This is a genomic window from Acidovorax sp. GBBC 1281 (assembly GCF_028473645.1).
Lineage (GTDB): Bacteria > Pseudomonadota > Gammaproteobacteria > Burkholderiales > Burkholderiaceae_C > Paracidovorax.
Genome location: NZ_CP097269.1, coordinates 4,726,553 through 4,784,223, shown reverse-complemented (window position 1 = coordinate 4,784,223; position 57,671 = coordinate 4,726,553). Strand labels below are relative to the sequence as shown.

48 protein-coding genes (1 of these 48 cut by a window edge) are annotated in these 57,671 nt (G+C 67.9%); 40 read left to right on the top strand and 8 right to left on the bottom strand.

What is annotated here, in order from left to right:
* The 11 genes from can to M5C96_RS22300 all read left to right on the top strand — a co-directional run.
* A protein-coding gene (gene can / locus M5C96_RS22350; protein WP_272565356.1) for a carbonate dehydratase crosses the window boundary here: on the top strand, positions 1–546 show its 3' portion. 117 nt of this gene lie to the left of the window's left edge; 546 of the gene's 663 nt are visible here — the last part of the coding sequence; its start codon lies off the left edge, out of view; it ends in the stop codon at positions 544–546.
* Between the two features lie 28 nt (positions 547–574).
* Positions 575–2,386 (top strand): bifunctional isocitrate dehydrogenase kinase/phosphatase, encoded by a 1,812-nt coding sequence (gene aceK / locus M5C96_RS22345; RefSeq protein ID WP_272565354.1) that lies wholly within the window; start codon positions 575–577, stop codon positions 2,384–2,386.
* An 80-nt stretch (positions 2,387–2,466) separates the two neighbouring features.
* Positions 2,467–3,651 (top strand): acetyl-CoA C-acyltransferase, encoded by a 1,185-nt coding sequence (locus tag M5C96_RS22340; protein ID WP_272565351.1) that lies wholly within the window; start codon positions 2,467–2,469, stop codon positions 3,649–3,651.
* A gap of 92 nt (positions 3,652–3,743) precedes the next feature.
* On the top strand, positions 3,744–4,415 hold the full coding sequence (locus M5C96_RS22335; protein WP_272565349.1) for an SDR family oxidoreductase: 672 nt from the start codon (positions 3,744–3,746) through the stop codon (positions 4,413–4,415).
* Positions 4,412–5,563 carry an acyltransferase family protein gene (locus M5C96_RS22330; protein ID WP_272565348.1) on the top strand — a complete coding sequence of 384 codons (1,152 nt, stop codon included), beginning with the start codon at positions 4,412–4,414 and terminating at the stop codon, positions 5,561–5,563. Before M5C96_RS22335 ends, M5C96_RS22330 begins: the two co-directional genes overlap by 4 nt.
* Positions 5,564–5,663: 100 nt before the next feature.
* Positions 5,664–6,794 carry an acyl-CoA dehydrogenase family protein gene (locus tag M5C96_RS22325; protein WP_272565347.1) on the top strand — a complete coding sequence of 377 codons (1,131 nt, stop codon included), beginning with the start codon at positions 5,664–5,666 and terminating at the stop codon, positions 6,792–6,794.
* Between the two features lie 430 nt (positions 6,795–7,224).
* Positions 7,225–8,700 (top strand): hypothetical protein, encoded by a 1,476-nt coding sequence (locus tag M5C96_RS22320; RefSeq protein ID WP_272565346.1) that lies wholly within the window; start codon positions 7,225–7,227, stop codon positions 8,698–8,700.
* Between the two features lie 488 nt (positions 8,701–9,188).
* The gene (locus tag M5C96_RS22315; protein WP_272565345.1) at positions 9,189–10,505 is read left to right on the top strand and encodes a hypothetical protein; all 1,317 of its coding nucleotides are present in this window, start codon (positions 9,189–9,191) and stop codon (positions 10,503–10,505) included.
* 248 nt (positions 10,506–10,753) lie between these two features.
* Complete coding sequence (locus tag M5C96_RS22310) at positions 10,754–11,995, top strand: hypothetical protein (protein WP_272565343.1); 1,242 nt, start codon at positions 10,754–10,756, stop codon at positions 11,993–11,995.
* Positions 11,996–12,004: 9 nt separating this feature from the next.
* Complete coding sequence (locus M5C96_RS22305) at positions 12,005–12,637, top strand: hypothetical protein (RefSeq protein ID WP_272565342.1); 633 nt, start codon at positions 12,005–12,007, stop codon at positions 12,635–12,637.
* A gap of 123 nt (positions 12,638–12,760) precedes the next feature.
* On the top strand, positions 12,761–14,428 hold the full coding sequence (locus M5C96_RS22300) for a hypothetical protein (RefSeq protein WP_272565340.1): 1,668 nt from the start codon (positions 12,761–12,763) through the stop codon (positions 14,426–14,428).
* 51 nt (positions 14,429–14,479) lie between these two features.
* Here M5C96_RS22300 and pepE read toward each other — a convergent pair whose 3' ends face one another.
* Both pepE and M5C96_RS22290 read right to left on the bottom strand, forming a co-directional pair.
* Positions 14,480–15,202, bottom strand: a complete 723-nt coding sequence (pepE, locus tag M5C96_RS22295) for a dipeptidase PepE (RefSeq protein ID WP_272565339.1) — start codon at positions 15,200–15,202, stop codon at positions 14,480–14,482.
* Between the two features lie 132 nt (positions 15,203–15,334).
* On the bottom strand, positions 15,335–15,814 hold the full coding sequence (locus tag M5C96_RS22290; RefSeq protein WP_272565338.1) for a DUF421 domain-containing protein: 480 nt from the start codon (positions 15,812–15,814) through the stop codon (positions 15,335–15,337).
* A 119-nt stretch (positions 15,815–15,933) separates the two neighbouring features.
* On the opposite strand from M5C96_RS22290, the gene M5C96_RS22285 reads away from it, so the two are divergent.
* From M5C96_RS22285 to M5C96_RS22275, 3 genes are read left to right on the top strand one after another with little or no spacing between them, the layout of a single operon-like run.
* The gene (locus tag M5C96_RS22285; protein WP_272565335.1) at positions 15,934–16,641 is read left to right on the top strand and encodes a DUF4197 domain-containing protein; all 708 of its coding nucleotides are present in this window, start codon (positions 15,934–15,936) and stop codon (positions 16,639–16,641) included.
* Positions 16,642–16,654: 13 nt separating this feature from the next.
* Positions 16,655–17,104, top strand: coding sequence for a YchJ family protein (locus tag M5C96_RS22280; protein ID WP_442867334.1), 450 nt, complete (start codon positions 16,655–16,657; stop codon positions 17,102–17,104).
* 10 nt (positions 17,105–17,114) lie between these two features.
* Complete coding sequence (locus M5C96_RS22275) at positions 17,115–18,989, top strand: ATP-binding response regulator (RefSeq protein ID WP_272565334.1); 1,875 nt, start codon at positions 17,115–17,117, stop codon at positions 18,987–18,989.
* A 25-nt stretch (positions 18,990–19,014) separates the two neighbouring features.
* Here M5C96_RS22275 and M5C96_RS22270 read toward each other — a convergent pair whose 3' ends face one another.
* Positions 19,015–19,635: a response regulator transcription factor gene (locus M5C96_RS22270; protein WP_272569817.1), complete on the bottom strand. Its 621-nt coding sequence runs from the start codon at positions 19,633–19,635 to the stop codon at positions 19,015–19,017.
* 364 nt (positions 19,636–19,999) lie between these two features.
* On the opposite strand from M5C96_RS22270, the gene M5C96_RS22265 reads away from it, so the two are divergent.
* From M5C96_RS22265 to M5C96_RS22255, 3 genes are all read left to right on the top strand, one after another.
* Positions 20,000–21,061, top strand: coding sequence for a hypothetical protein (locus M5C96_RS22265; RefSeq protein WP_272565333.1), 1,062 nt, complete (start codon positions 20,000–20,002; stop codon positions 21,059–21,061).
* Between the two features lie 154 nt (positions 21,062–21,215).
* On the top strand, positions 21,216–21,899 hold the full coding sequence (locus M5C96_RS22260; protein ID WP_272565332.1) for an HAD family hydrolase: 684 nt from the start codon (positions 21,216–21,218) through the stop codon (positions 21,897–21,899).
* A gap of 203 nt (positions 21,900–22,102) precedes the next feature.
* Entirely contained in the window at positions 22,103–23,305 is a 1,203-nt protein-coding gene (locus M5C96_RS22255) for a hypothetical protein (protein ID WP_272565331.1), read from the top strand.
* 19 nt (positions 23,306–23,324) lie between these two features.
* Here the strand turns inward: M5C96_RS22255 and M5C96_RS22250 are convergent, their stop codons facing one another.
* Entirely contained in the window at positions 23,325–24,383 is a 1,059-nt protein-coding gene (locus tag M5C96_RS22250; protein ID WP_272565330.1) for an AraC family transcriptional regulator, read from the bottom strand.
* A gap of 141 nt (positions 24,384–24,524) precedes the next feature.
* On the opposite strand from M5C96_RS22250, the gene M5C96_RS22245 reads away from it, so the two are divergent.
* The 10 genes from M5C96_RS22245 (at position 24,525) to M5C96_RS22200 (ending at position 34,838) form a co-directional block, all read left to right on the top strand.
* Positions 24,525–26,264, top strand: a complete 1,740-nt coding sequence (locus M5C96_RS22245; protein ID WP_272565328.1) for an AMP-binding protein — start codon at positions 24,525–24,527, stop codon at positions 26,262–26,264.
* Positions 26,261–27,865, top strand: a complete 1,605-nt coding sequence (locus M5C96_RS22240; protein WP_272565326.1) for a carboxyl transferase domain-containing protein — start codon at positions 26,261–26,263, stop codon at positions 27,863–27,865. The genes M5C96_RS22245 and M5C96_RS22240 overlap by 4 nt, the downstream gene beginning before the upstream one ends.
* Before the next feature lie 37 nt (positions 27,866–27,902).
* Positions 27,903–29,069: a dienelactone hydrolase family protein gene (locus M5C96_RS22235; protein ID WP_272565324.1), complete on the top strand. Its 1,167-nt coding sequence runs from the start codon at positions 27,903–27,905 to the stop codon at positions 29,067–29,069.
* Positions 29,070–29,147: 78 nt separating this feature from the next.
* A complete protein-coding gene (locus M5C96_RS22230) occupies positions 29,148–29,930 on the top strand; it encodes an enoyl-CoA hydratase/isomerase family protein (RefSeq protein WP_272565323.1) in 783 nt (260 codons plus the stop codon).
* Positions 29,931–29,950: 20 nt separating this feature from the next.
* The gene (locus M5C96_RS22225; protein ID WP_272565322.1) at positions 29,951–30,670 is read left to right on the top strand and encodes a DUF4126 domain-containing protein; all 720 of its coding nucleotides are present in this window, start codon (positions 29,951–29,953) and stop codon (positions 30,668–30,670) included.
* Positions 30,671–30,793 carry a hypothetical protein gene (locus M5C96_RS22220; protein WP_272565321.1) on the top strand — a complete coding sequence of 41 codons (123 nt, stop codon included), beginning with the start codon at positions 30,671–30,673 and terminating at the stop codon, positions 30,791–30,793.
* Entirely contained in the window at positions 30,786–30,908 is a 123-nt protein-coding gene (locus M5C96_RS22215) for a hypothetical protein (RefSeq protein ID WP_272565319.1), read from the top strand. Before M5C96_RS22220 ends, M5C96_RS22215 begins: the two co-directional genes overlap by 8 nt.
* Positions 30,901–32,922: an acetyl-CoA carboxylase biotin carboxylase subunit gene (locus M5C96_RS22210; RefSeq protein WP_272565318.1), complete on the top strand. Its 2,022-nt coding sequence runs from the start codon at positions 30,901–30,903 to the stop codon at positions 32,920–32,922. Before M5C96_RS22215 ends, M5C96_RS22210 begins: the two co-directional genes overlap by 8 nt.
* A gap of 37 nt (positions 32,923–32,959) precedes the next feature.
* Positions 32,960–33,880 carry a 2-hydroxyacid dehydrogenase gene (locus M5C96_RS22205; RefSeq protein ID WP_272565317.1) on the top strand — a complete coding sequence of 307 codons (921 nt, stop codon included), beginning with the start codon at positions 32,960–32,962 and terminating at the stop codon, positions 33,878–33,880.
* A gap of 43 nt (positions 33,881–33,923) precedes the next feature.
* On the top strand, positions 33,924–34,838 hold the full coding sequence (locus tag M5C96_RS22200; protein ID WP_272565316.1) for a hydroxymethylglutaryl-CoA lyase: 915 nt from the start codon (positions 33,924–33,926) through the stop codon (positions 34,836–34,838).
* A 30-nt stretch (positions 34,839–34,868) separates the two neighbouring features.
* Here the strand turns inward: M5C96_RS22200 and M5C96_RS22195 are convergent, their stop codons facing one another.
* Positions 34,869–35,816 carry a LysR family transcriptional regulator gene (locus M5C96_RS22195; RefSeq protein ID WP_336297870.1) on the bottom strand — a complete coding sequence of 316 codons (948 nt, stop codon included), beginning with the start codon at positions 35,814–35,816 and terminating at the stop codon, positions 34,869–34,871.
* Positions 35,817–36,050: 234 nt separating this feature from the next.
* On the opposite strand from M5C96_RS22195, the gene M5C96_RS22190 reads away from it, so the two are divergent.
* The 12 genes from M5C96_RS22190 to M5C96_RS22135 all read left to right on the top strand — a co-directional run bounded on the left by M5C96_RS22190 (position 36,051) and on the right by M5C96_RS22135 (position 47,834).
* Positions 36,051–37,532, top strand: a complete 1,482-nt coding sequence (locus tag M5C96_RS22190) for an ABC transporter substrate-binding protein (RefSeq protein ID WP_272569814.1) — start codon at positions 36,051–36,053, stop codon at positions 37,530–37,532.
* Positions 37,533–37,578: 46 nt separating this feature from the next.
* Positions 37,579–38,496, top strand: coding sequence for an ABC transporter permease (locus tag M5C96_RS22185; RefSeq protein ID WP_272565314.1), 918 nt, complete (start codon positions 37,579–37,581; stop codon positions 38,494–38,496).
* A gap of 22 nt (positions 38,497–38,518) precedes the next feature.
* Positions 38,519–39,436, top strand: a complete 918-nt coding sequence (locus tag M5C96_RS22180) for an ABC transporter permease (protein ID WP_272565313.1) — start codon at positions 38,519–38,521, stop codon at positions 39,434–39,436.
* A gap of 13 nt (positions 39,437–39,449) precedes the next feature.
* Positions 39,450–40,436, top strand: a complete 987-nt coding sequence (locus tag M5C96_RS22175) for an ABC transporter ATP-binding protein (protein ID WP_272565312.1) — start codon at positions 39,450–39,452, stop codon at positions 40,434–40,436.
* A complete protein-coding gene (locus M5C96_RS22170) occupies positions 40,433–41,284 on the top strand; it encodes an ATP-binding cassette domain-containing protein (RefSeq protein WP_272565311.1) in 852 nt (283 codons plus the stop codon). The genes M5C96_RS22175 and M5C96_RS22170 overlap by 4 nt, the downstream gene beginning before the upstream one ends.
* A gap of 55 nt (positions 41,285–41,339) precedes the next feature.
* On the top strand, positions 41,340–42,749 hold the full coding sequence (locus tag M5C96_RS22165; RefSeq protein ID WP_272565310.1) for a M20 family metallopeptidase: 1,410 nt from the start codon (positions 41,340–41,342) through the stop codon (positions 42,747–42,749).
* 85 nt (positions 42,750–42,834) lie between these two features.
* Complete coding sequence (locus M5C96_RS22160) at positions 42,835–43,341, top strand: YbaK/EbsC family protein (RefSeq protein ID WP_272565308.1); 507 nt, start codon at positions 42,835–42,837, stop codon at positions 43,339–43,341.
* Positions 43,338–43,613, top strand: a complete 276-nt coding sequence (locus tag M5C96_RS22155; RefSeq protein ID WP_272565306.1) for a DUF1289 domain-containing protein — start codon at positions 43,338–43,340, stop codon at positions 43,611–43,613. Before M5C96_RS22160 ends, M5C96_RS22155 begins: the two co-directional genes overlap by 4 nt.
* On the top strand, positions 43,610–44,260 hold the full coding sequence (locus M5C96_RS22150) for a 2-hydroxychromene-2-carboxylate isomerase (protein ID WP_272565305.1): 651 nt from the start codon (positions 43,610–43,612) through the stop codon (positions 44,258–44,260). Before M5C96_RS22155 ends, M5C96_RS22150 begins: the two co-directional genes overlap by 4 nt.
* 388 nt (positions 44,261–44,648) lie before the next feature.
* The gene (locus M5C96_RS22145) at positions 44,649–46,307 is read left to right on the top strand and encodes an MFS transporter (protein ID WP_272565304.1); all 1,659 of its coding nucleotides are present in this window, start codon (positions 44,649–44,651) and stop codon (positions 46,305–46,307) included.
* 242 nt (positions 46,308–46,549) lie between these two features.
* Entirely contained in the window at positions 46,550–47,512 is a 963-nt protein-coding gene (locus M5C96_RS22140) for a porin (protein ID WP_272565303.1), read from the top strand.
* 121 nt (positions 47,513–47,633) lie between these two features.
* Entirely contained in the window at positions 47,634–47,834 is a 201-nt protein-coding gene (locus tag M5C96_RS22135; protein WP_272565301.1) for a hypothetical protein, read from the top strand.
* Positions 47,835–47,933: 99 nt separating this feature from the next.
* Here M5C96_RS22135 and M5C96_RS22130 read toward each other — a convergent pair whose 3' ends face one another.
* Positions 47,934–49,043 (bottom strand): ABC transporter substrate-binding protein, encoded by a 1,110-nt coding sequence (locus M5C96_RS22130; RefSeq protein WP_272565300.1) that lies wholly within the window; start codon positions 49,041–49,043, stop codon positions 47,934–47,936.
* A 190-nt stretch (positions 49,044–49,233) separates the two neighbouring features.
* Positions 49,234–50,334 carry an ABC transporter substrate-binding protein gene (locus tag M5C96_RS22125; RefSeq protein ID WP_272569813.1) on the bottom strand — a complete coding sequence of 367 codons (1,101 nt, stop codon included), beginning with the start codon at positions 50,332–50,334 and terminating at the stop codon, positions 49,234–49,236.
* A gap of 237 nt (positions 50,335–50,571) precedes the next feature.
* Here M5C96_RS22125 and uvrA point away from each other — a divergent pair, with 237 nt between their 5' ends.
* The gene (gene uvrA / locus M5C96_RS22120; RefSeq protein ID WP_272565298.1) at positions 50,572–56,421 is read left to right on the top strand and encodes an excinuclease ABC subunit UvrA; all 5,850 of its coding nucleotides are present in this window, start codon (positions 50,572–50,574) and stop codon (positions 56,419–56,421) included.
* A 103-nt stretch (positions 56,422–56,524) separates the two neighbouring features.
* Here the strand turns inward: uvrA and M5C96_RS22115 are convergent, their stop codons facing one another.
* A complete protein-coding gene (locus M5C96_RS22115) occupies positions 56,525–57,574 on the bottom strand; it encodes an LLM class flavin-dependent oxidoreductase (RefSeq protein WP_272565297.1) in 1,050 nt (349 codons plus the stop codon).
* Positions 57,575–57,671: the final 97 nt, after the last annotated feature.

Sequence of the window (57,671 nt, the reverse complement as noted above, 5' to 3'; positions counted from 1 at the left end):
ATGTGGGTCGGCTGTTCCGACAGCCGCGTGCCGGCCAATCAGATCACCGGATTGGAGCCCGGCGAGGTGTTCGTGCACCGCAACGTGGCCAACGTGGTGGTGCCCACCGACCTGAACTGTCTCTCCACCATCCAGTACGCGGTTGATCAATTGCGGGTCGAACACCTGATGGTGGTCGGCCATTACGGATGCGGCGGCGTACTGGCCGCGCTGCAGGATGTGCGTGTGGGCCTGGCGGACAACTGGATTCGCCACGTGAAGGATGTGCGCGACCGCCACCGCGAGCTCATCGCCGCGACGCCGCAGGCTTGGCGCCACGACGTGCTGTGTGAACTCAACGCCATCGAGCAGGTGATGAACGTCGCGCAGACCACCGTGATGCTCGACGCCTGGGCGAGCGGCCAGAACGTCACCCTGCACGCCTGGTGCTACGGCCTCAAGGACGGGTTGATCAAGAACCTGAACCTGGAGGTCTCCGGCACCGAAGGCCTCGACACGCTCTACCAGGCAGCCGTTGCCGGCATTGCAGGCACCCGCCGCGAGTAAGCTCGTTCTCCTTCGCAGGACGCGGCCCATGTTTCCCCAGCGACTGGACTCCCCCCACGCCTACGCGATCGCCAAGGCGATGATGGATGGCTTCAACCGCCACTATCAGCTGTTCCGCACGGAGTCCGCGCGCGCCAAGCACCGTTTCGAGACGGCCGACTGGCATGGGCAGCAGCGGGCCCAGCGCGAGCGGATCGAGTTCTACGATCTGCGCGTGAAGGAATGCGTGCGGCGGCTGGACAAGGAGTTCAACGCGGGCGAGCAGCCCATGGACGTGTGGCACCAGGTCAAGCTGCACTACATCGGCCTGCTCGTGGACCACCACCAGCCTGAGCTGGCCGAGACGTTCTTCAACTCGGTCACGACGAAGATCCTGCACCGCACGCATTTCCACAACGACTTCATCTTCGTGCGGCCGGCCGTAAGCACGGAGTACATCGAAAACGAGGAGCCGGCCGCCCGGTCGACGTACCGCGCCTACTACCCGTCGCCGGACACACTGCACGAGACGTTGGTCCGCATCGTGGACAACTTCCAGCTGCAGCGCGAGTTCGAAGATCTGGACCGCGATACCCGCCATGTGCTGGCCGCCCTCCAGCAGCGCCTGGGGCCACACACCAAGCTGCGCGCCAATTTCCAGGTGCAGGTGCTGTCGGGCCTGTTCTATCGCAACAAGGGTGCCTACCTGGTGGGCAAGGTGATCAACGGCTTCAACGAACTGGCGTTCGCCCTGCCCATCCTGCACGGCAGCGCGGGCCGCCTGGTGATCGATGCAGCCCTGTTCGGCGAGGATGACTTGCAGATGCTGTTCAGCTTCGCGCGGGCGTATTTCATGGTGGACATGGAAATCCCGAGCGCCTACGTGCAGTTCCTGCGCAGCCTGATGCCGCGCAAGCCCCGGGCCGAGCTGTACAACGCGCTGGGATTGGCCAAGCAGGGCAAGACGCTGTTCTACCGCGATTTCCTGCACCACCTGCGCTATTCCAGCGACCGCTTTCGCATCGCGCCGGGTATCAAGGGCATGGTGATGCTGGTGTTCGACCTGCCCAGCTTTCCGTTCGTGTTCAAGCTCATCAAGGACTACTACCCGCCACCGAAGGACACGACTCGCGAGCAGATAAAGTCCAAATACCTGCTGGTCAAGCAGCACGACCGCGTGGGCCGCATGGCCGATACGCTCGAATACAGCGAGGTGGCCTTTCCGCGCGAGCGATTCGAAGACGGGCTGATCGCCGAGATCGAGAAATTCGCCCCGAGCCAGCTGGAGATCAGCGACCGCGACGGCGACGGCCAGATCGAAGTCATCATCAAGCACCTGTACATCGAGCGGCGGATGATTCCGCTCAACATCTACCTGCAGGAGGCCTTCGAGGCCGGCCTGCACGATCCGCGCGCACGCCAGCAGATGGAGCGCAGCGTGGTCGAATACGGCAATGCGATCAAGGATCTGGTGGCCGCCAACATCTTTCCCGGCGACATGCTTTGGAAGAACTTCGGCGTGACGCGCAATGGCAAGGTCGTGTTCTACGATTACGACGAGATCGAATACCTCACCGATTGCCAGTTCCGCCGCGTGCCCGCGGCGCGCAACGAAGAGGACGAGATGAGCGGCGAGGTCTGGTACGCCGTAGGGCCGCGCGACGTGTTCCCGGAAACCTTCGCCCCCTTTCTGCTCGGCAACGACGCGGTGCGCGATGTGTTCATGCGCCACCACGCCGACCTGCTGGATGCGGACTTCTGGCAGTCGCACAAGGAGCGCATCCAGGCGGGCCATGTGTACGACGTCTTTCCCTACGACAACGAACGGCGGTTTTCGCCCAGGACTGCACCGCCTTCCTGAGCGCCGCCTTGGCCACACCCTGGCCGTGTCCCTTCGGCTTTTCCACCCCTTCCCCCTCTTTTTGCAGCAGGAGCAACAGCATGAGCAGTGATTCCATCGTCATCGTCGGTGCCGCACGCACCCCCATGGGCGCCTTCCAGGGCGATTTCTCCAACCTGGCCGCGCACGACCTGGGCGGCGTGGCCATCCGCGCCGCCGTCGAGCGCGCGGGCATCGCGCCGGAGTTGGTCGAAGAGGTGCTGTTCGGCAATTGCCTGATGGCCGGCCAGGGCCAGGCGCCCGCGCGCCAGGCAGGCTTCAAGGGCGGGCTGCCGCAGAGCGCCGGCGCCGTGACGCTGAGCAAGATGTGCGGCTCGGGCATGAAGGCCGCGATGTTCGCGCACGACCTGCTGCTGGCCGGCACGCACGATGTGATCGTCGCCGGCGGCATGGAGAGCATGACCAACGCGCCCTACCTGTTGCAAAAGGGCCGCGGCGGCTACCGCCTGGGCCATGACCGCATCTTCGACCACATGATGCTCGACGGCCTGGAGGACGCCTATGAGCCCAGCCGCTCCATGGGCACCTTCGGCGAGGATTGCGCCGCCAAGTACCAGTTCACGCGCGAGCAGCAGGATGCCTTCGCCGTGGCCAGCGTGCAGCGCGCCAAGGCGGCCAGCGATTCCGGTGCGTTCGCCGACGAGATCGCGCCGGTCACGGTCAAGACCCGCGCGGGCGAGACCGTGGTGTCGGTGGACGAAGGCCCGGGCAAGGTCAAGCTGGACAAGATTCCCCAGCTCAAGCCCGCGTTCAAGAAGGACGGCACCATCACCGCCGCCTCCAGCTCCAGCATCAACGACGGCGCGGCCGCGCTGGTAATGATGCGCGAGTCCACCGCCCTCAAGCTCGGCCGCCAGCCCATCGCCCGCATCGTGGCCCATGCCATGCACGCGCAGGCCCCGGAATGGTTCACCACCGCCCCGGTCGGCGCCACCCAAAAAGCCTTGAACAAGGCCAGCTGGAGCGTGCTGGACGTGGACCTGTGGGAAGTGAACGAGGCCTTTGCAGTCGTGCCCATGGCGCTCATGAAGGAGCTGAACGTGTCGCACGACATCGTCAACGTGAACGGCGGCGCCTGCGCCCTGGGCCACCCCATCGGTGCCAGCGGCGCCCGCATCATGGTCACGCTGATCCACGCGCTGAAGGCGCGCGGCAAGAAGCGCGGTCTGGCCACGCTGTGCATCGGCGGGGGCGAAGGCACGGCCGTCGCGCTGGAGCTGGTCTGATCGAGGTCCGTGGCGCGTTGCTATTAAATGCATAGCAATACGCCCTAGAGTTGATTGCTGTGGAAGCCGATTGGATACAAAGGACTCAGGCAGTGACCCAGACCGTTCTCGTCATCGGTGCATCGCGCGGCATCGGGCTCGAATTCGTGCGGCAGTACCGTGAGGCCGGCTGGCGCGTGATCGCCACCGTGCGCGACGACGCCGGCCGTGAGCGCGTGCAGTCCATGGGGGCCGAGCCGATGCGCGTGGATGTGGCCGACCCGGCCAGCGTCAGCGGCCTGGCCTGGCTTCTGGACGGCGAAAAGCTCGACGTGGCGCTGTACGTGGCGGGCGTGATCCGCCGCCCCTCTGCGCTCACCCCGCCCACGCGCGAGGATTTCGATGCGGTCATGCGCACCAACGTGCTCGGCGCCATGCAGGCGCTGCCGCAGGTTGCGCCCCATGTGGCGATGGCGGGCGGCACCCTGGCGTTCCTGTCTTCCGCCATGTCGCTGATCGGCAGCGTGCCGGGCAGCGATTCGTGGCTGTACCGCACGAGCAAGGCCGCGCTCAACATGGCGGTGGCCGCGGCGCAGCACGACTATCCGGAGGCCACGCTCATCACGCTCGACCCGGGCTGGGTGCAGACCGACATGGGGGGCGAGGGCGCGGCGCTCACGCCCGAGGCGAGCGTGCGCGGCATGCGCGCGGTGCTGGCGGGCGTCACCCCGGCCGACCGGGGCCGGCTGCTGCACCACGACGGCCGCCGGGCCGCGCACTGGTGAGCACCGCAGTGCTGGACGCCCCGCGCGGGGCGGCGGTGATCGCACCGACCGCGCATGGCGCGAACCATTTCAACCTGCTGCGCCTGGCAGCGGCGATCGCCGTGCTGCTGTCGCATGGCGAGTTCCTCTACCGCCTGAGCATGCCCGTGCCCTTCGCCGGACACAGCCTGGGCTCGCTGGCGGTGTACTGCTTTTTCTTCATCAGCGGCTACCTCGTGTGCCAGAGCTGGGAGCGCGAACCGGACATCGGCGTGTTCTGGGCCAAGCGCGTGGCGCGGATCTTTCCCGGGCTGGTGGTGGCGACCGCGTTCGCTGTGTTCGTGCTGGGCTGGGCCATGACGCAGCTGCCCACGGCGCAGTACTGGTCCGATGCCCGCACGTGGGTCCATTTCCTCAACAACGCCGTGGGGCTGGCCGTCATGCAGGTGCTGCCGGGCGTGTTCGAGAACAACCCGTTCGCCCGGTCGGTGAACGGCTCGCTGTGGACGATCCGCTACGAGCTGCTGATGTACCTGCTGCTGTCGATGGCGGGCGTGGCGGGATGGACGCGGCGGCGCTGGGTGTATCCCGTGGCTGCGCTGCTCATGGCGGTGTCCTGGCAGTGGGCGCGGGTGGCCGGCTGGGATGCCTGGGTCGATGCCGGGCCGCGGTGGCTCACGGCGCTCTTCCACCTGTTCCACTGGGCCGAGGTGTCCGGGTTCGGCGTGGCGTTCCTGCTGGGCTGCACCTTCGCGGCCTACCGCGTGTGCAGCGGCCCGTGGCTGCTGGTGGTGGCCGTGCTGGGCGGCGCCCTGGCGTGGTTCACGCCGCAGGCGTGGAGCGTGCAGATCGGCGTGTGGGCCCTGGTGGCGGCCGGCATTTTCTGGGCCGCGCACGTGGGCGGCGGCCGCTCGGGCGGCTGGCTGCGCGAGGACCTGTCCTATGGCGTCTACATCTACGCCTTTCCGATCCAGCAGGCCGTGACGGAAATCAGCCTCAGGCGCGGCTGGAGCCTGGCGGTGTGCATCGCGGTGTCGCTCGCGCTGACGCTGGCCATGGCGGCGTTCTCGTGGTTCTGCATCGAAAAGCCCGGAGTGCGCTATGGGCGGCGCGTGGTGGCGCATTGGTCGCGCCGCCGCGGCCTGCGCATGCACGGCACGCCGGTGTAGCCGGCGCTGGCCGGCACCGCGAGGCGGATGCGCCGGGTGCGGCAAATGAATTTTCAGGCCCTCTTCAGAGCCATTCCTTTCGACGACGGAGACAAAAAGCATGCTGTTGAACCAAGACCAGGAAATGATCCGCGACGCGGTGCGCGACTTCGCCCAGCGCGAGCTGTGGCCGCACGCCGCCCGCTGGGACCGCGAACACCACTTCCCCCGCGAGGCCCACCAGGGCCTGGCCGCGCTGGGCGCCTACGGCATCTGCGTGCCCGAGGAAGACGGCGGCGCGGGGCTTGACTACCTGACGCTCGCGCTGGTGCTGGAGGAGATCGCGGCTGGCGACGGCGGCACCAGCACGGCCATCAGCGTGACCAACTGCCCGGTGAACGCCATCCTCATGCGCTACGGCAACGCCGCGCAGAAGAAGGCCTGGCTCGCGCCGCTGGCGCAGGGCCGGATGCTGGGCGCGTTCTGCCTGACCGAGCCGCACGTGGGCTCGGACGCATCGGCTCTGCGCACGACGGCGGTGAAGGACGGCGACGGCTACGTGATCAACGGCGTCAAGCAGTTCATCACCAGCGGCAAGAACGGCCACGTGGCCATCGTCATCGCGGTCACCGACAAGGGCGCGGGCAAGAAGGGCATGAGCGCCTTCCTGGTGCCCACCGACTCGCCGGGCTACACCGTCGCGCGGCTGGAGGACAAGCTCGGCCAGCACAGCAGCGACACGGCACAGATCCAGTTCGACCAGTGCCGCGTGCCGGCCGAGAACCTGATCGGTGCGGAGGGCGAGGGCTACAAGATCGCGCTCGGCGCGCTGGAGGGCGGGCGCATCGGCATCGCCGCGCAGAGCGTGGGCATGGCACGCAGTGCCTTCGAGGCCGCGCTGGCGTATTCGAAGGAGCGCGAGAGCTTTGGCACACCCATCTTCAACCACCAGGCGGTGGGCTTTCGGCTGGCTGACTGCGCCACGCAGATCGAGGCGGCGCGCCAGCTCATCTGGCACGCGGCGGCGCTGCGCGATGCCGGCCGGCCGTGCTTGAAAGAGGCCGCCATGGCCAAGCTCTTCGCCAGCGAGATGGCCGAGCGCGTGTGCAGCGCGGCAATCCAGACGCTGGGCGGCTACGGCGTGGTGAACGACTTCCCCGTGGAGCGCATCTACCGCGACGTGCGCGTGTGCCAGATCTACGAAGGCACGAGCGACGTGCAGAAGATCATCATCCAGCGCGCGCTGGCCTGAGTTTGATGGCGCGTTGGTGGTGCGTTGGTGCGGCCATCCTCGCATGGGCTGACCGCGCCATCAGGCGCGGCGGTGGATGGATTTCCGGTGCTGTGAGGGGGCGAGTGGTCCGGGCGTGCTATTCCTTCAAAGTCTAGAAAGGCGGCCGGCATTTTTCGCTGGTTTGCCCAGTGCTTCGCCATGATGGGTTGGCGCGCGCGCAGATATCGGATGCTCTGAGAAGCCGGCAGGTCTTGGCGGCAGAAAGAGAGCCATGTTGCCGGAGAACTCATTTCGGATAGATCGAAACCCCGGCCTGGGATCGCAGCGCATTCACACCGACGTGGAGCCATCCCGGTCAGCATCGCCCTCTCCGTCAGTGATTAATGCACCAGCCGGACTGCGCAGCGCTGCCAGGCGCCCACCGGGCACCCAAGAGCATGGCTCTCCCGTGCGCAGCCCGTTGCCACAGTCGCTGTTAGGCAAGGCGCAGGCAAGCACCAAGGCGTCTGTCGCAGCATCGGCGTTGCCTCTGCCTGCGGTGGTACGCCATACGCCCTTCGTCCCGCCACACGCCGGAATTCATGGCGCGTCTGATCCCCTGCAGCGCGCGGCAAGCGCCCAGCGATCCGCGCGTGTGCCCCGAACGACACTGGGGCAATTGCTGGCTCAGGAGCGCCGGGAGGAGGCCGAGCAGGCGCGATTGGCACTGTTCAATGCAGGTGGCGCACTGAAGCGGTTGAAGGACCGCGCGGCCAGGATGCATCCGTCCACGATGGACCAGCGATGGCACGCCATCTTGAATGGAAAGCCCAAACCCATGGAGGGGAAACGCAAAGAGGCGTTCGAGGATCTGATCTGGGCAGACGTCGTGGCGCTTGGCGAGGCTGGCGATATCGAAAACTCACGCGCGATCGACGAGATGATCAACGCGTTGAAAAATGGCACCGCTGGCCCTTCCATCCTGGAGAGAGACCGGCAGATGCTGTTGGAAGTGCTTGAGGGATGGGCCGTCAACTGCCGATACGATGAACTGAACCTGAAAATCACTCCCTATACGCGGCTGACCTTTACCGACGACCAGGTTCTTGAAAAGCCCGAGAAGCTGGGATCGGGAAAGTTCAACACGGTGTTTTCGGTCAAGCTGACGGGCCCGGATGGCGTTCCGATCGACGCCATTTTCAAGCCGCTCCGCACGGAGGAGAGTGGATGGGTGGCCATGGAAACCGGTATTCCGCCTGACGATCCACAGATCGCAATGCGCAACATGGCCACGGTGGCCTATGTGAGAAAGCTCGGCATGCGCGTGGTGGCCGATACACGCGTCGCGTTGATCGATACCGGACAAGGCCGTCAACTGGGTATGGTGATGGAGCGGGCCCGCGGCAAGTCGGCCGCCGACACTGATCCAAAACTTTTCAGGCAAGCGAACGTATGCGCGGAAGTGACCAAGCTGCAGTTACTGGATCACCTCACAGGGCAAGGCGATCGCCATGCCGGCAACTATTTCATCAACATCGAACCGGACGGGCGTGCCAAGGTGATGGGGATCGATAACGATCAATGCTTCGGACACAAGATGACGGACCCGGCCAGAATCGAAAGAATCCGGAATGATCCCTCGCGTAAAGGGTTCCGCGGGACGGGGCTGCCTCCGGTGGTGGATACCGAAATGGAGCGATCGATTGGCGCGCTCACTGAAACCGATATCCGTTCGATGCTGGGAGACAAGTTGAGTGCGGCCGAGATCGACGCGGCGGTCCAGCGGCACGAAGGCGTCAAGCAGCATATTGCGCAACTGCGTTCCACCAACCGCGTGATCGATCCCTCCGAGTGGGGCGATGCGGGCGTGCAGCAACTCCTGACCAGCCAAAACAGCTACGTGGGGCGCGAGCGTGACCATGCGCTGTCGATCACCACCTGGTGAGGCATTGATCGCCAATGCATGGCGATCGAATTGCCAGTGTCTCATTGCCAATCGCTCTTCGTTTTTTCGCCTTTCGGCCGTGGGCTTCGCAGTGGCGTGCAGGCCAGCGTTGTTGTCCGGCATAGTCGCGCGTGCCGAACCATTCTGGCGGCAGAAAGAAAGCCATGTTGTCGGATATCGCTTCCCGGCTTGCCCGAGGCCTTATACACAATAAGCCTCGCACCTCCGCCGAGGTACCGAAGCCTCCTGAGACGCCTTCGCCCCTCGCTTCGGAAAGTCCTGCTGGACTCCGGCATGCGCCCAAACGGCCTCAAGGATCGTTGGAGCAACTCTCACCCCTTCGCAGCCCGTTGCCCTCCCTGAACAGGCAGCCCAGCATTCGACTGCAAAGTGAGATTCAAGAGTTGTCTTCTGGCGCCAATCCATCGCAAGGGCCGGATGCGGCTCCGCCATCGCGGAAGGTTGGCCGTCCGAGACTGGGCGAACTGTTGAAGCAGGAGCTTCGGCAGGAAAAAATCGAGCAAGCCGAAAAGGCCGAGCAAGACCGTCAGCAACGGCGTGCCGCACTGGAGCAACTGGTGCATTCGGCGCTGCCCGACGGGGGACAGGCCATGAAACGGCTCAAGGAGCGCGCAGTCAGAAAGCACCCGAAGACGGCGGCCCAGATATGGCATTCGGTCCAGACCGGAATGCCAAAAACCATGAAGGACCAGCGCAGGTCGGCTTTCGAAACGTTGGTGCGCGCTGATCTGCGGGCGCTGGCATCCACTGGCCAGATCGCACCCAGGGCTGCGGTCGACCAATTGACCGAGGCGCTCGGCGAAGGCATCTTCGGCCAAGGCATCCTCAAAAGGGATCGAGCGCTTTTGCTGGAAATATTGGGTGACCTGTCCTTGGAAGGTCTCTACCGGCGGTGGAATTTGGCAATGACAGACGACACCAAGCCTGCCTTTACTGATGCAGACCTTCTGCAAGTGCCTAAACCGTTCGGCGCTGGAAAATCCACCCACGTCTATGAAGTCAAGCTCAAGGAAACCGACGGCGCGGTGCTGAATGCCCTCTTCAAGCCGATTCCGAGGGAGGATTGGTCTTATGCCGGTTGGGCGACCGGCATTCCGAGATCTGACCCTCAGACCGTGATGCGCAATCTCGCCACCGTCGATTACGCCAGGAAGCTCGGGTTTCATGTGATCCCGGATACCCGCGTGGCACTGATCGACGTCGAGAAAAAACCGTTTGATCCCTCCGTGGGCCTGCTCATGGAGCTGGCCCCGGGCGAACCGGCCGAGCGCACGCCTGCGAACGTTTTGGCCCGGGCAGATGTTCGCGCGGAAGTGACCAAGCTCCAGCTGCTCGACCACCTGACGGGGGAGGGTGACCGCCATGGTTTCAATTACTTCATCCATATCGACGCGGACGATCGGCCCACGGTCATGGGCATCGACAATGACCAGTGCTTTGGCGAGAAGTTGACCGCTCCCGCCGATGCCCGATACGCCGATGACTCGCAGCACAGGCTCTTGGAGGGAGTCGGGCTGCCTCCAGTGGTGGATACCGACATGGAGCGCGCTATTGAGGCGATGACGGAGGACGACATCCATTCCATGCTCGGCAACAAATTGAACACCGCGGAAATTGCCGCCGCGCTTCAGCGGTACCGAGGCTTGAAAGCGCACATCGTTCAGTTGCGGGAGCAGAACTTGGTCATCGATCCGAAAGATTGGGAGACGCCGCAGGTGCAGGCGCTCATGACCCCTCAGAACAGCTACCTGGCACGCGATCTTCAACGAGTGGCAGGCGCTTGAGCCACGGGGCTCTGCGGCGGAAGGTCATGACATTTCGCGTGCCGACCCCGTGCTTCGCTGCAATGGGTTCGTCCGGTGTCCTTGGCCGACACACTCATTTGCACCGTTCCCTTTGACGGCAGAGAGAGAGTCGTTTTGCTGGATCACCTGTTTCGGACCGCTCGCAGTTCCGTGCCCAATGCGCCGCGCGTCGAGTCTGGCGGCGTGCCTCCCGCGCGTACGCCGCATACTCCGGTGGCGGTCAGGCCATGAAACGATTGAAGGCGCGCGCGGCCAGGGAGCACCCGGCCACTTTGGCCGACAGGTTGCTTTTGATCCGCCATGGAACCCCCAAACCGATGGAAGGCCCCCGGAAAACAGCGTTCGAGGCGCTGGTGCGTGACGACCTGTGGGCGATGGCCATGGCTGGTGGGGTCGATCCTTTGGTGGCGGTCGACAAGATGGCCGAGGCTTTGGAAGAGGGGATACTTGGCCAAGGCATGTTGAAGAGCGACCTTGAATTGCTGACGCAAGTGCTGGACGACTTGGCCATCGACCGGTTGTACACGCGGCTGAACCTGAAAATGACGGACGACACCATGCCCGCGTTCACCAACGCGCAGGTGCTGGAGGCGCCTGTGGAGTTGGAGGCGGGGAAAATCAACAAGGTTTACGCAGTCAAGCTTGAGAACACCGATGGCTCTGAACTGGATGCCGTTTTCAAGCCGCTGAACCCCGAAGTGCCCAGCGTGGAGGAGTGGAGTGCGGCTGCCAGACTGGCGGGCATATCGAGAGAAGATCCGCAGACGGCGATGCGCAACCTCGCAACCGTCGCCTACGCGAAGATGATCGGTTTTCATGTGGTCACCGACACGCGCGTGGCGTTGATCGCCATCGGAGATGACCCGTTCAACCCTGCCTTGGGGCTGATCATGGAACGCGCCCGTGGTAAGCCGGCTGAAGAGGTCGATGCGGAAGTGTTCAAGGAGGGCTCCGTGTGCGCGGAAGTGACGAAGCTCCAGTTGCTTGACTATCTGACGGGGGAGGCGGATCGCTACGACAAAAACTATTTTGTCGAGCTCGCCTCCGATGGCCGGGCCAAGGTCATGGGCATCGATAACGACACCAGCTTCGGCGCAGCACTGACTGATCCAGCCGGCGCTAAAGCGCCGCGGACCAACCCGAAAGGCGTCGTGATCGATCCGTCGCGCCTGGGGCTCCGCGGTACGGCGCTCCCCCCTGTGGTGGACACGGACATGGAAAGCGCAGTCCTTGCCCTCACGGAAGAAGGCATTGTTTCGATCCTGGAAGACAAGCTGAACGATGCCGAGGTCGATGCCGCCATCCAGCGGTACCGAGGCGTCACATGGTCGAATTGCGCGAGGCGGGGCGCGTCATCGCGCCGCACGAATGGAGCCGTTCCGACATCCAGGAACTCTTCACCCCGGAAAACAGCTACCTGGGCCGCGATCGCGAACTTGCCTGGGTTGCCAGCCAACCATAGACATTGAACGACCCACATGAACCTCTCTGCCAACGAAGCCGAACGCGATACTGGCGCGTCCTCAGCCCTGACCCTCTTCGCTGACGAAGGACTGCCGTTTCCTCCGGTCCCCGCACTGTTGCTGGCGTCGATGACGCAGCAAGGCGCAGCGTGGTTCGCCACACGCCCAGTGGCGTCCACCCCCTACGACTTGCATCACTTCCTCGACGAAGTCGAAACACAGCCCGATGTGGCGGATTACGCCGTGGTGGGTTTCGACGGCCACGGCACCAACAGTTGGGCGGTGCATTTCTACCTCGTCCAAAAGGGCATTGCACTTTTCATCAAGCTCCCCTGGGGTGGGGCCTATCTGGAGCCCGAGCCCGCGCGCGCGCGGATCACGGAAATGTTCGAGTGGGCCGTGGCCGTGCAGTCGCAACTGCAACGGGCCGAGTCGGCCGGCAAGATACCGCCGGGCACGCGGCTCCATGTGGCGGCAAGCCGTTTCGACCACGCGGGCTGGCGCTGGGTGGGTGTGGAGCAGAGCGCTGCCGAGACACCCTGGAACCCGGCGGGCGGCATGAGAGCGGCCGTGCTTCAGGAGTTTGAGGCGGTGATCGCTGGCCGGGCGTTGGCTGGTGGGTCGAATCCGCAGGGGCAGACGGCCTAGTCCCTCGGCGTTGCCTTCTTCGGCAGTTGGTCTGGCGCTTCGCCACCCGCCGGCCTTCAGCGCCTGCTCACCCGCACACTGCCTGGTGCCATCCTGTGATTTGAATTGGCAGAGAGAGTCGCCTTGCCAGAAAGCCCGTTCCGTATCACCCGGGGTTCCAGCCCCGGTGCGCCGCGCGTCGACCTCGACGCCGTGCCCTCCACACCCGTTTCGCCTTCCCGCGGTGCGCTGCAGGGGCCTGCCGGGTTGGTGAGCGGCGCGCCTGCGCGGCCCTCGGGGCTGGCCGGGCAACTTTCCCCCTTGCGCAGTGCGTTGCCCAAGGCCCCGGCTGAAAAACCGCCCGCAGCCGCTGACCCGGCCGGCGCGGCATCGCCTTCCGTGTCGCCTTCTCTGACGCCTTTTGTCACGGCGCCGTCCTCGCCCGCCATCCATTCGAGGCATTCCAGCAGCGAGATCCAGCCAGAGCCAGCCACCCGCCCCGTGCCCCGTTCCACATTGGGTGCGCTGGTCGAGCAGGCGCGGCAGCAAGAAAAAGCCGAACGCAACCAGCTCTTGCATTTGGCCTTGCCCCATGGCGGCCGGGCGATGAAGCGGCTGAAGGAACGAGCGGGCCGAGAAACCCCAGTCACGATGGCCGACAAATGGCGCGCGCGCCTGAATGGGCCACCAAAGCCCATGGAGGGCCGGCGCAGAGAGGCGTTCGTGGCGCGGGTGCGTGTCGATGCGATGGCAGTGGCCAAAGCCGGTCAGCTCGATGCCCGCGTTGCGGTGGACAGAATCCGCATGGCGGTCGAGGATGGGACCTTGGGCCAGAACGTTTTGAAGGAAGACCGTGATTTGCTGCTGGACGTCCTGGGCCAATTGGCAGACCCGGCCGATCATCTCTACCGGCAGCTGAACCTGAAGATCACGCCCGACACCCAGCTGGCCTACACGGACACCAAGGTGCTGGAAAAGCCCACGCACCTCACGTCGGGCAGCTTCGCTTCCGTCTTTGCGCTCAAGATCGAGAACGCCGAGGGCGTTGCGCAAGACAGTGTTTTCAAGCCGCTGAAGGCAACGGAAAAAGGCTGGGTGGGCATTGCTTCCGGCATTCCCATGGACGATCCGCAAGCGGCAATCCGCAACATCGCGACCTTGTCCTGCGCGAAGAAGCTCGGCCTCGATGTGATCGCGGACACCCGGTTGGCACTGCTCGACACCGGACGGGGCCCGTTGGACCCCGATCTCGGCCTGCTCATGGAGCGCGCACCTGGCAAGCAGGCGCGCAACGCCGATGCAGACTGGTTCAAAAATCCGGCGGTCTTCGCGGAGGTCACCAAGCTGCAGTTGCTGGACCACCTGACGGGCCAGGTCGATCGCCATGACAACAATTACTTCATCGACGTCGGACCGAGCGGGGACGTCAAGGTCACGGGCATCGACAACGATCAGTGCTTCGGCAAGGACCTGCTCAGTCCGTCCGATATCAGTCCGTCCGATATCCGGCCGCTCCGTCGGCTGCCGTTCCATGGCACGGCGCTGCCCCCCGTGATCGATACCGCGATGGCGAGCATGCTCGATGACCTCGATGACGATGATCTGCACGCCATGCTGGACAACCAACTGAGCGACGACGAGGTCGATGCCACGGTCTCTCGCCTGCAGGGCCTCAGGCTGCACGTCGATCAGCTGAGGACTCAGGGCCTGGTCATCGAGCCCGAACAATGGGCTGATCCGAAGATGCAGGCGCTCTTCACTGCGCAAAACAGCTACATGGGCCGCGAACGCACCACGCACAAGGTCTCTTAGCCCTCCGCCTGGCCCACCGGTTGGGCGCCCGGCGCGAACGCAGCCGCTGGTTCAGAGGTCAGCGGGCAGCGGCCCCGCGTTCAGCAGCCGGGGCGTGGCCGCGCCATGGAACAGCCGCGCGGGCGAATCGCCCAGCAGGGTCCGCGCACTGCCCCGCACCCGCACGCCCGTGCCCTCGGGGAGGCCCAGCACGGGGGTGTCGGGGTTGAGCGCGCAGAACTCCTGCAGGCGCTCCTGCCGCGTTTCGCCGCGGTGGCCGGGCGGATGCGCTTCGGTGTAGTGCGCGTTGATCTGCCACGGCACCAGGCCCATCGCCTCTAGGCCGCCGGGGTCGGTGATGGGCATGTCGTTGGTGGTGCGGATGGTGGGGCACGCGATGTTGGAGCCCGCGCTCCACCCCAGGTACGACGCATCGCCGGCGCGCACCCGGGCGGCGATCGCGGGCAGCAGTCCCTGGCGGCGCAGGTGGCCGAGCAGCGCGAAGGTGTTGCCTCCGCCCACCACGATGCGGCGCGCGCCCTGCACGGCGGCCAGCGGATCGGCCGCGTGGTGCACCGACCGCATGTTCAGGCCCAGCGGCCGCAGGGCCTGCGCCACCAGGGCCTCGTAGTCGTTCCAGCCGCGCGTGACGCCGGCGAACGGAATGAAGAGCGCCTCGCCGGCGTCCGCGCCGCCGGGACCGGAGGGCAGCGCGGCCCAGTCGCGGACCCAGTCCAGCGCATGGGTGAGATAGCCTGCGTCGCTGCTGGAGTTGCTCAGGAGCAGAAGATTCATGGGGTGTTCCGATGGGATCCAGAGAAGTGTGGAGTGGTGGGAAACGAAGAAGGAGGCAATGATCTGGGTCATATTTGCTATTAAATTTGTAGCTATATGCCCTAGAAGGTATTGCGCTGGAGGCCTATTTTGTCATGATCCCGTGCCCCGCTCGCGCAGCACCACGGTGATCTGGCCGTTGGTCTCGATGGTGGCCCGCTCCACCTCGTGCAGGTGCAGGCTGCCCCCGGCGCGCAGCGCGGCGGCGAGGTCCTCGGTGGAGATCAGTTCCTTGCGCATCAGCGCGGCGTTCACCTGGCCGCCCTGCACCAGCACCTCTGGCTTGCCGTCCACCAGGTGCGCCAGGCGCGGGAAGTGGAAGGTCAACTGGGCCAGCAGCACATGGCAGGCGATGAGGGTCAGGGCCGAGATGAGCCCGCCCACCAGGGAGTTGTCGCCCGCGTTCATCGAGTTCTGCACCGCGTTCGACAGGATCAGCAGCAGCACCAGGTCGAACGGCGCGGTCTGCCCGGTCTGGCGCTTGCCGGTCAGGCGCAGGAAGACCAGCAGGAAGAGGTACACGATCACCCCGCGAACGATGAATTCCCACCACGGCACGCTCATTGCCAACATGGCCATTCTCCAGTTGCGCCCGACATGGGCGGGGTGCAGTGTGCCATCTGCAAGAATGCGCCCCTCGGGCCCGAGCCGGGCCGCTTTCTTGCTTTCCGTTTTTGCAGCAAAGGACCGCCATGCAGCGTCGCACCTTCCACCACCGCGCAGGCGCCGGGGCCCTGGCCCTGGGGCTGTTGGCCGCCCGCGGCCAAGCGCTGGCGTTGTCGCTGGGCGACCTGTCCGGCGCCGATGCCGCCAGCGGCGTGAAAGCCGCGCTGGCACAGGGCGCGCAGGCCGCCGTTTCCCTGCTCGGGCGGCCCGACGGCTTTCTGGGCAACCCGCAGGTGCGCATCGCGCTGCCAGGGCGCCTGGAAAAAGCCGCGGAGCTGATGCGCCGCTTCGGCCAGGGCCGGCGCATCGACGAACTGGTGACCGCCATGAACCGCGCGGCCGAGCAGGCCGTGCCCATGGGCCGTGACCTGCTGGTGGGCGCGGTGCAGACGATGACCGTGACCGATGCCAAGGGCATCCTGGCCGGTGGCGAAACCTCGGTGACCGAGTTCTTCGCGCGCAGGACCCGGGCGCCACTGGGCGAGCGCTTCCTGCCCGTGGTGAACCGCGCCATCGAGCAGGTGGGGCTCACGCAGCAGTACAACGCCTTCGCCAGCAAGGCTGCGGGGTTCGGCCTGATCCGGCAGGAAGATGCCAACCTGTCGCAGCACGTCACGGGCAAGACCCTGGACGGCCTTTACCTCATGATCGGCGAGGAGGAAAAGAAGATCCGCCAGGACCCGGTCGGCTCGGGCAGCGCCATCCTGCGCAAGGTGTTCGGGGCGCTGAAATGACGGGGGCGAGACGGTGAGCCCGGCCACCCCACGACCGCCCGCCCCGCCCGAGGGCCTGGCCGCGTGCCCCTGCGGCCGTTCCTGCGGCCCCTCGCCGCAGCACCGGCCCTTGCCCTATGCCGACTGCTGCGGCCGCTACATCGACCACTTCGACACCACCCCAGCACCCGATGCGGAAAGCCTCATGCGCTCGCGCTACACCGCCTTCGTGCGCGAGCAGGCGCCCTACCTGCTGGCCACCTGGGAGGCCGCGCACCGGCCCGCGCAGGTGGCGTTCGATCCGGGCGTGCGCTGGCTGGGCCTGCAAGTGCGTGCGCACCGCCGCCTTGATGGCGAGCGCGCCGAGGTCGAGTTCGTCGCCCGCCAGCGCATGCCCGGCGGCCGTGCCCACCGCCTGCATGAACTGAGCCGCTTCGTGCGGCAGGACGGGCGCTGGTTCTACGTGGACGGCGACCTCCGCTAGGCGCTGCCGCATGCCCGATCGCTCCAGCGGCGCGGTGACGCCCGTTTCCGCCTCCGTGCCCGCATTCCCCGACGTGCTGGGCCCGCTGGCATCCCGGGCCGGCGGGATCGAGGGGGCCGACGGGCAGGCGCTGGACCTGGCCGTGCGCCGCCGGCTGCTGCAGTCGCTGGCCTCGCGCGGCTCCTCGGAGATCGCCGCGGTGGTCATCCCCGGCGTGCTGGTGGGGTTCTACAGCCGCTTCGCGCCGCCCGGTCCGCTGATCGCCTGGTGGGTGCTCTTCGGGGTCGTGGCCCTGGGGCTGCTGCGCCTGCGCCGCGGCCTGCAGCGCGACGCCGCGCTGCCCGATGCGGTGGCCGTGCCCAAATGGGAGCGCATCTTCCAGTGGCGGTCCCTGGGGACGGGGCTGATGTGGACGCTGCCCGTCTTTCTCACGATGTCCGCGGCCCCGCTCGAATTCCGGCTCTTCCTGTACATGGTGCTGTGCGCGGTCATCGCGTCGGCCACGACGTTCCTCGCCCCGGTGCCGGTCATCTTCTGGCGCTATTTCGTGGCCAGCTACCTGCCGCCCACGCTGGCGATCTACTGGTACTTCCCGCAGCGCTGGCACTACCTGCTGCCGCTGATGCTGCTGTACGGCGCCGTGCTGTGCCGCCATGCCTGGGGATCGCGCCGCTTCGTGGTGCAGCAGGTGGAGATGGAGCGCCAGCGAGCGCAACTGGCCGAGCAGTACCGCGCCGCCAAGGAGGCTGCCGAACGCGCGCTGGAGGAAAAGAACCGGTTCATCGCCACCGCCAGCCACGATCTGCGCCAGCCGCTGCACGCCATGGGCCTGCTGCTGGAAACGGCCCTGCAGCGCAACGGCGACGTTCGCCTGAACGCCGTGCTGCAGGACGTCCAGAGCTGCGTGCGGTCGCTGAACTTCATGTTCAACGCGCTCCTGGACCTGTCGCGCATCGAGTCGGGCACCTTCACGGTGCGCGAGGAGACCGTGTCCCTGCGCGCCCTGTTCGACGACGTGGCCACCGTGTTCGCGCCGGACGCCGAGCTGCGCGGCCTGCACCTGCGCCTGCGCCTGCCGCGCCAGCGCGAGGCGGCGGTGCGCGGCGACCCGGCACTGCTGCGCCAGATGGTGTTCAACCTGGCGCAGAACGCGCTGCGCTACACGGCCTCGGGTGGGGTGCTGCTGGGGGCGCGGGCGCGGGGTGGCCGCTGGCGCATCGAGGTGTGGGACACCGGCGCGGGCGTCGCCCCCAAGGACCGCCACCGCATCTATGCGCCGTTCTACCGCAGCGATCAGGCGCAGGTGCAGCAGGCCGAAGGGCACGGCCTGGGGCTGTCGGTGGTGGCCCGCTCGGCGGGGCTGATCGGCGCCGGGCACGGGTTCGAATCCACGCCAGGCCGGGGCTCGTGCTTCTGGCTGGAGTTGCCGGCGGCGCAGCCCGGTGGTCCGCTGCCGGCCGAGCCTTTGCTGCAGCCGGCGGCGCCCTGGGCCGAACGCATGGCCTCGCTGCAGGGGCGTTGCCTGCTGGTGGAGGACGACCCGCAGATCGCCACGTCGCTGTCCCAACTGCTGCAGTCGTGGGGGTTGCAGGTTCAATGGGCGGCCACCGGGGCGCAGGCCATGGCCCGGGTGGACGGCGGCTTCGTGCCCGATGCCGTGCTGTGCGACCACCGGCTGGGCGCGGGCGAGAGCGGCCTGGCCGTGCTGCAGGCGCTGCTGGCGCGCTGCGGCCATGCGCACGGCGCCATGGTGAGCGGCGAGCACGACGCCCCGGCGCTGGTGCAGGCCGAGGAAGACGGCTACCTCGTGTTCCGCAAGCCGCTGGCGCCGCAGGCGCTGCACGCGGTGCTCTCGCGCTGGCTGGCGCGCACGGACCCGGCGTGACCCGGCGGGCGGCTCGGTCGGGGGCTCAGCGCGGATAGTGCGCTGGCGGCACTTCCAGCCGCACGCCGCGCAGCTTGGCGATGGCTTCGACCCGGTTACGCGCCTGCAGCTTGTGCAGGATGGCCGTCACATGCTCCTTGACGGTGTGCTCGGACACGTTCAGCGCGGCGGCGATGGGCTTGTTGGGCAGGCCCTGCAGCAGCAGGGCGAGGATCTCGCCCTGGCGCGGCGTCAGCCCCAGGTCGGCCGGGGCCAACGGCACCTCGCGCGCCAGCGGCGTGTCGGCCACGGGCGGGGGGCCGTCCGGCGCGGCGTCGAACCAGGTGCCGCCGTCCAGCACCGCGCTCACCGCGGCGGCGAACGCCTCGGGCGCCTCCTGCTTGTGAACGAAGCCATGGGCGCCGCTGGCCCGCACCTTGAGCACGATGGCCGGATGGCTGTCGCCGCTCACCATGAGCACGCGGGTGGACGGCGCGAGTGCCAGCACGTCGCGCACGAACAGGTCGGTGGCCCCGTCGGCCAGCCAGAAATCCACCAGTGCGATGGCGGGGGCGCCGCGTTGGGCGATGGTCCGCAGGGCCTCGGGCGGGCTGCCTGCGCTCACCGCATCGTCCAGTTTCTTGTGTAACCGCAGGAACGCGGCCATGCCGTGCGCGACGAGAGGGTGGTCGTCCACGACCAGCCCGTAGGGGTCGCCGCCAGGGCGCTGGGAGTCAGAAAAGCTCAAGGAAACTTCCGTGCCGGTGCAGGCTGCCCGCCCTCGGAACCGGTGCACCGCGTAACAAATACCCCCCGAAAGGGGGGAGGGCATGGGATGCAATGTACTGAAAATCACCCGCTCCTTGTACCGAACCGGGCGGATATCGTCCGCGTCCGTTGCTTTGATGCCAGTCACCCCGACGCAGGGGCGTGCCGGCGCCTGTGTGCCGGACCACGCGCGTCCGCTGCGATCGTGGGTGTTCTCCCTCCCGGGAGGGCACCTGTTCAACCCCCTTTTCAGGAAACAAAACATGAACACTGCGGACCTGACCCGCCGAACGGCTGCGGCCTTGATCGTCTCGCTGCTGGCCGCCTGCGGCGGAAGCGACGGCAGCGGCGACCCCACGGCACCGACCGCCCCGGGAACGCCCGCACCCGCCCCCTCGCCCGAGCCGACCACGCCCGCCCCGGCGCCGTCGCCCGCCCCGGCCCCCGCCAGCGTGACCGGCCAATACCGCCAGGAAAGCGCGGCCACGTCGATGGATGCCGCCCTGGCGGCCATGAACGCCCAGGGCGCCCAGGGCTACGCGTTCGTTTCCACCTTCGTGGCCGATGCCGGTGGCAGCGCGCAGGCATCGGGCGACTTCTACCTGCAGGACACGGCCCATGCCGGCTCGCGCCTGCAGTACGCGGCCATCGCACAGCCCGCCACGGCGGACGCGCTGCTCAACCAGCAGGGCGCGGGCGGCTTCGCGTACAAGGCGCCTTTGTCGTTCGGTTCGGCATCGGGCATCCGCGGCCTCTTCGTGAAGGACACCTCCAAGTCCCTGACCTACACCTATGAGCGGCAGCCCATGTCGTCCGCACTGTCGCGCGACGGCTTCGTGGCCCAGCTCAACGCGCAGGGCGCGCGCGGTTTTCGCCTGGTGGGGCCGATGGTGGCAGGCAGTGAATCCTTCAACCTCTACATGAAGGATTCGTCGGCCAATACCTATGCCTACGTGGGCCTGGACGGCTTGCCGTCGTCCCCAGCCACCTACGGCGACGCATTGCGGCAGCGGCTGGACGAGCAGGGCGGGCAAGGCCGCCTGTGGATCGGAGACTTCGTGCTGCAGGCAGGCGCGAGCGCGAGCATCTTCGAAAAGAGCGCGGCCCAGAGCGGTGCCATCCGCTACAGCGTGGAGCCGTCGAGCGGTGCGCAGAGCCTGGCGCAGCTGCAGTCCCAGTTCAATGCGCGGGCGGCCCAGGGCCTGTTCTATTACAGCGACTTGGGTGTCACCGATGTCGGCACCAGCCAGAGTGCGCGGTTCTCGGTCTCGGTCGGGGGCGCGCTCGCGATGCGCAACCCCTTGGCGGGCATCACCTACCCGTAAAGATCGGCAGCGTCCGGGCCGCCGCAGGCATGCGGTAGATTCCGGGGCTGGTTTCCAGCGGCGCCGGCTTCGGCGCCGCCGGATGCATCGCACGCAGTGCCTGTGCTGCCTGCACCCTCGCGCCGATCCTGCGCGTTCCCGCCCCGACCCTGCCATGCCCCCATCCGTCCTGCCCTCTTCCTACGACGCCGTGCTGTTCGACTGCGACGGCGTGCTCGTGGACAGCGAACCCATCACCCACCGCGTGCTGCGCGACCGGCTCGAAGCCTCGGGCTGGTCGCTCACGCCCGAGGAATGCCTGGCCATCTTCCTGGGCAAGGCCGTGCGCAGCGAGGCGGCGCGCATCGAGGCCGAAACCGGCCAGCCGCTGACCGACGCCTGGATGGCCGACTTCTATGCGCGCCGCAATGCCGCGCTGCAGGCCGAGCTGGGCCCCATTCCCGGCGCCCCCGATGCCGTGCGGGCCGTGCATGCGCGGCTCGGTGTGCGCATCGCCTGCGCGTCGGGCGCCGACCGCTTCAAGGTGGAGCTGCAACTGGCCAAGGTGGGCCTGACGTCGTTCTTCCAGGGCCGCGTCTTCAGCGGCCACGAAATGCCCCGCACCAAGCCCGCGCCCGATGTGTACCTGGCCGCGGCTGCCGCGCTGGGCGTGGCGCCGGCGCGCTGCCTGGTGGTGGAGGACTCGGTCACGGGCGTGCAGGCCGGCGTGGCGGCGGGCGCCACGGTGGTCGGCTACAGCCCGGCGCCCGTGGGACATGGGTCGGCCCAGGCGCTGCGCGCCGCCGGGGCGGTGCATGTGATGCTCCACATGGCCGAATTGCCCGAACTGCTGGGTTGAAGGAGAGGCGGCGGCACGGCGGCCACGGGCTGCCGGTGCCGTCGGGGCGGGTGACCGGGGCGGCCATGCCGACGCGCCTTCGCAGCACGGGGCATGGGTTCGCTCCGCCGCGGCAGGTCCGGGGTTTTTGCTCCCACGATCCGAAGCGGTGGGATGGGACGTGGTGCGCGGCACCGCTTGCTGCCCTCCCTCAGGAGCCGCCCATGTCGATTCAGTTTCCCAAGAACCTTTTCTCCCGTTTCAACAGCGCCTCCGAACGCGGGGCCAACGCCGTTCCGGAGTACCGGGAGCCTGCACGGCAGGGCCGCTCCAAGCCCGGTGCGGGCACGGGGCCGATGCCCCAGCGCAGGGCGGCGGGCCACCCGGCCGACAGCGCCACTGCCACCGACCGACGGGGGCCTGCTCCGCAGAAGTTCGCGGGACACGCCAGCGCCCATGCCCGGCGGCCGGGCGCGCCACCGATCGTTCCGGTAAAGCCGACGGTCGCGCAGGTGCTGTCCAGCATCCCGTTGCACGAAGTCGACCGCATGAGCCCGATGCAGGTCAAGCAGTTCACGAAGCTCCTGGGCGGTCGCACCCTGGGCGTGGACCCCGCGCTGCTGGCCAGGAACTGGAAGCTGCTGTGCAGCCAGTTCAAAGGGCCTGAGCTGCAGCAGTTGCTGTTGAAGAAGACCGCCGACGTGATGAAGTTCCTGACGGCGCCGGCGCTGCCCAAATCGCCTGCGGCCCAGGTGCTGGCCGTGTTCCAGTTGCATGAGATCGACCGCATGGACCCACCGAGGCTGAAGGATCTCGTGGCGATCCTGGGCGGGCATGCCCAGGGCAAGGGCCCCGAGGTCCGTGCCGAGAACTGGCAGCGGCTGCGCGAGAACTTCACCGAGCCGGAACTGAAGCAGTTGTTATTGAACGACACCGCCGGTGTGGTGGATTTTCTGACGGCTTTGCCGCCCCCGCCGAAAGCGGACGCCGGAGGTGCCAAGGCGGATGCCGGCCCCAAGCCAGACAACGGTCCCCGGCCGCAAGCGGAGCCCCGGCCGAATCCAGGTCCCCGGCCGAATGCGGGCGCCGGGCGGCAGGAGGCGCCGAAGCCCTCCGCCAAGGTGCAGCAGGAGCCGGCGGCGGTGCCCGCGGCCGCAGGAGCCAAGCCCATCGCCCTCGCCGGGATGAAGCGGGAGGCGGCGTTCCAGGCGCTGAAGGACCGCGGCATGTCGCACGTGCAACTGCAGCAGATGCGGCAGGATTTTCTCGATCAGGTCAACCACGGCAGTGGCGCGTCGGGCGACGCATTGAGCGCCAAGTACCGGGCGTTCATCACCGACGACCTGTCGCAATCGGGCACCTTGCGCAGCTATGCCAAGCTGTTCGTGCGCCCCATTGCGGACGAGGCCAGCACCGGCAAGGCATAGGTCGCAGGCCCTGGCCGGATCAACCCCCGCCTGTGAGCCGGGCGGCACGGCGGAACGCGGCGGGGGACTGCCCCGTCCAGCCCCGAAACGCGCGGATGAAGCTCTTTTCGTTGAGGAAGCCCGCGGCCTGCGCCACCTGCTTGATCGGCCGGTCGGTGCGGTGCAGCCATTCGATGGCGCGGTGCTGGCGCACCTCGTCTTTCAGCGCCTGCAGCGACGCGCCTTCTTCCTTGAGCTGGCGGTGCAGCGTGCGCGGCGACAGGTGCAGCCGCTCGGCCAGTGCGTCCGCGCCCTGCAGCGTGCCGGTGTCGGCTGCCAGCGCCTGCCGCACGCGCTGCACCAGCAGGCGGTCGCGCCGGTACTGGCGCACGGTCAGGGGCAGCGCGCGCTGCAGCATGGTGCGCAGCGCGTTCTCGTCGCGCTGCAGCGGCATTGCCAGGTAGCGCGCATCGAAGCGCAGCGCGGCATGCGGCGCGCGGAAGGCGATGGGGCCGGCGAACAGCAGCGGATAGGCCGCCTGGTGCGGCGGCGGCGCGAAGGGAAAATCCGCGCCCTGCAGCGGCAGGCGCGAATCGATGAGCCAGCAGGCCAGCCCCAGCGCGTTGCGCAGCATCGAGACCAGGCAGAACTCGCGCAGCGTGCCCAGGTCGCGGTGTTCGGTGATCGCCAGCGTGGCGGTGGCGCCGTCGCTGGTCAGGTGCAGGGCGATGTCGTCGGTCAGCAGGCCGTGGTGGCGGCACCAGCGCTGCAGGGCCAGGCCCAGGTGCGGCGCGCTGATCGAGGCCCGCGCCAGCATGCCGTAGCTGCCCCAGGGCAGGCGCCGGCCGAACCAGCCCAGGGCCTCGTCGTCCAGTTCGCGCATGGCGCCGTCGGAGAGCTGCTCCATCTGCAGCGCCGTGATGCGCCCGTGCGGATGCGCGATGTCCGATGGCGTGATTTGTGCCTGCCGCAGCACGGCCGAGGCATCCATGCCGCGCTGGGTGTAGGCCTGCACGATGGCCCGCACGAAGGCCATGGGCGTGGCGGCGGTGGGCGCATGGGGGGCGGTGCGGGGCAGGGCGGTGGCGGGTTCGGGCATGGGGGGAGTTTGCCTTGCGTGGCGCATATTGCAACCTTTGTGACCCCATCTGTCATGCGGTCCGGGCCCGGGCGGGCGTATGCTGCGGCCCATCGCCGTTCCCGGCCGGGCCGGGGGCGTGCCACACGAGGAGACATTGCCATGGACCCAGTGAGCCCGACTGCCCCGTTGACTTCCGCCTTTGCACGCGGCAGCACGGCGGTGCCCCTGATCGAGCAGATGATCGGCGCCTTCTTCAGCGACATGGCGCAGCGCCAGCCGGACCGCGAGGCGCTGGTGAGCGTGCACCAGCGCCTGCGCTACACCTACGGCCAGCTGCACACCGAGGTGCGCCGCCTGGCCAGCGCGCTGCTGGGGCTGGACCTGAACCCGGGCGACCGGGTGGGCATCTGGTCGCACAACAACGCCGAATGGGTGCTCATGCAGCTGGCCACGGCGCAGGTGGGCCTGGTGCTGGTCAACATCAACCCCGCCTACCGCACCTCGGAGGTGGAATACGCGCTCAACAAGGTCGGTTGCAAGGCGCTGGTGACGATGGCGCGCTTCAAGACCAGCGACTACCTGGGCATGCTGCGCGAACTGGCGCCGCAGTGGGCCGCCGGCACGCCTGGCGCACTGCAGTCCGACCGGTTGCCGCAGCTGCGCACGGTGGTGTGGATCGACGGCGCGCCGGGAGACGCGGCGGGCGGTGGCGACCCGCCCGGACTGCTGCGGTTTTCCGAACTGGTGGCGCGCGGCGACGCGCAGGATGCACGCATCGATGCCGTGGCCGCCACGCTGGGCGCCGACGACCCCATCAACATCCAGTTCACGAGCGGCACCACGGGCTTTCCGAAGGGCGCCACGCTCACGCACCGCAACATCCTGAACAACGGGTTCTTCATCGGCGAGTGCATGCGGCTCACCCCCGAGGACCGGCTGTGCATTCCCGTGCCGCTGTACCACTGCTTCGGCATGGTGCTGGGCAACCTGGCCTGCCTCACGCACGGAGCGGCCATCGTGTACCCGAGCGACGGCTTCGATCCGCTCAAGGTGCTGGAGACGGTGCAGGCCGAGCGCTGCACCGGCCTGCACGGCGTGCCCACCATGTTCATCGCCGAGCTGGACCACCCGCGCTTCGCCGAGTTCGACCTGTCCACGCTGCGCACCGGCATCATGGCCGGCTCGCCGTGCCCCATCGAGGTGATGAAGCGCGTGGTGAGCGACATGCACCTGTCGGAGATCACCATCGCCTACGGCATGACCGAAACCAGCCCGGTCAGTTGCCAGAGCAGCACCGAGACGCCGCTGGACAAGCGCGTGTCCACCGTGGGCCAGGTGCAGCCGCACCTGGAGATCCAGATCATCGACCCCGAATCCGGCGCCGTGGTGCCCGTGGGCGAGCGCGGCGAGCTGTGCACGCGCGGCTACTCGGTCATGCACGGCTACTGGGACGACCCGGCCAGGACCCGCGAGGCCATCGACGATGCCGGCTGGATGCACACCGGCGACCTGGCCACCATGGATGCCGAGGGTTATGTGAACATCGTCGGCCGCATCAAGGACATGGTGATCCGCGGCGGCGAGAACGTGTACCCGCGCGAGATCGAGGAGTTTCTCTACCGCCACCCGCAGGTGCAGGACGTGCAGGTGGTGGGTGTGCCCGATGCCCGGTACGGCGAAGAGCTGTGCGCCTGGATCATTCCCAAGCCCGGCACGGCCGCACCCACCGAGGACGACATCCGCGCGTTCTGCAAGGGGCAGATCGCGCACTACAAGGTGCCGCGCTACATCCGATTCGTCGCCGAGTTCCCGATGACGGTGACCGGCAAGATCCAGAAATTCAAGATCCGCGACGCCATGAAAGAACAGCTCGGCCTGCAGGAAAGCACCACCGCATGATCCTCGAATCCCAACTCAATGCCCGCTCGGCCGACTTCCTGGCCAATGCCGCCGCCATGCGCGCCCTGGTCGATGACCTGCGCGCCCGCACCGCCCAGGTGGCCCAGGGCGGCGGCGAAGCCGCCCGCGCCAAGCACACGGCCCGCGGCAAGCTGCTGCCGCGCGAACGCGTGCAGATGCTGCTGGACCCCGGCACGCCGTTCCTCGAACTGGCGCCCCTGGCCGCGCTCAACATGTACAACAACGACGCGCCCGGCGCCGGGCTGATCGCCGGCATCGGCCGCGTGAGCGGCGTGGACTGCATGGTGGTGTGCAACGACGCCACGGTGAAGGGCGGCACCTACTACCCCATGACGGTGAAGAAGCACCTGCGCGCGCAGGAGGTGGCCGCGCAGAACCACCTGCCGTGCATCTACCTGGTGGATTCCGGCGGCGCCAACCTGCCCAACCAGGACGAAGTGTTTCCCGACCGCGATCACTTCGGCCGCATCTTCTACAACCAGGCGCACATGAGCGCGCAGGGCATCGCGCAGATCGCCGTGGTGATGGGCTCGTGCACCGCCGGCGGCGCCTACGTGCCGGCCATGAGCGACGAATCCATCATCGTCAAGAACCAGGGCACCATCTTCCTGGGCGGCCCGCCGCTGGTGAAGGCGGCCACGGGCGAGGTCGTGACGGCCGAGGACTTAGGGGGCGGCGACGTGCACACGCGCCTGTCCGGCGTGGCCGACCACCTGGCGCAAAACGACCTGCACGCGCTGCAGCTGGCCCGCAACGCGGTGCGCAATTTGAATAGAAACAAGGCCCATGCCGGGGAATTGCATGCCTCCGTTGCTCCTAAATTCATAGCGGATGAGCTGTACGGCGTGATTCCGGTGGACACGCGCAAGCCCTTCGACGTGCGCGAGATCATCGCCCGCATCGTCGACGGCAGCGAGTTCGACGAGTTCAAGGCGCGCTACGGCACCACGCTGGTCACGGGCTTCGCGCGCATCGAGGGCATGCCCGTGGGCATCATCGCCAACAACGGCATCCTGTTCAGCGAGTCCGCGCTCAAGGGCGCGCACTTCATCGAGCTGTGCTGCCAGCGCAAGATCCCGCTGGTGTTCTTGCAGAACATCACCGGCTTCATGGTGGGCCGCAAGTACGAGAACGAGGGCATCGCGCGCAACGGCGCCAAGATGGTCACCGCCGTGGCCACCGCCGCCGTGCCCAAGTTCACCATCGTCATCGGTGGCTCGTTCGGCGCGGGCAACTACGGCATGTGCGGGCGGGCGTATTCGCCGCGCTTCCTGTGGATGTGGCCCAACGCGCGCATCTCCGTCATGGGCGGCGACCAGGCCGCGAGCGTGCTCGCCACCGTCAAGCGCGACGGCATCGAGGGCAAGGGCGGCCAGTGGAGTGCCGAGGAGGAAGAGGCCTTCAAGGCCCCCATCCGCCAGCAGTACGAGAGCCAGGGCCACCCCTACTACGCCACCGCGCGCCTGTGGGATGACGGCGTGATCGACCCTGCCGACACGCGCCGCGTGCTGGCGCTGGGCCTGTCGGCCACGCGCAATGCACCCATCGAAGACACGAAGTTCGGCCTGTTCCGCATGTGATGGCCGGTCCGCCGAAGACTCCGACGCAGATCCCGCCATGACCCTTCGCCGACATGCCCTGGCCTGGCTGCTGCGCTGTGCGCTCCTGCTGGGCGCCTTGCCCGCCCTGGCGCAGCTGGCGCCGTCCACACCGCCCCCGCTGGATGCCACGCTGCGCGAGCAGATCGTGATGGTGCCCAAGGGCGAAGGGCTGCTGGCCACCGAGCTGGAAACCACCGTGTACCGCCCGGCGGGCACGGGGCCGTTTCCCGTCGTCGTGATCAACCACGGCAAGGCCAACGGCAATCCGCGCCTGCAGGAGCGTGCGCGCTATCTGGCGGCCGCCCGCGTGTTCGTGGAGCGCGGCTACCTCGTGGTGATCCCGATGCGCCAGGGCTTCTCGCGGTCCACGGGCGCCTACCTGGGCAGCGGCTGCAACGTGGAAGGCAATGGCCGCAACCAGGCCGAGGACGTGCAGGCCGCGCTGGCCTACGTGCGCGGCCTGCCGGATGCGGACAGCCAGCGCATCGTGGTCGTCGGCCAGTCGCACGGCGGCCTGACCACCCTGGCGCTGGGCACGCTGAACCCGCCCGGTGTGCGCGGGCTCATCAATTTCGCCGGCGGGCTGCGGCAGGAGCAATGCCCCGGCTGGGAAAACAACCTGGCCAGCGCCTTCGGTGCCTACGGCCAGGGCACGCGCCTGCCGTCGCTGTGGTTCTACGGCGACAACGATTCGTACTGGCCCACCTCGCTGTACCGCGACATGTACGCGCGCTACGTGGCGGCCGGTGGGCGGGCGCAGTTGGTGGCGTATGGCCGGTTCGGAACCGATTCGCACCGGCTGTTCGCCTCGCAAAGCGGCGTGCCGGTCTGGCTGCCGGAGGTGGAGCGCTTCCTGGCCGGCCTGGGTCTGCCGTCCCGGCCGGTGACGCACATCCCGCTGATGCCGCACGACAGCGCCGTGCCCCGGGCCACCGACGCCTACCCCGTCGCCGATGCGTCGGCCATCCCCTACGTGCGCGATGCGGCACGGGAGGGCTACCGCAAGTTTCTGGCGGCGCCGTGGCCCCGTGCCTACGCCATCGCGCCCAGCGGCGCCTGGGCTTATTACTACGGCCGGGCCGATGCCATGGCCGCGGCGGTGGCCCGCTGCAACGAAAACGCCAAGGCGGCGACCTGCCACCTGTATGCCGTGGACGACCATGTCGTGTGGGAGGCGCCGTGAGCCCGCACGTTCGCCCGCCGCACGCATCCGGCCGCATCCGCGTTCGCCCTTTTCTCCAGAGCACCGAGGAACCCACCCATGAACTCCGTCCAGACAGCCTATGACGGCGCCGTGGCGCGCATCACGCTGGCCCAGCCCGATCTGCGCAACGCCTTCAACGACGAAACCATTGCCGCGCTCACGTCCGCCTTCGCGCAGGCCGGCGCCCGCGACGACGTGCGTGCCGTGGTGCTGGCCGCGCAGGGCTCGGCCTTTTGTGCCGGCGCCGACCTGAACTGGATGCGCCGCATGGCCGACTACACGCGCGAGGAGAACGTGGCCGACGCCGGCGCGCTGGCCGAGATGCTGCGCACCATCTACGAATGCCCCAAGCCCACCATCGCCCGCGTGCAGGGCGACGTGTATGCCGGCGGCATGGGCCTGGTGGCGGCCTGCGACATGGCGGTGGCCGTCGATACGGCGGGCTTTTGCCTGTCGGAGGTGAAGCTGGGGCTCATCCCCGCGACCATCAGCCCCTATGTGATCCGCGCCATGGGCACACGCGCGGCCCACCGCTACTTCCTGACCGCCGAGCGCTTCGGCGCGGCCGAGGCCTTGCACCTCGGCTTCGTGCACGCGGTGGTGGAGTTCGAGCAGCTCGACGACACGGTGGATGCCTGGCTCAAGGCGCTCACCAGCGCCAGCCCGGCCGCGGTGCGCGCGTGCAAGCGGCTGGTGCAGGACGTGGCGGGCCGCGACATCGATGCCGCGCTCATCGCCGCCACGGTGCAGGGCATTGCCGACATCCGCGCCAGCGACGAAGGCCGCGAGGGCGTGCAGGCCTTCCTGCAAAAGCGCAAGCCGTCCTGGCTGCCGGTCTGACCGCGCCACCGGAACCCGCCATGGACGCGCTCTGGCTGCACATCGTTCAGTGGCTCCACGCCGCAGGGCTGCACGTGGACCCCGGCACCGCCCGCGACGTGGCGGCCGGCGCGGCCCAGGCCACTTCGGCGATGGATCTGCCAGGCCTGCTGGCGCTGGCCGCCGCGCTCGGCTGGGCCAGCGGGTTCCGGCTCTATGCGGTGGTCTTCCTCGTGGGGCTCATGGGTGCGGGCGGCTGGCTGCCGTTGCCTGCCGGGCTGCACGTGCTGCAGCACCCGGCCGTGCTGGCCGTGAGCGGACTGCTGCTGTGCGTGGAGTTCTTCGCCGACAAGGTGCCCTGGCTGGACAGCGCCTGGGATGCGGTGCACACCGTCATCCGCATTCCCGGCGGCGCGTTGCTGGCCGCGGGCGTGTTCGGCGCCGACAACGCCACCATGGGCCTCGTTGCGGGGCTGCTCGGCGGTTCGCTCTCGGCCACGGCACTGGCCACGAAGATGACCACGCGCGCCGCGGCCAACACCTCGCCCGAGCCGTTCTCCAACTGGCTGCTGTCGTTCTTCGAGGACGGCCTGGTGGTGGCCGTCGTGTGGATGGCCACGCAGCACCCGGTGCTGTTCGGCATCGCGCTGGTGGTGATGCTGGTGCTGTCGGCGCTGCTGCTGATCGTGCTTTTCAAGTTCCTGCGTGCCGTGCTGCGGCGCGTGTCGTCCCTCTTTTCCGGTCCTGCGAAGGTGGTTTGAATGTTCTCCAAAATCCTGATTGCCAACCGCGGTGAAAACGGCCGCATCGCAGCCGTTTCGGCCAATGGCGTGGCGCGCGCAGCGTGCGCAGGCGATTTCTCCGCGGAGGTGGCCCATGTTTAAGAAGATCCTGATTGCCAACCGCGGTGAAAGCGGTTGCATCGCAGCCGTTTCGGTAAATGGCGTGGCACGCGCAGCGTGCGCAGGCGGTTTCACCGCGGAGGTGGCCCATGTTTAAGAAGATCCTGATTGCCAACCGCGGTGAAATCGCCTGCCGTGTGGCGGCCACCGCCCGCCGGCTCGGCGTGAAGACCGTGGCCGTGTACTCCGATGCCGACGCCGGCGCCAAGCACGTCGCTGCATGCGACGAGGCCGTGCACATCGGCGGCAGTTCGCCCAAGGAAAGCTACCTGCAGTGGCAGCGCATCATCGACGCGGCCCGGACCACGGGCGCGCAGGCCGTGCACCCCGGCTACGGCTTTCTGTCGGAGAACGAGGAATTCGCCCAGGCCTGCGCGGATGCCGGGCTGGTGTTCATCGGCCCGCCCCCGTCCGCCATCCAGGCCATGGGCCTGAAGGCCGAGTCCAAGCAGCTCATGGAAAAGGCTGGCGTGCCCCTGGTGCCGGGCTACCACGGCGCCGACCAGGACCCCGCGCTGCTGCAGCGCGAGGCCGACCGCATCGGCTACCCCGTGCTCATCAAGGCCAGCGCGGGCGGCGGCGGCAAGGGCATGCGCGCGGTGGACCGGTCGGAAGACTTCGCCGCCGCCCTGGCGTCGTGCCAGCGCGAGGCCATCAACAGCTTCGGCGACGACGCGGTGCTCATCGAAAAATACGTGCAGCGCCCGCGCCACATCGAGATCCAGGTGTTCGGCGACACGCTGGGCCACTGCGTGTACCTGTTCGAGCGCGACTGTTCGGTGCAGCGGCGCCACCAGAAGGTGCTGGAAGAAGCCCCGGCCCCCGGCATGACCCCGGCCATGCGCGCCGAGATGGGCAACGCCGCCGTGGCCGCCGCCCGCGCGGTGAACTACGTGGGCGCGGGCACGGTGGAGTTCATCGTGGAGCAGCGGGCCGATGGGTCCATGGACTTCTTCTTCATGGAGATGAACACCCGCTTGCAGGTGGAGCACCCGGTGACCGAGGCCATCACCGGCCAGGACTTGGTGGAGTGGCAACTGCGCGTGGCCTGCGGCGAGCCTTTGCCGCTGGCGCAGGACCAGCTGCGCATCGGAGGCCATGCCATCGAGGCGCGCATCTGCGCCGAGAACCCCGACAACCAGTTCCTGCCCGCCACCGGCACGCTGCAGGTGTACCGCAAGCCGGAGGCCACCAGCTTCGAGCGCGCGCCCCTGGGCAGCGGCGGTGTGCGCATCGATGACGGCGTGCGCGAAGGCGACGCCATCAGCCCCTTCTACGACTCGATGATCGCCAAGCTCATCGTGCACGGCGACACGCGCGAGCAGGCGCTGGCCCGGCTCGACGAGGCGCTGGCGCAGACCCGCATCGTGGGCCTGTCCACCAACGTGCAGTTCCTGCGCCGCGTGGCCCGTACCGATTCGTTCGTGCAGGCCAACCTGGACACGGCCCTGATCCCGCGCGAGCAGGCCGTGCTGTTCCACCAGGAGCCGGTGGGCCTGCCGCTGGCCGCGGCGGCAGCGGTGGCCCGGACGCTGCAGCGCGAGCGCGCCACGGAAGGGGCCGACCCGTTCAGCCGCCGCGACGGCTGGCAATCGCACGGCGTGACGCGCCGCCGGTTCGCGTTCGAGTTCGGCGGCCAGCCTGCCAACGCCTGGCTCACCTACGCCGCGGGCGGCGCGATGGAGCTGGCGGTGGGCGAGGGCGATGCCGCCGTGGCGGGGCCGCTGGCCTTCACCGCCGATGGCGATGGCCTGGACCTGCACTTCGCCGGCCAGCGCACGCGCGCGGTAGTGCATGCCCAGGGGGAGACCGACCACGTCTTCACGCCGCGCGGCGCCACGCAGATCGTCGCCATCGACCTGCTGGCCCATGCGGGCGAGGCGCAGTCCGAAGGCGGACGCCTGACCGCGCCCATGCCCGGCAAGGTGGTGTCGTTCGCCGTGAAAGCGGGCGACGCCGTGACGAAGGGCCAGGCCCTGGCCGTGATGGAGGCCATGAAGATGGAGCACACCATCGCCGCGCCCGTGGACGGCACGGTGCAGGAGCTGCTCTATGCGCCCGGCGACCAGGTGACCGAAGGCGCCGAACTGCTCAAGCTCTCGCCCGCGTGACAGCGCGCAATCCGCAGCCGCGATACGCTCCTGGGCCATGAACATCACCTTCTGCTGTACGCACACCAAGGCCGAGCCCTGGCTGCAGGGCCTGCAGGCCGCGCTCCCCGGGGCGCACATCACCGTCTGGCAACCGGGCGCGCCCCCGGCCGATTTCGCCGTGGTCTGGGCACCGCCCCAGCAGTTCATGGACGAGCAGGCCGGCATCCAGGCGCTCTTCAACATCGGCGCGGGCGTGGATGCGCTGCTGGCGCTGCGCCTGCCGCCCGGCGCGCAGGTGGTGCGGCTGGACGATGCCGGCATGGCCGTGCAGATGGCCGAATACGTGTGCCATGCGGTGGTGCGCCACTTCCGCGAGTTCGAGGCCTACGAGGCCGACATGCGAGCGGGGGGCTGGGCCTACCGCCGGCCGCGCCTGCGCGGCGACTTCTCCGTCGGCGTCATGGGCCTGGGGGTGCTGGGCGAGCGCGTGGCGAAGGCGCTGGCGCACTTCGAGTTCCCGGTGAACGGCTGGAGCCGCTCGCCCAAGGCCGTGGAGGGCGTGAGGGCCTTTCATGGCGCGGCGGGTTTCGACGGTTTCCTGGCTACCAGCCGCGTGCTGGTGAACCTGCTGCCGCTCACGCCCGACACGCAGGACATCATGAACCGCGACACGCTCTCGCGCCTGCAGCCGGGCGGCTATGTCGTCAACGTGGCGCGGGGCGCGCACCTGGTCGAAGACGACCTGATCGCCCTCATCGACGCCGGCCACCTGGCCGGGGCCACGCTCGACGTGTTCCGCACCGAGCCGCTGCCCGCCGACCACCCGCTTCGCACGCACCCCCGCATCACGACCACGCCCCACACCTCCGCCCGCACGCTGCGCGAAGAAAGCATCGCCCAGATCGCGCGCAAGATCGCCGCCATGCAGCGCGGCGAGCCGGTGGCCGGCATCGTGGACCCCCGGCGCGGCTACTAGGCCACGGGCGCCGCCCCGCATTCATCACCGCAGGATTTTCCCCATGAGCAGCAGCATTCCTTCCCGCGTCAAACTCGTCGATGTCGGTCCGCGCGACGGCCTTCAGAACGAAAAGTCTCCCGTGCCCGCCGCGGTCAAGATCGGTCTCGTGCACCGCCTGCAGGCGGCCGGGCTGACGGAGATCGAGGTCACCAGCTTCGTCTCGCCCAAGTGGGTGCCCCAGATGGCGGACAACGTGGAGGTGATGGCGGGCATCGAGCGCCAGCCCGGCGTGCGCTATTCGGTGCTCACGCCCAACCTCAAGGGCTACGAGGCCGCCGTGCCCACGCGGCCCGACGAGATCGTCGTCTTCGGTTCGGCCAGCGAGGCCTTCAGCCAGAAGAACATCAACTGCAGCATCGCCGAGAGCATCGAGCGCTTCGCGCCGGTGGTCGAGGCGGCGCGCGCGGCGGGCATTGCCGTGCGGGGCGCCATGAGCTGCACCGTGGGCTGCCCCTACGAGGGCGAGGTGGCGCCCGAGCGCGTGGCGTACCTGGCGGGCCTGATGAAGCAGATCGGCGTGCAGCACGTGGGCGTGGCCGACACCATCGGCGTGGGCACGCCGCGCAAGGTGCAGCGCGCCATGGAAGCCACCTTGCAGCACTACGGCATCGACGCGGTGTCGGGCCACTTCCACGACACCTACGGGCAGGCGCTGGCCAACACGCTGGCCTCGCTGGAGATGGGCGTGTGGCAGTACGACACCTCCGTGGCGGGCCTTGGCGGGTGCCCCTACGCCAAGGGCGCCACGGGAAACGTGGCGACCGAAGACGTGGTCTACATGCTGCATGGCATGGGCATCGACACGGGCATCGACCTGGATGCGCTCATCGATGCGGGCGCGTACATCAGCGACTTCCTGGGCCGGCCGTCCAACTCGCGCGCCGCCAAGGCGCTGCTCACCAAGCGCCTGGGCTGAGGCCGCGCGTGGCCTGAGCGCTGGGTGCGGTCAGCCGCCAGACAGCGGCGCGGCCACGTTCTGCAATTGCTCCTTGAGGTGCGCGAGAAAGGATTGCGCCGCGCGTGACAGCGTGCGGCCCATCAGCGTCTGCACCTCGATGTTGCGCAGGTCCAGGCCCCGGTCGCGCAGGCGCACGCAGGCCATCTCCTCGCGCTCGATCTGGTAGCGCATGGTGATCTCGCCCGAGATGGACACGCCCTCGGGCTCGTGCTTGACGAACCCGAACAGGCTGGCGATGTAGTTGCTGGTGAGCACGGGGTCGATCTGCACCTTCTGGCGGCTGCACGCGATGTCGAACAGTTGCCGCACGGTGGTGTCCATTTCGGGCAGTGCCACGGGGTGGTTCTGCAGCTGCGACAGGCTGACCTGCTGAAAGCGCGTCAGCGGATGGCCGCGCTGCACCACGGCCAGCACGGGCGAGGGCTGCAGCAGCTCGATGCGGATGTCCTTTTCGGCGCTGCGGCTCATGGTGATGCCGATGTCCGCATCGCCCAGCAGCACGCGCCGCGTGCTTTCGGCCGGCGGAAACACCCCCAGGTGGAACTGGATGCCCGGGTGCCGCCGCCGGAAATCGCTGATGAGCCGGGGCAGGAATTCCAGCGCGAAGCCCTCCGACGAGGCCAGGCGCACCCGCCCGCGCTCCATGCCCTGCAGCGCCTGCATTTCATGCACCACGCGCTCCGCGTCGTGCGCGGACTTCTGCGCATGCACCGCCAGCAGCTCGCCCGCCGCACTGGGCACCATGCCGCGCGCGTGGCGGTCGAACAGCGTCGCGCCCAGGAGGTCTTCCAGGTGCGCGATGTGTCGGCTGATGGCCGAACCGGCCACGTTCAACCGCTGCGAGGCCTCGCTGATCGAGCCGCAGCGCACCACCTCCAGGAAGTAGCGCAGGGCCGTGTCCTGCAATTGGCGGGCAACGATCTGCGAGCGTTTCATGGCGGTGGGCGATGGGGCGTGGTGCGCTGCGGCAATCCCCCAAGCATAGGCGCAATGCGGTGCAAGCATTGCCTTTTTGAGATCGCTCGCCGCGATATTCGGTAATGGCGGAAACGCCTTCGAGGTCCCATTCTTGCTCCCGTTCACTGTGTTTCCTGTTTCATCACGATGAAGGAGTTCGCAATGGGGCATTTATTCACCCACTGGGTGCGCCGGGGCTGTCTGGCACTGGGCATGATGGTTTTCGGGGCCGGCGCGCACGCTGGCAAGGCCAACGACACGCTGACCTACGCGTCGGACAACGAGGTCGAGAACGTGAGCCCGTACCACAACAACATGCGCGAGGGCGTCGTGCTCGCGGCCATGGCGTGGGACACGCTGCTCTACCGCGACACGAAGACGGGCGAGCTCAAGCCGCAGCTCGCCACCGCCTGGAAGTGGGAGTCGCCCACCGCGCTGCTGGTCACGCTGCGCCAAGGCGTCACGTTCCACAACGGCGACAAGTTCACGGCCGACGATGTGGCCTACACCTTCAACGTGGTGACCGGCCCCGACGCCAAGATCGCCACGCGCCAGAACACCGACTGGATCAAGGGCGTGGACAAGGTGAGCGACTACGAGGTGCGCATCCACCTCAAGACGCCGTTCCCCGCGGCGCTGGAATACCTGGCCGGCCCCACGCCCATCTACCCCGCAGCCTATTTCACCAAGGTGGGGCTGGAAGGTTTCAGCAAGGCGCCGGTGGGCAGCGGCCCCTACAAGATCACCAGCGTGGTGCCGGGGCAGGGCGTGACCATGGTGAAGAACACTGCCTACTTCAAGGACAGCCCTGCGGGCCAGCCCAAGATCGGTACCGTGAAGTTCACCGTCATCCGCGACCCGGAAGCCCGCATGGCCCAGCTGATGACCGGCGCGGTGGACTGGATCTGGCGCGTGCCGGCCGACCAGGCCGATTCGCTGAAGGCCGCGCCCAACCTCTCGGTGCTGAGCGGCGAGACCATGCGCGTGGGCTTCATCTCCATCAACAACAACGGCACCACGCCCGAGGCTGCGCCCTTCAAGGACCCCCGCGTGCGCCAGGCGCTCAACTACGCCATCAACCGCAAGGGTCTGGCCGACAGCCTGGTGCGCGGCGGCAGCCAGCCGGTGTATGCGCCGTGCTTTCGCACGCAGTTCGGCTGCGACACCAGCAAGGTGCAGCAGTACGAATACAACCCGGCCAAGGCCAAGGCGCTGCTGGCCGAGGCGGGCTACCCGAACGGCTTCGACACCGCGCTGTGGGCCTACCGCGAGCGCGAGTACGCCGAGGCGATGATCGGCGACCTGCGCAAGGTCGGCATCCGCGCGCGGCTGCACTTCGTGCAGTACCCGGCGCTGCGCACCGAGTTGCGCGCCGGCCGTGCACCGCTCACGTTCCAGGCCTGGGGATCGTTCTCGATCAACGACGCTTCGGCCTTCGTGGGCAACTTCTTCAAGGGCGGCCCGGACGACACCGCCAAGGACCCGCAGGTCATCGCGCTGATGCAGACGGCCGACGCCACGGTGGACAAGGCCGAGCGCAAGGCCAAGTACGCCCAGGCGCTGCAGCGCATCTCCACCCAGGCCATGTGGGCGCCGCTGTTCTCGTACTCGACCAACTACGCGTTCACCTCGGACCTGAAGTTCGAGGCCCAGCCCGACGAGCTGCCGCGTTTCTTCCAGGCCAGCTGGAAGTGATGGCCCCGGCGTTCGTGTCCCTCCCACACCCTCGCGGGCCCCTGCCATGCTGATCTACATCTTTCGCCGCCTGCTGGTGGCGCTGAGCGTCATGCTGACCGTGGCGGTCGTCAGCTTCATGCTGCTGCACCTGTCGGGCGACCTGGCCACCGCCATCGCGGGGCCGGAATCGAGCGCTGCCGACGTGGAGAAGATCCGCGTGCAGTACGGGCTGGACCGCCCCATCGTGGAGCAGTTCTTCGACTGGCTGGGCGCGGCGGCGCGGCTGGATTTCGGGCGGTCGTTCTATTTCCAGAACACCGTCATGGAGCTGGTCGGCGAGCGCCTGCCCATCACGCTCAAGCTCGGCGGCGTGGCGCTGCTGCTGGCCGTGGCCGTGGCCATTCCATTGGGCGTGCTGGCCGCGCTCTACCGCGACACGTGGATCGACCGCCTGGCATTGATGGTGGCGGTGGTGGGCCAGGCCATGCCGACCTTCTGGTTCGCGCTCACGCTGGTGCTGCTGTTCGCCGTGGGCCTGAAGTGGCTGCCCGTGGCGGGCAACACGAGCTGGCAGCATTTCGTGCTGCCGGCGGTGGCGCTCGGCTACTACGCCATGCCGGCCATGATGCGGCTCACGCGGGCCGGCATGCTGGACGTGCTGAGCGCGGACTACATCCGCACCGCGCGCGCCAAGGGCCTGAGCCGCTCGCGCGTGGTGTTCAAGCACGCGCTGCGCAACGCCATCATTCCGGTGGTGGCGCTGGCCGCGGTGGAACTGGGCTTCATGCTCGGCGGCTCGGTGGTGATCGAGTCGGTGTATTCCATGCAGGGGCTGGGGCAGCTCGCCTGGGACTCCATCGCGCGCAACGACTACCCCGTGGTGCAGGCCGTGGTGCTGATCATCGCGGTGTTCTACATCGCGCTCACCTTCCTGGCCGACGTGCTCAATGCCGCGCTCGACCCGCGCATGCGCACCCGCTGAAGCCGCCGCACCGGAGATTGCCATGAACGCTTCCACCACCCTTTCCTCTCCCGGCGCGGCGGCCACCCTGGCCCTGCCGTCGCCACCGGCCTGGCGCCGCTGGCTGCGCCGCGTGCTGGGCCAGCGCGGCCTGGTGCTCGGCGCCATCGTGCTCGTGCTGGCTCTGGTGGCCGCGCTGCTCGCCCCCTGGATCAGCCCGCACGACCCCTATGCGCAGGACGTGACCCAGCGCCTCATTCCACCCGTCTGGCATGCCAAGGGCAGCTGGGAGCACGTGCTGGGCACCGACAAGCTCGGCCGCGACTACCTGAGCCGGCTCATCTACGGCGCCCGCGTGTCGCTGCTGATCGGCGTGGTCACGGCGCTCATCGCCGGGGCCATCGGCACCACGCTGGGCGTGCTGGCCGGCTACTTCGGCGGCCGGGTGGATGCGGTCATCAGCTACATCATCACCACGCGCCTGGCCATGCCGGTGGTGCTGGTGGCGCTGGCCATGGCCTCGCTCGTGGGCGGCTCGCTGCAGGTGGTGATCGTGCTGCTGGGCCTGCTGCTGTGGGACCGCTTCGCCATCGTGACCCGCTCGGCCACGCAGCAACTGCGCGATGCCGAGTTCATCGCGGCGGCCAAGGCGCTGGGCGCCTCCACGCCGTACATCCTGGTGCGCGAGTTGCTGCCCAACCTGATGAGCGCGCTCACCGTGGTCGCCACGCTGGAGATGGCGCACGCCATCCTGCTCGAATCGACCCTGTCGTTCCTGGGCCTGGGCGTGCAGCCGCCCACGCCGTCGTGGGGCCTGATGGTGGCCGAAGGCAAGGCTTACATGTTCTTCCAGCCCTGGGTGATCCTGATCCCCGGCGTGGTGCTGGCGGTGCTGGTGCTGGCCATCAACCTGGTGGGCGACGGCATCCGCGATCTCACGGCCCCCGATGGCCGGAACTGAAAGGCAAAGAGCCATGACCACCCCTTTGCTGGACGTGAAGAACCTGCGCGTGGACCTGCCCACCGAGCGCGGCATGCTGCACGCGGTGCGCGGCATCGATTTCCACGTGAACCGCGGCGAACTGCTGTGCCTGGTGGGCGAATCGGGCTGCGGCAAGTCGATGACCTCGCTCGCGCTCATGGGCCTGCTGCCGCGCAAGGCGGTGCGCACGGCCGACCGCATCCGCTTCGACGGTGCCGAGCTGCAGGGCCTGCCCGAGCGCGGCATGGCAGCGCTGCGCGGCGCCCGCATGGCAATGATCTTCCAGGAGCCGATGACCTCGCTCAACCCGTCGTACACGCTGGGCGACCAGCTGTGCGAGGCGCTGCGCGCGCACCGCAAGGTGAGCATGGCCCAGGCGCGCGAGCGGGCCGTGTACCTGCTGGAGCGGGCGGGCGTGCCGCAGGCGCCCGAGCGCCTGCGCCAGTACCCGCACCAGCTCTCGGGCGGCCTGCGCCAGCGCGTGATGATCGCCATGGCGCTGATGTGCGAGCCCGACCTCATCATTGCCGACGAGCCCACGACGGCGCTGGACGTGACCATCCAGGCGCAGATCCTGCGGCTGCTGCGCGAGCTGCAGCAGGAGTTCGGCACGGCCGTGGTCTTCATCACCCACGATCTGGGCGTGGTGGCGCGCATCGCCGACCGCGTGGCGGTGATGTATGCGGGCGAGGTGATCGAAACCGCGCCGGTGGGCGAGCTTTTCGCGCGCCCCACGCACCCCTACACGCAGGGCCTGCTCAATTGCATTCCCGTGCGCGGCAAGACGCTGCCGGGCAGCCGGCTGAAGGCCATTCCCGGCGTGGTGCCCAGTCTCGTCGGCACCGTGCAGGGCTGCGCTTTTTCCAACCGCTGCGCGCACGTGCAAGCCGCGTGTGCGCACACGCCGCCCTATGTGGCGGTGGATGCCCACCACGCGGTCCGCTGCGTGCATGCCCATCCCCTGGCGGAGGCCGCATGACCCCTTCACCCCTTCCCCCCGCACCCGGCAGCGACATCGCGCTGGAGCTGTGCGCGCTGCACCGCAGCTTCCGCCTGAAGCGCGGACTGTTCCGCGCGCCCGGCGAGATCCACGCGGTGAACGACGTCTCGCTGCGCGTTCTCAAGGGCGAAACGCTGGGCCTGGTCGGCGAATCCGGCTGCGGCAAGAGCACGCTCGCCAAGATGCTGCTGGGCCTGCTGCCGCCCAGCTCGGGCAGCGTGCTGGTCGATGGCAAGGAGATCGATCCGCGCCAGCGCCGCGCGCTGGCGCGGCGCATCCAGCCCATCTTCCAGGACCCGTACTCGTCGCTCAACCCGCGCCGCACCGTGGCCGACATCGTCGGCGTGCCGCTGCGCCTGCACCAGGTGGGCACGGCCGTGGAGCAGCGCCGGCGCGTGCGCGAGATGCTCGATCTGGTCGGCATGCCCGAGCGCACCCATGCGCAGTACCCCAACCAGCTGTCGGGCGGGCAGCGCCAGCGCGTGGCCATCGCGCGGGCGCTGGTGCTGCGGCCCGACATCCTGATCTGCGACGAACCGACCTCGGCGCTCGACGTGTCGGTGCAGGCGCAGATCCTGAACCTGCTGCTCGACCTCAAGGCCGAGTTCGGCCTGACCTACCTGTTCATCAGCCACGACCTGGGCGTGGTCGAGCACCTGGTGGACCGCGTGGCCGTGATGTACCGCGGCGCCATCGTGGAACTGGGCACGCGCGAGCAGATCTTCGCCCGGCCCGAACACGCCTATACCCGCCGGCTGCTGGCCTCCGCGCTCACGCCCGAGCCGGGCCTGGGCATTCCTGACATCGAGCGTGCGGCCCTGGCCTGAGCAGCCTATATGCACCTTCCATTCACTCCACCCACCCCACCCGAGGACCTTTCCCATGAGCCGTGACCAAGCCATTGCCCAGACGCTGGCCTGCTTCGATGACGGGCGCTTTCAGCAGACGCTGGCGCGCCGGGTCGCCTTCCGCACCGAAAGCCAGGACGCCGCCAGCGGCTCCATCCTGCATGCCTACCTGACCGAGGAGATGGTGCCGCAGCTGCAGGCGCTGGGCTTTGCATGCCGTGTGGTGGACAACCCGGTGCCGGGCAAGAGCCCCTTCCTGCTGGCCGAGCGTGCCGAGGAGGGCGCTGCCTTCACGCTGCTGACCTACGGCCACGGCGACGTGGTGCGCGGCTACGACGCGCAATGGCGCGCGGGCCTCAAACCGTGGGACATCGTGGTGGAGGGCAACCGCTGGTATGGCCGCGGCACGGCCGACAACAAGGGCCAGCACACCATCAACCTCACCGCGCTGGAGCAGGTGCTGGCGGTGCGGGGAGGCCGCCTGGGCTACAACGTCAAGATCATCCTGGAGATGGGCGAGGAGGACGGCTCGCCGGGCCTGAACGCGGTGTGCGCGAACGAGCGCGATGCGCTCGCGGCCGACCTGTTCATCGCCTCCGACGGGCCCCGGGTGTCCGCCTCGCGCGCCACCCTGTTCCTGGGCTCGCGCGGCGTCTTCAATTTCGACCTGCACGTGAAGCTGCGCGACGGTGGCCACCACTCGGGCAACTGGGGTGGCCTGCTGCGCAACCCGGGCATCCGGCTGGCGCATGCCATCGCCAGCCTGGTGGACGAGCGCGGCCGCATCCAGGTGCCGGGCCTGCGCCCCACCGAGCTGCCCGCCAGCGTGCGCGAGGCGCTGCGCGACATCGACGTGGGCGGTGGCCCGGACGACCCCGAGATCGACCCGGACTGGGGCGAGCCCGGCCTGACCCCGTCCGAGCGCGTGATCGGCTGGAACAGCCTGGAGGTGCTGGCCTTCACCACCGGCAACCCGGCCATGCCGGTGCATGCCATTCCCGCCGAGGCGCGCGCGCACTGCCACATGCGCTACGTGGTGGGCTCCGACCCCACGGCGTTCCTGGACCACATCCGCGAGCACCTGCAGGCCCGCGGCTTCACCGACGTGGAGGTGCGAGGCACCGACGTGCACATGGCCGCCACCCGGCTGGATCCGGACGATGCCTGGGTGCGCTGGGGCCTGGCCTCCATCGAGCGCTCCACCGGCCGGCGCCCGGCGCTGCTGCCCAACCTGGGCGGCTCGCTGCCCAACGACGTGTTCTCCGAGACCCTGGGCCTGCCCACGCTGTGGGTGCCGCACTCGTACCCGGCCTGCTCGCAGCACGCGCCCAACGAGCACATCCTGGCGGACGTCACGCGCGAATCGCTGCAGATCATGGCCGGCCTGTTCTGGGATCTGGCGGAGCAGGGCCCCGGCGTGCACCAGGAGCGCGCGGCGGCTTGAAGGTCCCCCGAGAGGCTGCGCGCCCCGGCGGCCATCGCTAAGATCAACGCTTTGGACCACCGGCCTTCCGGCCTTGAGAGATCCCATGTGCGCAGCCGAACTCATTCCCCTTCCCGAAGGCGTCCAGCGCGTGGCCGCCACGCTGCAGTCGCTGGGCCATCCGCACATGCCGCGCATGCTCGACGATGCGGCGCGCACCGCCCAGCAGGCGGCCGATGGCCTGGGCATCCTGGTCGGCCAGGTGGCCAAGAGCATCATCTTCCGGCGCAAAAGCGACGATGCGGCCGTGCTGGTCGTCACCTCGGGCGACCGGCGCGTGGATGAGAAGAAGGTCGAGGCCCACGTCGGCAAGATCGGCCGCGCCGATGCCGAGTTCGTCAAGGCGCGCACGGGCTTCTCGATCGGCGGCGTGTCCCCCGTGGGCCACGCCACGCCGCCGGTCACGCTGATCGACCGCGAACTGTTCCGCTTCGAGGAGATCTGGGCCGCGGCCGGCCACCCGCACAGCGTGTTCGCGCTGCGCCCGCAGGACCTGGAAAAGCTCACCAGCGCGCCCGTGGTCGATGTGGTGCAAGCGCCGATCGAACCATGAGTGCGACCGAATCGATCGCCAACCGCGCGATGCTGCTGAGCGCGGGAGGCTATTTCGACGAGGACAGCACGGACGGCGTGCCCTCGCCGTGCATCTCGGTGTGCCGCCTGTCGGCCGACGGCACCTACTGCGACGGCTGCTTTCGCACGCTGGACGAGATCCGCGCATGGTCGGGCGCGGATGACGCCGAACGCCGCGCGATCTGGGCCCGCCTCGCGCAGCGCGCGGGTTTCGAGTTTCCCCCGCCATCCCCTTTTCCGGACCTGCCGTGAAGCACATCACCTTCTACCTGGACTTCGTCTCGCCCTATGCCTGGCTGGCGTTCGAGCAGTTGCCGCAGGCCCTGGAAGGACTGAGCTACAGCGTCGAGTACCGGCCCGTGCTGCTGGGCGCGCTGCTGCAGCGCCACGGCAACCCGGGTCCGGCGGGCATTCCGGCCAAGCGGCTGTGGACGTACCGCCATGCCGAATGGCTGGGCCATTCGCTCGGCACGGGCCTGGTCATGCCGGCCCAGCACCCGTTCAACCCGCTGCCGCTGTTGCGCCAGTCGCTGGCCTGCAGCGAGGACGGCGCCATCAACCGCTTCGTGGCTGGCACCGTGCTGCGCCACGTGTGGCTGGGCGGGCACGGTGCCAACGACCCTGCGCGGCTGCAGGCGCTGGCCGAGGCGCTCGCGCAACAGGTGCGCCCGGACCCCGCAGGCACCGCCGCCAAGGCCCTGCTGCGCGCCAACACCGACGCGGCGGCGCAGCGTGGCGTGTTCGGCGTGCCGGCTTTCGAGGTGGAAGGCCGCCTGTTCTGTGGGCTGGACAGCCTGCCCATGCTGCGGGCCTGCCTGAGCGGCGACCCCTGGTTCGACGGCCCCGCGTGGGGCCGTGCCGAGGCGCTGCCCTCCGGCTTGCCGCCCGCCGCCGCCTGATCCCGCCGAACCCGGTGGCAGGCACCGAGTCGGCCTGCTTGATCGCGCTGACGCGGCAGATTCCCCCGACGTCCCCGCCCTTTCAGGGTTAGTCCCTGGCAGGGTTTTCCCGTGGCGCGGCGGTGCGTCGTTGGTGCCTCCGTGGCCCGTTCGGTGGGTTGCACCGCAGTTTTACCCCCCGATTTACCGCATCGAGAAATGCGGGTGCAGGGTTGGCCCGGGGTTTGTCAGGTGGCTGTCAGTCCGGGGCGCCGTGGGGCGCCTGGCGCTTGTCAGTGTTTGGTCAGATGCACGTCCGATATTGCGGTCCAGGCTGCGACGAGTGCCCGGAAACCCCATCGCACCGTGCATTTCCGCATCCATCCGACCACCAATGGAGACAAGCACCATGGCTACCAATGTTGCATCCCGGCCCATGTCGCCGGAAGAAAGAAAAGTCATCTTCGCCTCGTCGCTGGGCACCGTGTTCGAGTGGTATGACTTCTACTTGTACGGCTCGCTCGCGGCCATCATCGCCAAGCAGTTCTTCAGCGGGCTGGATGCGGGCTCGGCCTTCATCTTCGCGCTGCTGGCCTTCGCGGCCGGTTTCATCGTGCGGCCCTTCGGCGCGCTGGTGTTCGGGCGCCTGGGCGACATGATCGGGCGCAAGTACACCTTTCTCGTCACCATCCTGATCATGGGCCTGTCCACGTTCATCGTGGGCATCCTGCCGACCTACGCCAGCATCGGCGTGGCCGCGCCGGTGATCCTGATCGCGCTGCGCATGCTGCAGGGCCTGGCCCTCGGCGGCGAGTACGGCGGGGCCGCCACCTATGTGGCCGAGCACGCGCCGCAAGGCAAGCGCGGCGCCTATACCTCGTGGATCCAGACCACCGCCACGCTGGGCCTGTTCCTGTCGCTGCTGGTCATCCTGGGGACCCGCACCGTGATGGGCGAGCAGGAGTTCGGCGACTGGGGCTGGCGCATTCCGTTCCTGGTGTCCATCCTGCTGCTGGGCATTTCGGTGTGGATCCGGCTGTCGCTGTCGGAATCGCCCGCCTTCCAGAAGATGAAGGCCGAGGGAAAGACCTCCAAGGCGCCGCTGGCCGAGTCGTTCGGCGAGTGGAAGAACCTCAAGATCGTGATCCTCGCGCTGATCGGCCTGACCGCCGGCCAGGCCGTGGTCTGGTACACGGGGCAGTTCTATGCGCTGTTCTTCCTCACGCAGCAGCTGAAGGTGGATGCCGTCACGGCCAACCTGATGATCGCCGCCGCGCTGCTGATCGGCACGCCGTTCTTCATCGTGTTCGGCACGCTGTCGGACAAGATCGGCCGCAAGCCCATCATCATGCTGGGCTGCGTGCTCGCCGTGCTGACGTACTTCCCGGTGTTCAAGGCCCTGACCGAAGCCGCCAACCCCGATCTCGCCGCCGCGCAGGCCAAGAACAAGGTGGTGATCGTGGCCGACCCGGCCGAGTGCTCGTTCCAGTTCAACCCCACGGGCACGTCCAAGTTCACGAGTTCGTGCGACATCGCCAAGCAGGTGCTGGCCGCCGGTTCGGTGAGCTATGACAACGAAGTCGCACCGGCCGGCACGCCCGCCGTGATCAAGATCGGTGCCACCACCATCCCGAGCTACAGCGCCAAGGGCCTGCCCGCCGACCAGGTCAAGGTCAAGGACGCGGAGTTCAAGAAGGCCGTGGCCGACACCCTCAAGGCCGATGGCTACCCCACCAAGGCCGACCCCGCCAAGATGAACAAGGTGATGATGGTCGTCCTGCTGACCTACCTCGTGCTGCTGGTGACCATGGTGTACGGCCCCATCGCCGCCATGCTGGTGGAAATGTTCCCCACCCGCATCCGCTACACGTCGATGAGCCTGCCGTACCACATCGGCAACGGCTGGTTCGGCGGCCTGCTGCCCACCACCTCGTTCGCCATCGTGGCGCAGACCGGCAACATGTACAACGGCCTGTGGTACCCCATCATCATCGCGGGCGCCACGGCGGTGATCGGCACACTGTTCATCCGCGAAACCAAGGACGTGGACATCTACGCCAACGACTGATGGGAACCGCCCGGGCTCCCGTGAATCGGGAGCCCGCAGTGCGGAAAAGGGCTGCATGTGTTGGCAAAAAACGCCAAAGTGTGGTGGCGATGCATCAAGGCTGTTATGAAAATGACTTTTGGGGGTGGTATTGAGGCGCCACCCCCTAGAATTTCGTAAGTAGTTGCACCAACGCCCGGCGGCCACCCGCTCTGCAGTGCCTACCACACCATCTGACGGATAAAAGCATTCAAGGAAATCACATGCAAAAGACGAATCGTTTGGCACTGGCTGTGCTAGCTCTCCTGGGTAGCACCGCTGCCTTCGCCCAAAGCAGCGTCACGCTGTATGGCCGTGTGAACACCACGGTGGAACGCCAAGAAGTGGGCGACACCAAGACCACCGGTCTGTTCAACAATGCTTCGCGTTTCGGCTTCAAGGGCGTGGAAGACCTCGGCGGTGGCCTGAAGGCTGGCTTCCAACTGGAAAGCGGCTTCGCTTCCGACACCGGTTCTTCCGATGCACGTGGTTTCTTCGCCCGTCAAAGCGAAGTGAACCTGTCGGGTGGTTTCGGCGCCCTGCGTCTGGGCCGCTTCACGGCTGAGTCCTACTACGCCACGGCCGACTACGTCAGCCTGCACAACCATGACACCGGTTCGTCGTCCGACGCGTTCTACGCCTACGTGATGCCCGATGCCAACAAGATTTCCTACCGCACGCCCGATTTCGGCGGCCTGACCGTCGAAGGCGCCGTGGCACTGCACGAGCAAGCTGTCGGCGTGAAGAACGCCTATGACCTGGCTGCCAACTACAACCTGGGCGCTCTGGCCCTGGGCGCTGGCTACAGCAAGCAAGGCGACGTGAACCAGTTCGCACTGCGCGGCCTGTACACGATGGGTTCGTTCATGTTCGGCGGCTACTACCAACGTGACGAAGACGCATACGTGCTGAACGGCGGCAAGCGCAACACGTTCCGTCTGTCGGGTGCCTACCTGATGGGCGCTTCGGAATTCCACGTGAACGTGGGCCGTGCCGGCAAGTACAAGAACGTGGCTGACAGCGCCGCTACGCAATACACGCTGGGCTACAACTACAACCTGAGCAAGCGCACCAAGGTGTACGGCTACTACACGAAGGTGAACAACAGCCGCAACGCCGCTTACATGACGGGCATCGCCGGCGCTGACTTCAGCTCCGTGGCCGTGGGCGTTCGCCACGCATTCTGATGGTTGACGCGGGTCGGCGGCCCCGGCTGCCAACCCGCGTTCCAGACGATCCGAGCCTCACATCCCGAAAGGGGTGTGGGGCTTTTTTTCAGCCGTTCGTTTCACTAAAAAGGAGATAGGTATGTGGAAAATCGTCGTGGGCTTCGTTCTGTTCGCAGCGCTGTCGCTCTTCGTCATCATGAAAGCCGGAGACAAAGTGGACATGAGCGGTGAAAAGCACGGGGCCGATGCCGTGCACGTACCTGAAACGGCCACCCCAGCAGGCAGCAGCCCCGCATCGGCACCTGCCGTGCCCGCCTCGGGAGCCAGCAGCGCTTCCTAAAGCAGGCGGTTGACCGATGCAGACGTGAAAAAGCCCGCTGATGCGGGCTTTTTGCCGAGTGCGGAGGGCCGGCGGGGCGAAAGCGAGGTTTTCAGCCCCTCAGCGGCGGAATTTTCCGTCCGCGCCGAGGATGGACAGGTCGGCAAAGTCCAGCCCGGTGTGGTCGTCGGGGCCGTAGCTCACCTCCAGGCCGCCCAGGTCGAGCTTCTGCAAGCCTTCCAGCGCCGCATGGATCCGCTCCCGGGTGGGCTTGGGGCCGGCGCGGCGCAGGCCTTCCACCAGCACCTTGGCGGCCGCGAAACCTTCCAGCATGGCGGGGCTGACTTCCTTGCCCCGGCTCTTGGCGAGGTCCTGTGCTTCGCTCACCAGGGGCAGGTTCACGGCGCGCTCGCTGGGGAACACCTGGGTGACGATCACCCCCCGGGCGTTGGCGCCCAGGCTTTTGGCGAAACCGGCGGAGGCATTGTTGGACAGGGTGGCCATCTGGGCCGTCGAGCCCGCGGCGCGCAGGGCCGCGTAGCCTTCGGCCACCGCGGTGCTGGAGGCGATCATCAGCACGGCCTGGGCCTGGGACTGCGCGATCTTGGGCACGAGGGCGGCGAAGTCGGGCCTGGATCGATCGACCTTCTCGAGCAGCACGGCCTTGACCTTGGCGGCGTCCAGCCCCTTTTGTGCACCGACCAGACCGTCCGCGCCGAAGCTGTCGTCCGCATGGACCACGGCGATCTTGGTGATGCCGACGGACACCAGGTGCGCGATGGCCTTCTCGGCCTCGCGCTGGTAGGGCGCCCGCACGTTGAAGACGTTCCGGCGCACGGGCCGGTGCAGCACCATGGCGCCGGTGGAGGGGCCGACCAGGGCCACGCCGTACTTGTCCAGCAGCGGGATGACGGCTTCGGTGGGCGGCGTGCCCCGGGTGAGGAAGAGGGCGGAGACGTTCTGCTCTTCGATCAGCTTGCGGGCATTGGCCACGGCCAGCTGGGGGTCGAGCTTATCGTCCAGCGAGATGAGCTGGATTTTCTGCCCGTGGATGCCGCCCCGCGCATTGATGGCGTCCAGGTACAGCTTGGCGCCGTCGGTGGTTTCCTGCACCCCTGCGGCTACCGTGCCGGAAAAACCGGCGGTCTGTCCGATGAGGATCTGCGCCTGCGCGGCTGACAGCAGCGCCGTCAGGGCCACGCCCGCGCTGATTTTCTGGAGGGTTCTCATAGCTCTCTGGTCAAAGGATGGAGGGGCGTGCCGGACTCGCTCCGGCCCCGGCATGTCCGGCGATGGCGCTTCTCAGGAAGGGACGTAACCGAAAGGTACGGTGATTGTGCCGAGGCGATGGCCGCGGCTTTCCTCATATCCCCCGGATGGGCTGGGCCATTGCGGCCGCTCGGGCACGCTGCCCCGGCCTTCAGCGGCGGAACTTTCCGTCGGTTCCGATGATAGACAGGTCGGCGAAGTCCAGGCCGGTGTGGTCCTCGGGGCTGTAGCTGACCTCCAGCCCGCCCAGGTCGAACTTCTGCAGCCCCTCCAGGGCCGCCTGGATGCGGTCGCGGGAGGGCTTGGGTCCGGCGCGGCGCAGGCCTTCGACCAGGACCTTCGCGGCGGCATAGCCTTCCAGCATGGCGGGGCTGATTTCCTTGCCCTGGGCCTTGGCGAGGTCCTGCGCCTCGCGCACCAGGGGGAAGTTCATGGCCCGTTCGTTGGGGAACACCTGGGTGACGATCACGCCGCGGGCGTTGGCGCCCAGGCTTTTGGCAAAACCGGCGGAGGCGTTGTTGGACAACGTGACCATCTGCGCGCCCGAGCCGGCGGCGCGAAATGCCGCATAGCCTTCGGCCACGGCGGTGCCCGAGGCGATCATGAGCACGGCCTGGGCCTGCGACTGCACGATCTTGGGCGCGATGGGGGCGAAGTCCGGCTTGGAGCGGTCGAACTTTTCCTGCAGCACGGCCTTGAGCTTGGCGGCTTCCAGCCCCTTTTGCGCGCCGACCATGCCGTCGGCCCCGAAGCTGTCGTCCGCCTGCACCACGGCGATCCGGGTGATGCCCATGGAGACCAGGTGGGAGATCGCCTTTTCGGCTTCGCGCTGGTAGGTCGCGCGCACGTTGAAGACGTTCTTGCGCACCGGCTTGTGCAGCACCATGGCGCCGGTGGAGGGGCCGACCAGGGCCACGCCGTGCTTGTCCAGCAGCGGAATAATGGCCTCGGTGTGGGGCGTGCCGCGCGTGAGGAAGAGGGCGGAGACGTTCTGCTCCTCGATGAGCTTGCGGGCATTGGCGACGGACAGTTGCGGATCGAACTTGTCATCCAGAGAGACCAGCTCCACCTTCTGGCCGTGGACCCCGCCCCGCCCGTTGACGGCGTCCAGGTACAGCTTGGCGCCCTCGGTCGTCTCCTGCACGCCCGAGGCCACCGCGCCCGAGAATCCGGCGGTCTGGCCGATGAGAATCTGTGCCTGGGCCGCCGACAGCAAGGCGGCCAGGACCAGTGCGGCGCCGGTGTTGCGCATGAATGCCATGGTGTGTCTCCAATCCGTGAGGGGTTGCCGAGGAAAGCCCTCTGCCTGGGCGCCACCTTGCCGAAGTTGACGATTCGTGACAATAGGTAACACCCTGGGTCGAAGGCCTTTTCCATGCCGCGGGCGGTTGCCAACGGCGGCCTCGCCCCGATATGGGAAAACGCCCTACCTTCCGCGCGCGGAAGCCGTCCCTAGAATGCTCCGCCTCCCCTACCCGAAAGACCCCCGATGACCCAGGGATTGATCCGCATCCACGGTGCACGCCAGCACAACCTCAAAAACCTCGATCTGGACATCCGCACGGGTGAGTTGACGGTGGTGACGGGCCCCAGCGGTTCGGGCAAATCCAGCCTGGTGTTCGACACCCTCTACGCCGAGGGCCAGCGCCGCTACGTGGAAACCTTCAGCGCCTACGCGCGCCAGTTCCTCGACCGCATGGACAAGCCGGCCGTGGACAAGGTGGAGGGCGTGCCGCCCGCCATCGCCATCGACCAGACCAACCCGGTGCGCTCCAGCCGCTCCACAGTCGGCACGATGACCGAGCTGAACGACCACCTGAAGCTGCTCTTCGCCCGCGCCGGCCAGCTGTTCGACCGGCAGACCGCGCAGCCGGTGCGCCACGATTCGCCCGAGACCATCTACGCCGAACTGCAGCGCCGCTGCGCCGAAGCCGGCGATCCGCGCGTGGTGCTGACCTTCCCCGTCGAGCTGCCCGCCAACACCTCGCCCGAGCAGGTCGAGCAGTGGCTGTCCGCCAGCGGCTTCACCAAGGTCCAGGCCGAACGCGAGGTCGCGACGCCCACCGGGCCCCGCAAGCTGCTCGATGTGGTGGCCGACCGGTTCCGCCTCGGCAATGCCGAGAAGGCGCGGGTGGTGGAGGCCATCGAGGTGGCGATCAAGCGCGGCACCGGGCGGCTGAACGTGTACCGGCTGGTGGACGACGCCGAGCCGGAGCTGTGGCGCTTCTCCACCGGGCTGCACTGCCCCGACAGCGACCTGCGCTACAGCGAGCCGATTCCGTCGATGTTCTCGTTCAATTCGGCCGTGGGCGCGTGCGACACCTGCCGCGGCTTCGGCCGCGTGATCGGCGTGGACTACGGGCTCGTGATCCCCAACGAGAAGCTCACGCTGCGCGCGGGCGCGATCAAGACCATCCAGACGCCGGCGTGGAAGGAGGCGCAGGACGACCTCATGCGGCACGCCGAAACCGCCGGCATCCCGCGCGACACGCCCTGGTACAAGCTCACCGAGGACCAGAAGCAATGGGTCATCGGCGGCGCGCCCGGCTACAAGGACGGGCAGTGGAACAAGCAGTGGTACGGCATCAAGCGCTTCTTCGAGTACCTGGAGAGCAAGGCCTACAAGATGCACATCCGCGTGCTGCTGTCCAAGTACCGCAGCTATACGCCGTGCCCCACCTGCGGCGGCGCGCGTTTGAAGACCGAGAGCCTGCTGTGGCGCGTGGGCAGCAAGGAGGACGCCGACATCGCGATCGACCCGGCCCGCCGCTTCATGCCCCAGGGCGTGCAGTGGAGCCGCGCACAGCTCGAAGCGCTGCCCGGCCTGTGCCTGCACGACCTGATGCTGCTGCCCATCGACCGGCTGCGGCGCTTCTTCGACCGCATGGAGCTGCCCGAGGGCGATGCCGCCGCGGGTGGCGACGCGCAGGCGCTCAAGCTGCTGCATGAAGAGATCACCACGCGCCTCAAATACCTGTGCGACGTGGGCATCGGCTACCTCACGCTGGACCGGCAAAGCCGCACGCTCAGCGGCGGCGAGGTGCAGCGCATCAACCTGACCACGGCGCTGGGCACCTCGCTGGTGAACACGCTGTTCGTGCTGGACGAGCCCAGCATCGGCCTGCACCCGCGCGACATGCACCGCATCACCGAGGCCATGCTGCGCCTGCGCGATGCGGGCAACACGCTGGTGGTGGTGGAGCACGACCCGGCCGTCATGCTGGCGGCCGACCGCGTGATCGACATGGGCCCCGGCCCCGGCGAGCGCGGCGGCTCCATCGTGTTCGACGGCAGCACGGGCGAGCTGCGCCGCGCCGACACGCTCACCGGCCAGTACCTGGCCGGCACCAAGCAGATCGGCATGGGCTACCAGCGCCGCGTGACGGAGGCCACGCCGCGCCTGATCCTGGAGGGCGCGCGCGAGCACAACCTGCAGAACGTGTCGGTGGAGTTCCCGCTGCAGCGCCTGGTCACCGTGACCGGCGTGAGCGGCTCGGGCAAGTCGAGCCTGATCCAGGACGTGCTGGCCCCCGCGCTGCTGCGCCACTTCGGCAAGGCGACGGAGACGCCCGGCGCGCACGACCGCCTGCTGGGCGCGGACCACCTGGGCGAGGTCGTGTTCGTGGACCAGTCGCCCATCGGCAAGACCGCGCGCTCCAACCCGGTGAGCTACGTGGGCGCGTGGGACGCGATCCGCGAGCTGTTCGCCGTGGCGCCGCTGTCGCGCCAGCGCAGCTACACCGCGGCCAAGTTCAGCTTCAATTCGGGCGACGGGCGCTGCCCGACCTGCGGCGGCTCGGGGTTCGAGCACGTGGAGATGCAGTTCCTGTCGGACGTGTACCTGCGCTGCCCCGACTGCGACGGCAAGCGCTACCGGCCGGAGATCCTGGAGGTGACCATCGAGCGCGGTGGCCGCTCCTTCAGCGTGGCCGACGTGCTCGACCTCACGGTGAGCGAGGCGGCCGCCCTGTTCGCCGCCGACCGCGACGTGATCCGCGCGCTGCAGCCCATCGTGGACGTGGGGCTGGAATACGTGAAGCTGGGCCAGCCCGTGCCCACGCTGTCGGGCGGCGAGGCCCAGCGCCTGAAGCTGGCGGGCTTCCTCGCGGAAGCGGCGCGCGTGGAAAGCAAATCGCGCCAGCCGCTGGCGCGCAAGGGCACGCTGTTCCTGTTCGACGAGCCCACCACGGGCCTGCATTTCGACGACATCGCCAAGCTCATGCGGGCGCTGCGCAAGCTGCTGGACGCCGGGCATTCGCTGGTGGTCATCGAGCACAACCTGGACGTGATCCGCGCCAGCGACTGGCTCATCGACCTGGGCCCCGAAGGCGGTGACGGCGGCGGCCTGCTGGTGGCCGAGGGCACGCCCGAGGACGTGCGCCAGCACCCCACCTCGCACACGGGCGCCGCGCTGCGCGAGTACGAGCAGGCCCTGGGCGCGGGCGGCCACTCGGTGCACGAAAAGGCGGCGGTGCTACGAAAAGAGAAGCAACGTGCCCTAGCGGAACATGCGCCGGCGGCCAAAAACGCCATTCAGATCATCAATGCCAAAGAGCACAACCTCAAGAACCTGAGCGTGGACATTCCGCGCGGCCAGTTCAACGTGATCACCGGGGTGTCGGGCTCGGGCAAATCGACGCTGGCGTTCGACATTTTGTTCAACGAAGGGCAGCGCCGCTACCTCGAATCGCTCAACGCCTATGCGCGCTCCATCGTGCAGCCGGCGGGCCGGCCCGAGGTGGACGCGGTGTACGGCATTCCGCCCACGGTGGCGATCGAGCAGCGCCTGTCGCGCGGCGGGCGCAAGAGCACGGTGGGCACGACCACCGAGGTATGGCACTTCCTGCGCCTGCTGTACGTCAAGCTCGGCGTGCAGCATTGCGTGCACGACGGCGCCGCCGTGCAGCCGCAGACGCCCGACAGCATCGCCGCGCAATTGCTGCGCCACTTCAAGGGCCAGCACATCGGCCTGCTCGCGCCGCTGGTGATGAACCGCAAGGGGGTCTATACCGAACTGGCCGACTGGGCGCGTCCGCGTGGGTACACCCATCTGCGCGTGGACGGGCACTTTCTGCCGACCACGGGCTTTCCGCGCATCGACCGTTTCAAGGAACACACCATCGAGCTGCCCGTGGTCAGCCTGGATGTGTCGCCCGAGAACGAAGGGCTGCTGCGCTCGTCGCTGGCGCGCGCGCTGGAACTGGGCAAGGGCGTGGTCCATGTGCTGAGCCAGCTGGACGGTCTGAAGGACGCCATGGTGGCCGGCGGCGCCACCGCGCACATCGGCGCGCTGCAGGCGTTTTCCACCAAGCGCGCCTGCCCCGTGTGCGCCACCAGCTATGCCGAGCTGGACCCGCGCCTGTTCTCCTACAACAGCAAGCACGGCTGGTGTCCGGACTGCGTGGGCACGGGTGTCAAGCTCACCAAAGAGCAGCGCAAGGTCTTCGACGACTCGGTGCAGGACGACAAGGAAAAGGGCCGCGAGCAGACCTTCGCCGAGCCCGAAGCCGAGGACGTGGCCTGCCCCACCTGCCCCACCTGCCAGGGCACGCGGCTGAACGCCACGGCCCGCGCCGTGCGCTTCGGCGAGAACGCCGCCGCTGGCCGCGCGGGCGTGGGCATTGCCGACATCGCCGCGCTGTCGGTCACCGACATCCGCCAGTGGATCGAGGCGCTGCAGCAGGGGGCGGGCTTGAGCCAGCGCGAGGCCGACATCGCCCGCGATTTGATCCCCGAAATCCAGAGCCGGCTCGAATTCCTGGAAGAAGTGGGCCTGGGCTACCTCACGCTGGACCGGGGTGCGCCCACGCTGTCGGGCGGCGAGGCGCAGCGCATCCGCCTGGCGGCGCAACTGGGCAGCAACCTGCAGGGCGTGTGCTACGTGCTGGACGAGCCCACCATCGGCCTGCATGCGCGCGACAACCAGATTTTGCTGAACGCCCTGCACAAGCTGGGCGACAAGGGCAACACGCTGGTGGTGGTGGAGCACGACGAGGACACCATCCGCCGCGCCGACCACATCATCGACATCGGCCCCAGTGCCGGCAAGCGCGGCGGGCGGCTGGTGGCGCAGGGCAGCGTGGCCGACGTGCAGGCCGCCGAGGACTCGCAGACCGGCCGCTACCTGCTGCACGCCATGCGGCACCCGCTGCAGGCCCGTCGCCCGGTGGTGCCGCCGGTGCACATTGCCCGCTCGGACGCTACTATTTCGATAGCTGCCACCGCATATAGCACTAGGGCGCAAGGCAAAAATGATGCCAAAACGGCCGAGCCGGAGCATTGGCTGACCGTTCGCGGCGCCCAATTGCACAACCTGCAGCACGTGACGGCCAGCGTGCCGCTCAACCGGCTGGTGGCCGTGACCGGCGTGAGCGGCTCGGGCAAATCGACCCTGGCGCGCGACGTGCTGCTGGCCAACGTGCAGGCGTGGGTGCAGCAGCGCTCGACCCGGGCCGGCCGCGATGCGATGGACGCTGGCAAGGCGCCGCCGCTCGTGGGTTGCACCGGCCTGTCGGGTTTCGAGACGGTGGACCGCGTGCTGGAGGTGGACCAGACCCCCATCGGCAAGACGCCGCGCAGCTGCCCCGCCACGTACATCGGCTTCTGGGACACCATCCGCAAGCTGTTTGCCGAAACGCTGGAGGCCAAGGCGCGGGGCTACGCCGCCGGGCGGTTCAGCTTCAACACCGGCGAAGGGCGCTGCCCGGGCTGCGAAGGCCAGGGCATCCGCACCATCGCCATGAGCTTCCTGCCCGACGTGAAGGTGCCCTGCGAAACCTGCCACGGCGCGCGGTTCAATCCCGAGACGCTGGCCGTCACCTGGCGCGGCAAGAGCATCGGCGACGTGCTGCAGATGGAAGTGGACGAGGCGGTGGAGTTCTTCCCCAGCATGCCCAGCATCGCGCACCCGCTGCAGTTGCTGAAGGACGTGGGGCTGGGCTACCTCACGCTGGGCCAGCCCAGCCCCACGCTGTCGGGCGGCGAGGCGCAGCGCATCAAGCTGGTGACCGAGCTGACCAAGGTGCGCGACGAGGTCGGCCGCCGCGGCCAGAAGGCGCCGCACACGCTCTACGTGCTGGACGAGCCCACGGTGGGCCTGCACATGGCCGACGTGCACAAGCTCATCCAGGTGCTGCACCGGCTGGTGGACGGCGGGCACAGCGTGGTCGTCATCGAGCACGACCTGGACGTGATCGCCGAAGCCGACTGGATTCTCGACCTGGGGCCGGAGGGCGGCCGGGAAGGGGGCCGCATCGTCGCGGCGGCTGCGCCGGAAGACGTGGTGCGGCTCGGGACGCACACCGGCAAGGCCCTGGGGCCCGTGCTGGCGCGGCCATAGGGGGCTGGTTTTTAGAACGCACGGGACTTGAGGTGGAGTCCCCATGGTTCTCCCCATGCATTCAGAGGTGCGCGCCAAGCCGATGCACGGCGCTCGAACGCCTTCAATTCATGGGCGTGCGCTGCAGCGTGGGGATGACTTTGGTGCCGAAAAGCCGGTAGGAATTTTCGAAAGAAGCCCGGTTTTCTCGATTACCCGCAAAGAATCCGACGATGTTGGCGGCACCTGTCAGCCTTGCTTGTTCAACGATTTGCTCGATCACTTCGACCGGGGTGCCCGCGATGATGTCGTCCGTCAGGATGGATGGAATCTGCGTTTGTGCCGCCTGGGCATGTTCCCTTGCCTCCGAGGCGCTCTGGGCGACGAAGATGCAGCGGCGGACAGCCAATTGCTCAGGGTTGCAGGGATGGCCGTTCGCGGTCCATGCACTCCGGTAGTTGTCGAAGAGTTCCTTGATCTGCGGCGTCGCCAAGAAGCCGGTGCACGCCTTGTACCCCCGTTTCGCAACCTCTTGCGCCGAAGCATTGCTGCGGATGGTGGCCCACACCGGCGGGCCGGGCCGCTGGAGCGGCCTGGGCAGCACGGGCAATTGGTCGAACGACCAATATTTGCCCTGGTGCGATAACGTCGGATGGCTCCATGCCTTGTCCAGAATTTCCAGCGCTTCATCGAACATAGGAGCGATGTCCTCTTGGGCAATGCCGACGGCATGCGCTTCCAGCGGGTTGGAACCACGGGCAACGCCGACTTCCAGTCGTCCCCCGCTCAGGTGGTCCAACATGCCCACCTCTTCCAAAAAACGCCACGGGTGCCAAAGGGGCAGTACCCAGCCCAGGATGCCGATGCGCAAAGTTCGCGTTCTGGCTGCGAGGGCGGCGGCAAGGATGCCAGGAGCAGGGGAAATCCGGGCACCGCTGAAGTGGTGTTCACTGAAGAATATTCCGTGAAAGCCAAGATGCTCGGCTTCGGTCCACAGTTTGAGGCGCCACGCGAACTCTTCTTGAAATGCGTCGCGGCAATGGGCTGACGCAGCGGGATCGGCGGAAGTGTTCAGCTGTTCGAAGATCCAGGGTTTTATGGTGGTTTTGAGAGGCCTATATAGAGTCGGAATCTTTTCAGAAGATCGTTCAGGCGTGAGGAGGGAGTCGTGCATGTGTAGGGAAGTTTGTATAAAGCGTAGTGGAATGGTTGTGAATCAACGGAATGAAGAACGCTCTCCCGTGTAATCGCGATGGTCATCCATATCTGGC

What these genes read in the sequence shown, in the direction of transcription:
- aceK (WP_272565354.1), top strand. Translation starts at nt 575, where the DNA reads ATGTTTCCCCAGCGACTGGACTCCCCCCACGCCTACGCGATCGCCAAG.
- M5C96_RS22340 (WP_272565351.1), top strand. Translation starts at nt 2,467, where the DNA reads ATGAGCAGTGATTCCATCGTCATCGTCGGTGCCGCACGCACCCCCATG.
- M5C96_RS22325 (WP_272565347.1), top strand. Translation starts at nt 5,664, where the DNA reads ATGCTGTTGAACCAAGACCAGGAAATGATCCGCGACGCGGTGCGCGAC.
- M5C96_RS22310 (WP_272565343.1), top strand. Translation starts at nt 10,754, where the DNA reads ATGAAACGATTGAAGGCGCGCGCGGCCAGGGAGCACCCGGCCACTTTG.
- M5C96_RS22305 (WP_272565342.1), top strand. Translation starts at nt 12,005, where the DNA reads ATGAACCTCTCTGCCAACGAAGCCGAACGCGATACTGGCGCGTCCTCA.
- pepE (WP_272565339.1), bottom strand. Translation starts at nt 15,202, where the DNA reads ATGAATCTTCTGCTCCTGAGCAACTCCAGCAGCGACGCAGGCTATCTC.
- M5C96_RS22290 (WP_272565338.1), bottom strand. Translation starts at nt 15,814, where the DNA reads ATGTTGGCAATGAGCGTGCCGTGGTGGGAATTCATCGTTCGCGGGGTG.
- M5C96_RS22285 (WP_272565335.1), top strand. Translation starts at nt 15,934, where the DNA reads ATGCAGCGTCGCACCTTCCACCACCGCGCAGGCGCCGGGGCCCTGGCC.
- M5C96_RS22275 (WP_272565334.1), top strand. Translation starts at nt 17,115, where the DNA reads ATGCCCGATCGCTCCAGCGGCGCGGTGACGCCCGTTTCCGCCTCCGTG.
- M5C96_RS22270 (WP_272569817.1), bottom strand. Translation starts at nt 19,635, where the DNA reads ATGGCCGCGTTCCTGCGGTTACACAAGAAACTGGACGATGCGGTGAGC.
- M5C96_RS22265 (WP_272565333.1), top strand. Translation starts at nt 20,000, where the DNA reads ATGAACACTGCGGACCTGACCCGCCGAACGGCTGCGGCCTTGATCGTC.
- M5C96_RS22260 (WP_272565332.1), top strand. Translation starts at nt 21,216, where the DNA reads ATGCCCCCATCCGTCCTGCCCTCTTCCTACGACGCCGTGCTGTTCGAC.
- M5C96_RS22255 (WP_272565331.1), top strand. Translation starts at nt 22,103, where the DNA reads ATGTCGATTCAGTTTCCCAAGAACCTTTTCTCCCGTTTCAACAGCGCC.
- M5C96_RS22250 (WP_272565330.1), bottom strand. Translation starts at nt 24,383, where the DNA reads ATGCCCGAACCCGCCACCGCCCTGCCCCGCACCGCCCCCCATGCGCCC.
- M5C96_RS22245 (WP_272565328.1), top strand. Translation starts at nt 24,525, where the DNA reads ATGGACCCAGTGAGCCCGACTGCCCCGTTGACTTCCGCCTTTGCACGC.
- M5C96_RS22240 (WP_272565326.1), top strand. Translation starts at nt 26,261, where the DNA reads ATGATCCTCGAATCCCAACTCAATGCCCGCTCGGCCGACTTCCTGGCC.
- M5C96_RS22235 (WP_272565324.1), top strand. Translation starts at nt 27,903, where the DNA reads ATGACCCTTCGCCGACATGCCCTGGCCTGGCTGCTGCGCTGTGCGCTC.
- M5C96_RS22230 (WP_272565323.1), top strand. Translation starts at nt 29,148, where the DNA reads ATGAACTCCGTCCAGACAGCCTATGACGGCGCCGTGGCGCGCATCACG.
- M5C96_RS22225 (WP_272565322.1), top strand. Translation starts at nt 29,951, where the DNA reads ATGGACGCGCTCTGGCTGCACATCGTTCAGTGGCTCCACGCCGCAGGG.
- M5C96_RS22220 (WP_272565321.1), top strand. Translation starts at nt 30,671, where the DNA reads ATGTTCTCCAAAATCCTGATTGCCAACCGCGGTGAAAACGGCCGCATC.
- M5C96_RS22215 (WP_272565319.1), top strand. Translation starts at nt 30,786, where the DNA reads ATGTTTAAGAAGATCCTGATTGCCAACCGCGGTGAAAGCGGTTGCATC.
- M5C96_RS22210 (WP_272565318.1), top strand. Translation starts at nt 30,901, where the DNA reads ATGTTTAAGAAGATCCTGATTGCCAACCGCGGTGAAATCGCCTGCCGT.
- M5C96_RS22205 (WP_272565317.1), top strand. Translation starts at nt 32,960, where the DNA reads ATGAACATCACCTTCTGCTGTACGCACACCAAGGCCGAGCCCTGGCTG.
- M5C96_RS22200 (WP_272565316.1), top strand. Translation starts at nt 33,924, where the DNA reads ATGAGCAGCAGCATTCCTTCCCGCGTCAAACTCGTCGATGTCGGTCCG.
- M5C96_RS22195 (WP_336297870.1), bottom strand. Translation starts at nt 35,816, where the DNA reads ATGAAACGCTCGCAGATCGTTGCCCGCCAATTGCAGGACACGGCCCTG.
- M5C96_RS22190 (WP_272569814.1), top strand. Translation starts at nt 36,051, where the DNA reads ATGATGGTTTTCGGGGCCGGCGCGCACGCTGGCAAGGCCAACGACACG.
- M5C96_RS22185 (WP_272565314.1), top strand. Translation starts at nt 37,579, where the DNA reads ATGCTGATCTACATCTTTCGCCGCCTGCTGGTGGCGCTGAGCGTCATG.
- M5C96_RS22180 (WP_272565313.1), top strand. Translation starts at nt 38,519, where the DNA reads ATGAACGCTTCCACCACCCTTTCCTCTCCCGGCGCGGCGGCCACCCTG.
- M5C96_RS22175 (WP_272565312.1), top strand. Translation starts at nt 39,450, where the DNA reads ATGACCACCCCTTTGCTGGACGTGAAGAACCTGCGCGTGGACCTGCCC.
- M5C96_RS22170 (WP_272565311.1), top strand. Translation starts at nt 40,433, where the DNA reads ATGACCCCTTCACCCCTTCCCCCCGCACCCGGCAGCGACATCGCGCTG.
- M5C96_RS22165 (WP_272565310.1), top strand. Translation starts at nt 41,340, where the DNA reads ATGAGCCGTGACCAAGCCATTGCCCAGACGCTGGCCTGCTTCGATGAC.
- M5C96_RS22160 (WP_272565308.1), top strand. Translation starts at nt 42,835, where the DNA reads ATGTGCGCAGCCGAACTCATTCCCCTTCCCGAAGGCGTCCAGCGCGTG.
- M5C96_RS22155 (WP_272565306.1), top strand. Translation starts at nt 43,338, where the DNA reads ATGAGTGCGACCGAATCGATCGCCAACCGCGCGATGCTGCTGAGCGCG.
- M5C96_RS22145 (WP_272565304.1), top strand. Translation starts at nt 44,649, where the DNA reads ATGGCTACCAATGTTGCATCCCGGCCCATGTCGCCGGAAGAAAGAAAA.
- M5C96_RS22140 (WP_272565303.1), top strand. Translation starts at nt 46,550, where the DNA reads ATGCAAAAGACGAATCGTTTGGCACTGGCTGTGCTAGCTCTCCTGGGT.
- M5C96_RS22135 (WP_272565301.1), top strand. Translation starts at nt 47,634, where the DNA reads ATGTGGAAAATCGTCGTGGGCTTCGTTCTGTTCGCAGCGCTGTCGCTC.
- M5C96_RS22130 (WP_272565300.1), bottom strand. Translation starts at nt 49,043, where the DNA reads ATGAGAACCCTCCAGAAAATCAGCGCGGGCGTGGCCCTGACGGCGCTG.
- M5C96_RS22125 (WP_272569813.1), bottom strand. Translation starts at nt 50,334, where the DNA reads ATGCGCAACACCGGCGCCGCACTGGTCCTGGCCGCCTTGCTGTCGGCG.
- uvrA (WP_272565298.1), top strand. Translation starts at nt 50,572, where the DNA reads ATGACCCAGGGATTGATCCGCATCCACGGTGCACGCCAGCACAACCTC.
- M5C96_RS22115 (WP_272565297.1), bottom strand. Translation starts at nt 57,574, where the DNA reads ATGCACGACTCCCTCCTCACGCCTGAACGATCTTCTGAAAAGATTCCG.